Source organism: Bartonella sp. CL100XZDX (assembly GCF_042195375.1).
Classification (GTDB): Bacteria; Pseudomonadota; Alphaproteobacteria; order Rhizobiales; family Rhizobiaceae; genus Bartonella.
Genome location: NZ_JBHIOH010000018.1, coordinates 1 through 57,671 on the forward strand (window position 1 = coordinate 1; position 57,671 = coordinate 57,671).

At 35.8% G+C, this 57,671-nt stretch carries 52 protein-coding genes, 2 tRNA genes and 2 pseudogenes; 25 read left to right on the forward strand and 31 right to left on the reverse strand.

The genetic code is table 11. From position 1 onward, the window contains the following. Nucleotides 1–261 precede the first annotated feature (261 nt). The 4 genes from ACFILU_RS01335 to ACFILU_RS01350 all read right to left on the reverse strand — a co-directional run bounded on the left by ACFILU_RS01335 (nt 262) and on the right by ACFILU_RS01350 (nt 3,526). A tRNA-Thr gene (locus tag ACFILU_RS01335) sits at nt 262–337 on the reverse strand. Nucleotides 338–540: 203 nt separating this feature from the next. After that, the gene (gene accC / locus ACFILU_RS01340; protein WP_273791007.1) at nt 541–1,899 is read right to left on the reverse strand and encodes an acetyl-CoA carboxylase biotin carboxylase subunit; all 1,359 of its coding nucleotides are present in this window, start codon (nt 1,897–1,899) and stop codon (nt 541–543) included. 14 nt (nt 1,900–1,913) lie between these two features. Further along, nucleotides 1,914–2,411 (reverse strand): acetyl-CoA carboxylase biotin carboxyl carrier protein, encoded by a 498-nt coding sequence (gene accB, locus ACFILU_RS01345; RefSeq protein WP_375643407.1) that lies wholly within the window; start codon nt 2,409–2,411, stop codon nt 1,914–1,916. 242 nt (nt 2,412–2,653) lie between these two features. Then, the gene (locus ACFILU_RS01350; protein ID WP_375674431.1) at nt 2,654–3,526 is read right to left on the reverse strand and encodes a DsbA family protein; all 873 of its coding nucleotides are present in this window, start codon (nt 3,524–3,526) and stop codon (nt 2,654–2,656) included. Nucleotides 3,527–3,870: 344 nt separating this feature from the next. On the opposite strand from ACFILU_RS01350, the gene glpD reads away from it, so the two are divergent. The 3 genes from glpD (at nt 3,871) to cobT (ending at nt 8,493) form a co-directional block, all read left to right on the forward strand. Beyond that, a complete protein-coding gene (gene glpD / locus ACFILU_RS01355; protein ID WP_375674432.1) occupies nt 3,871–5,400 on the forward strand; it encodes a glycerol-3-phosphate dehydrogenase in 1,530 nt (509 codons plus the stop codon). A gap of 712 nt (nt 5,401–6,112) precedes the next feature. Further along, entirely contained in the window at nt 6,113–7,093 is a 981-nt protein-coding gene (dusA, locus tag ACFILU_RS01360; RefSeq protein ID WP_375674433.1) for a tRNA dihydrouridine(20/20a) synthase DusA, read from the forward strand. A 392-nt stretch (nt 7,094–7,485) separates the two neighbouring features. Continuing rightward, entirely contained in the window at nt 7,486–8,493 is a 1,008-nt protein-coding gene (gene cobT / locus ACFILU_RS01365; RefSeq protein WP_375637612.1) for a nicotinate-nucleotide--dimethylbenzimidazole phosphoribosyltransferase, read from the forward strand. A gap of 26 nt (nt 8,494–8,519) precedes the next feature. Here the strand turns inward: cobT and ACFILU_RS01370 are convergent, their stop codons facing one another. From ACFILU_RS01370 to topA, 7 genes are all read right to left on the reverse strand, one after another. Further along, nucleotides 8,520–9,011 carry an Lrp/AsnC family transcriptional regulator gene (locus ACFILU_RS01370; protein WP_015856433.1) on the reverse strand — a complete coding sequence of 164 codons (492 nt, stop codon included), beginning with the start codon at nt 9,009–9,011 and terminating at the stop codon, nt 8,520–8,522. 21 nt (nt 9,012–9,032) lie between these two features. After that, a complete protein-coding gene (locus tag ACFILU_RS01375; RefSeq protein ID WP_375637613.1) occupies nt 9,033–9,662 on the reverse strand; it encodes a uracil-DNA glycosylase family protein in 630 nt (209 codons plus the stop codon). Between the two features lie 28 nt (nt 9,663–9,690). Further along, a complete protein-coding gene (locus ACFILU_RS01380) occupies nt 9,691–10,254 on the reverse strand; it encodes a thermonuclease family protein (protein WP_375613409.1) in 564 nt (187 codons plus the stop codon). A 333-nt stretch (nt 10,255–10,587) separates the two neighbouring features. After that, nucleotides 10,588–10,755, reverse strand: a complete 168-nt coding sequence (gene rpmG, locus ACFILU_RS01385) for a 50S ribosomal protein L33 (protein WP_004864083.1) — start codon at nt 10,753–10,755, stop codon at nt 10,588–10,590. A gap of 102 nt (nt 10,756–10,857) precedes the next feature. Next, nucleotides 10,858–12,030, reverse strand: coding sequence for an MFS transporter (locus tag ACFILU_RS01390; RefSeq protein WP_375637614.1), 1,173 nt, complete (start codon nt 12,028–12,030; stop codon nt 10,858–10,860). 266 nt (nt 12,031–12,296) lie between these two features. After that, entirely contained in the window at nt 12,297–14,573 is a 2,277-nt protein-coding gene (gene rnr, locus ACFILU_RS01395; protein ID WP_375674434.1) for a ribonuclease R, read from the reverse strand. A 3-nt stretch (nt 14,574–14,576) separates the two neighbouring features. Further along, a complete protein-coding gene (gene topA, locus ACFILU_RS01400) occupies nt 14,577–17,150 on the reverse strand; it encodes a type I DNA topoisomerase (RefSeq protein ID WP_375674435.1) in 2,574 nt (857 codons plus the stop codon). A gap of 261 nt (nt 17,151–17,411) precedes the next feature. Between topA and ACFILU_RS01405 the strand changes: the two genes are divergently transcribed. After that, nucleotides 17,412–17,618 carry a hypothetical protein gene (locus tag ACFILU_RS01405; protein WP_005773510.1) on the forward strand — a complete coding sequence of 69 codons (207 nt, stop codon included), beginning with the start codon at nt 17,412–17,414 and terminating at the stop codon, nt 17,616–17,618. Here the strand turns inward: ACFILU_RS01405 and dprA are convergent. From dprA to ACFILU_RS01425, 4 genes are read right to left on the reverse strand one after another with little or no spacing between them, the layout of a single operon-like run. Continuing rightward, on the reverse strand, nt 17,548–18,780 hold the full coding sequence (gene dprA, locus ACFILU_RS01410) for a DNA-processing protein DprA (RefSeq protein WP_375674436.1): 1,233 nt from the start codon (nt 18,778–18,780) through the stop codon (nt 17,548–17,550). The genes ACFILU_RS01405 and dprA overlap by 71 nt on opposite strands. Continuing rightward, on the reverse strand, nt 18,737–19,369 hold the full coding sequence (gene plsY, locus ACFILU_RS01415) for a glycerol-3-phosphate 1-O-acyltransferase PlsY (protein ID WP_273791019.1): 633 nt from the start codon (nt 19,367–19,369) through the stop codon (nt 18,737–18,739). Before plsY ends, dprA begins: the two co-directional genes overlap by 44 nt. Nucleotides 19,370–19,380: 11 nt before the next feature. Then, the gene (locus ACFILU_RS01420) at nt 19,381–20,682 is read right to left on the reverse strand and encodes a dihydroorotase (RefSeq protein WP_375674437.1); all 1,302 of its coding nucleotides are present in this window, start codon (nt 20,680–20,682) and stop codon (nt 19,381–19,383) included. Then, the gene (locus tag ACFILU_RS01425; RefSeq protein ID WP_375674438.1) at nt 20,679–21,644 is read right to left on the reverse strand and encodes an aspartate carbamoyltransferase catalytic subunit; all 966 of its coding nucleotides are present in this window, start codon (nt 21,642–21,644) and stop codon (nt 20,679–20,681) included. Before ACFILU_RS01425 ends, ACFILU_RS01420 begins: the two co-directional genes overlap by 4 nt. Before the next feature lie 125 nt (nt 21,645–21,769). On the opposite strand from ACFILU_RS01425, the gene ACFILU_RS01430 reads away from it, so the two are divergent. Continuing rightward, nucleotides 21,770–23,389 (forward strand): acyl-CoA dehydrogenase family protein, encoded by a 1,620-nt coding sequence (locus ACFILU_RS01430; RefSeq protein WP_273791022.1) that lies wholly within the window; start codon nt 21,770–21,772, stop codon nt 23,387–23,389. On the opposite strand, the gene ruvX is transcribed toward ACFILU_RS01430, so the two are convergent. Beyond that, nucleotides 23,374–23,853 (reverse strand): Holliday junction resolvase RuvX, encoded by a 480-nt coding sequence (gene ruvX, locus ACFILU_RS01435; protein WP_273791023.1) that lies wholly within the window; start codon nt 23,851–23,853, stop codon nt 23,374–23,376. The genes ACFILU_RS01430 and ruvX overlap by 16 nt on opposite strands. 147 nt (nt 23,854–24,000) lie before the next feature. On the opposite strand from ruvX, the gene gatC reads away from it, so the two are divergent. Both gatC and gatA read left to right on the forward strand, forming a co-directional pair. Beyond that, complete coding sequence (gene gatC / locus ACFILU_RS01440) at nt 24,001–24,288, forward strand: Asp-tRNA(Asn)/Glu-tRNA(Gln) amidotransferase subunit GatC (RefSeq protein WP_273791024.1); 288 nt, start codon at nt 24,001–24,003, stop codon at nt 24,286–24,288. 31 nt (nt 24,289–24,319) lie between these two features. Continuing rightward, nucleotides 24,320–25,804 carry an Asp-tRNA(Asn)/Glu-tRNA(Gln) amidotransferase subunit GatA gene (gene gatA, locus ACFILU_RS01445; protein WP_375674439.1) on the forward strand — a complete coding sequence of 495 codons (1,485 nt, stop codon included), beginning with the start codon at nt 24,320–24,322 and terminating at the stop codon, nt 25,802–25,804. A gap of 95 nt (nt 25,805–25,899) precedes the next feature. On the opposite strand, the gene ACFILU_RS01450 is transcribed toward gatA, so the two are convergent. The 5 genes from ACFILU_RS01450 to ACFILU_RS01470 all read right to left on the reverse strand — a co-directional run bounded on the left by ACFILU_RS01450 (nt 25,900) and on the right by ACFILU_RS01470 (nt 30,758). After that, nucleotides 25,900–26,610, reverse strand: a complete 711-nt coding sequence (locus ACFILU_RS01450) for an ABC transporter ATP-binding protein (protein ID WP_273791026.1) — start codon at nt 26,608–26,610, stop codon at nt 25,900–25,902. Continuing rightward, on the reverse strand, nt 26,597–27,379 hold the full coding sequence (locus ACFILU_RS01455) for an ABC transporter ATP-binding protein (RefSeq protein WP_273791027.1): 783 nt from the start codon (nt 27,377–27,379) through the stop codon (nt 26,597–26,599). The genes ACFILU_RS01450 and ACFILU_RS01455 overlap by 14 nt, the downstream gene beginning before the upstream one ends. Then, nucleotides 27,376–28,434: a branched-chain amino acid ABC transporter permease gene (locus tag ACFILU_RS01460; protein ID WP_273791028.1), complete on the reverse strand. Its 1,059-nt coding sequence runs from the start codon at nt 28,432–28,434 to the stop codon at nt 27,376–27,378. The genes ACFILU_RS01455 and ACFILU_RS01460 overlap by 4 nt, the downstream gene beginning before the upstream one ends. Further along, nucleotides 28,434–29,510 (reverse strand): branched-chain amino acid ABC transporter permease, encoded by a 1,077-nt coding sequence (locus ACFILU_RS01465; protein ID WP_375674440.1) that lies wholly within the window; start codon nt 29,508–29,510, stop codon nt 28,434–28,436. The genes ACFILU_RS01460 and ACFILU_RS01465 overlap by 1 nt, the downstream gene beginning before the upstream one ends. A 114-nt stretch (nt 29,511–29,624) precedes the next feature. Then, nucleotides 29,625–30,758 (reverse strand): ABC transporter substrate-binding protein, encoded by a 1,134-nt coding sequence (locus tag ACFILU_RS01470; RefSeq protein ID WP_273791030.1) that lies wholly within the window; start codon nt 30,756–30,758, stop codon nt 29,625–29,627. A gap of 323 nt (nt 30,759–31,081) precedes the next feature. Here ACFILU_RS01470 and ACFILU_RS01475 point away from each other — a divergent pair, with 323 nt between their 5' ends. The 4 genes from ACFILU_RS01475 (at nt 31,082) to ACFILU_RS01490 (ending at nt 34,021) form a co-directional block, all read left to right on the forward strand. Continuing rightward, on the forward strand, nt 31,082–31,657 hold the full coding sequence (locus ACFILU_RS01475; protein ID WP_273791031.1) for a cold-shock protein: 576 nt from the start codon (nt 31,082–31,084) through the stop codon (nt 31,655–31,657). 251 nt (nt 31,658–31,908) lie between these two features. Next, nucleotides 31,909–32,421, forward strand: coding sequence for a DUF192 domain-containing protein (locus ACFILU_RS01480; protein ID WP_375674441.1), 513 nt, complete (start codon nt 31,909–31,911; stop codon nt 32,419–32,421). Beyond that, nucleotides 32,418–33,191 carry an alpha/beta fold hydrolase gene (locus ACFILU_RS01485; protein WP_375674442.1) on the forward strand — a complete coding sequence of 258 codons (774 nt, stop codon included), beginning with the start codon at nt 32,418–32,420 and terminating at the stop codon, nt 33,189–33,191. Before ACFILU_RS01480 ends, ACFILU_RS01485 begins: the two co-directional genes overlap by 4 nt. Nucleotides 33,192–33,808: 617 nt before the next feature. Continuing rightward, the gene (locus ACFILU_RS01490; RefSeq protein WP_375643421.1) at nt 33,809–34,021 is read left to right on the forward strand and encodes a DUF3126 family protein; all 213 of its coding nucleotides are present in this window, start codon (nt 33,809–33,811) and stop codon (nt 34,019–34,021) included. 43 nt (nt 34,022–34,064) lie between these two features. Here ACFILU_RS01490 and radC read toward each other — a convergent pair whose 3' ends face one another. Genes radC through sfsA form a run of 3 tightly spaced genes read right to left on the reverse strand, consistent with a single transcriptional unit; the run spans nt 34,065 to nt 36,416 of the window. Further along, the gene (gene radC / locus ACFILU_RS01495) at nt 34,065–34,859 is read right to left on the reverse strand and encodes a DNA repair protein RadC (protein WP_375674443.1); all 795 of its coding nucleotides are present in this window, start codon (nt 34,857–34,859) and stop codon (nt 34,065–34,067) included. Between the two features lie 17 nt (nt 34,860–34,876). Next, the gene (gene map, locus ACFILU_RS01500; RefSeq protein ID WP_273791036.1) at nt 34,877–35,707 is read right to left on the reverse strand and encodes a type I methionyl aminopeptidase; all 831 of its coding nucleotides are present in this window, start codon (nt 35,705–35,707) and stop codon (nt 34,877–34,879) included. Beyond that, the gene (sfsA, locus tag ACFILU_RS01505; RefSeq protein ID WP_273791037.1) at nt 35,700–36,416 is read right to left on the reverse strand and encodes a DNA/RNA nuclease SfsA; all 717 of its coding nucleotides are present in this window, start codon (nt 36,414–36,416) and stop codon (nt 35,700–35,702) included. The genes map and sfsA overlap by 8 nt, the downstream gene beginning before the upstream one ends. Before the next feature lie 279 nt (nt 36,417–36,695). On the opposite strand from sfsA, the pseudogene ACFILU_RS01510 reads away from it, so the two are divergent. The 4 genes and pseudogenes from ACFILU_RS01510 (at nt 36,696) to ttcA (ending at nt 40,282) form a co-directional block, all read left to right on the forward strand. After that, nucleotides 36,696–37,533, forward strand: a pseudogene (locus tag ACFILU_RS01510) (RNA methyltransferase). Then, nucleotides 37,526–38,353, forward strand: coding sequence for a glutamate racemase (gene murI / locus ACFILU_RS01515; RefSeq protein WP_375674444.1), 828 nt, complete (start codon nt 37,526–37,528; stop codon nt 38,351–38,353). Before ACFILU_RS01510 ends, murI begins: the two are co-directional and overlap by 8 nt. A gap of 170 nt (nt 38,354–38,523) precedes the next feature. After that, entirely contained in the window at nt 38,524–39,141 is a 618-nt protein-coding gene (gene rpsD / locus ACFILU_RS01520) for a 30S ribosomal protein S4 (RefSeq protein WP_273722651.1), read from the forward strand. Nucleotides 39,142–39,406: 265 nt separating this feature from the next. Then, entirely contained in the window at nt 39,407–40,282 is an 876-nt protein-coding gene (gene ttcA / locus ACFILU_RS01525; protein ID WP_375674445.1) for a tRNA 2-thiocytidine(32) synthetase TtcA, read from the forward strand. 530 nt (nt 40,283–40,812) lie between these two features. On the opposite strand, the gene rimO is transcribed toward ttcA, so the two are convergent. Together rimO and lexA are read right to left on the reverse strand one after the other, a co-directional pair. Continuing rightward, the gene (rimO, locus tag ACFILU_RS01530; RefSeq protein WP_375674446.1) at nt 40,813–42,126 is read right to left on the reverse strand and encodes a 30S ribosomal protein S12 methylthiotransferase RimO; all 1,314 of its coding nucleotides are present in this window, start codon (nt 42,124–42,126) and stop codon (nt 40,813–40,815) included. Between the two features lie 459 nt (nt 42,127–42,585). Continuing rightward, nucleotides 42,586–43,290: a transcriptional repressor LexA gene (lexA, locus tag ACFILU_RS01535; protein WP_273791042.1), complete on the reverse strand. Its 705-nt coding sequence runs from the start codon at nt 43,288–43,290 to the stop codon at nt 42,586–42,588. A gap of 1,216 nt (nt 43,291–44,506) precedes the next feature. Here lexA and ACFILU_RS01540 point away from each other — a divergent pair. Then, a tRNA-Lys gene (locus ACFILU_RS01540) sits at nt 44,507–44,582 on the forward strand. Between the two features lie 90 nt (nt 44,583–44,672). Here ACFILU_RS01540 and ACFILU_RS01545 read toward each other — a convergent pair. After that, nucleotides 44,673–44,859, reverse strand: a pseudogene (locus ACFILU_RS01545) (hypothetical protein); the annotation flags it as partial. Between the two features lie 277 nt (nt 44,860–45,136). Here ACFILU_RS01545 and ACFILU_RS01550 point away from each other — a divergent pair. Next, nucleotides 45,137–46,036, forward strand: a complete 900-nt coding sequence (locus ACFILU_RS01550) for a septal ring lytic transglycosylase RlpA family protein (protein ID WP_375674447.1) — start codon at nt 45,137–45,139, stop codon at nt 46,034–46,036. 149 nt (nt 46,037–46,185) lie between these two features. Here ACFILU_RS01550 and ACFILU_RS01555 read toward each other — a convergent pair whose 3' ends face one another. Further along, nucleotides 46,186–46,410 carry a hypothetical protein gene (locus tag ACFILU_RS01555; protein ID WP_273791044.1) on the reverse strand — a complete coding sequence of 75 codons (225 nt, stop codon included), beginning with the start codon at nt 46,408–46,410 and terminating at the stop codon, nt 46,186–46,188. Between the two features lie 718 nt (nt 46,411–47,128). On the opposite strand from ACFILU_RS01555, the gene ACFILU_RS01560 reads away from it, so the two are divergent. The 7 genes from ACFILU_RS01560 (at nt 47,129) to ACFILU_RS01590 (ending at nt 53,690) form a co-directional block, all read left to right on the forward strand. Further along, nucleotides 47,129–48,292: a D-alanyl-D-alanine carboxypeptidase family protein gene (locus tag ACFILU_RS01560; protein WP_375674448.1), complete on the forward strand. Its 1,164-nt coding sequence runs from the start codon at nt 47,129–47,131 to the stop codon at nt 48,290–48,292. Between the two features lie 28 nt (nt 48,293–48,320). Continuing rightward, nucleotides 48,321–48,965: a dTMP kinase gene (tmk, locus tag ACFILU_RS01565; RefSeq protein ID WP_273791046.1), complete on the forward strand. Its 645-nt coding sequence runs from the start codon at nt 48,321–48,323 to the stop codon at nt 48,963–48,965. Beyond that, nucleotides 48,962–50,005 carry a DNA polymerase III subunit delta' gene (locus ACFILU_RS01570; protein ID WP_375611915.1) on the forward strand — a complete coding sequence of 348 codons (1,044 nt, stop codon included), beginning with the start codon at nt 48,962–48,964 and terminating at the stop codon, nt 50,003–50,005. The genes tmk and ACFILU_RS01570 overlap by 4 nt, the downstream gene beginning before the upstream one ends. Nucleotides 50,006–50,081: 76 nt before the next feature. Further along, complete coding sequence (gene metG / locus ACFILU_RS01575) at nt 50,082–51,641, forward strand: methionine--tRNA ligase (protein ID WP_375674449.1); 1,560 nt, start codon at nt 50,082–50,084, stop codon at nt 51,639–51,641. Next, a complete protein-coding gene (locus tag ACFILU_RS01580) occupies nt 51,631–52,404 on the forward strand; it encodes a TatD family hydrolase (RefSeq protein WP_273791049.1) in 774 nt (257 codons plus the stop codon). Before metG ends, ACFILU_RS01580 begins: the two co-directional genes overlap by 11 nt. A gap of 10 nt (nt 52,405–52,414) precedes the next feature. Then, entirely contained in the window at nt 52,415–53,224 is an 810-nt protein-coding gene (locus tag ACFILU_RS01585) for an MBL fold metallo-hydrolase (RefSeq protein ID WP_375631133.1), read from the forward strand. Between the two features lie 109 nt (nt 53,225–53,333). Further along, nucleotides 53,334–53,690: a hypothetical protein gene (locus ACFILU_RS01590; RefSeq protein WP_375674450.1), complete on the forward strand. Its 357-nt coding sequence runs from the start codon at nt 53,334–53,336 to the stop codon at nt 53,688–53,690. A gap of 245 nt (nt 53,691–53,935) precedes the next feature. Here ACFILU_RS01590 and ACFILU_RS01595 read toward each other — a convergent pair whose 3' ends face one another. The 3 genes from ACFILU_RS01595 to pcsA are packed head-to-tail and all read right to left on the reverse strand — an operon-like array spanning nt 53,936 to nt 56,232. After that, nucleotides 53,936–54,349 carry a DUF6163 family protein gene (locus ACFILU_RS01595; protein ID WP_375663061.1) on the reverse strand — a complete coding sequence of 138 codons (414 nt, stop codon included), beginning with the start codon at nt 54,347–54,349 and terminating at the stop codon, nt 53,936–53,938. After that, nucleotides 54,346–55,392 (reverse strand): enoyl-CoA hydratase/isomerase family protein, encoded by a 1,047-nt coding sequence (locus tag ACFILU_RS01600; RefSeq protein WP_375674451.1) that lies wholly within the window; start codon nt 55,390–55,392, stop codon nt 54,346–54,348. The genes ACFILU_RS01595 and ACFILU_RS01600 overlap by 4 nt, the downstream gene beginning before the upstream one ends. A gap of 21 nt (nt 55,393–55,413) precedes the next feature. Then, nucleotides 55,414–56,232 (reverse strand): phosphatidylcholine synthase, encoded by an 819-nt coding sequence (gene pcsA, locus ACFILU_RS01605; RefSeq protein WP_375672383.1) that lies wholly within the window; start codon nt 56,230–56,232, stop codon nt 55,414–55,416. Nucleotides 56,233–56,414: 182 nt separating this feature from the next. On the opposite strand from pcsA, the gene ACFILU_RS01610 reads away from it, so the two are divergent. Next, nucleotides 56,415–57,641, forward strand: coding sequence for a UbiH/UbiF family hydroxylase (locus ACFILU_RS01610; protein WP_375674452.1), 1,227 nt, complete (start codon nt 56,415–56,417; stop codon nt 57,639–57,641). Nucleotides 57,642–57,671: the final 30 nt, after the last annotated feature.

Here is a 57,671-nt window from a genome sequence, read left to right on the forward strand (position 1 = left end):
ATAGATTTTTCCCGTTTTGTGGACGCCGTAGAGAATAGCTTCTCACATCTTAAAAGATGGTTAACAAAAAGTTAGAACATCTTAGAATTAGAGACCCTTTGGACCTCTGGTTTTGCTAAAAAACCACTCCGAAAAGAACTCTTGATTCGTAATAATTAGAGAGACGTGTTGCAAAATCCTATTCCCTAACTTTTATTTACGCGTCCCTCACTGTAAAAAATATATGAAGAATCAATAAATTATTTTGGATAAAAAAGCATATGGTGCCCCCAGAGAGACTCGAACTCCCGACCCCCTGATTACAAATCAGGTGCTCTACCAACTGAGCTATAAGGGCGTAACCATGTAGGGATTAGCACAAACTCACAAAAAGGAAAATAGAAAATTATCAAATTTTGTGCATATTAAGTGAAAACTATATAATAAATAAAAATAACTAACTTATTTCCTCTTTTACCACTTTTTACAGCAAGGTTGGCACTATCCTTATGTTGATATCTTATAGAATCTTTTATAAGAATGCACTATTTTGCTATCAAATTACGAATCTGAAGACTTTGATTGATGAGAAAGGTATTTTTCAAGCCAGTGAATATTATAATTACCATCAGCAACATCTTGATTATTAATAAGATCGCGAAAAAGAGGTAGTGTAGTTTTTATCCCATCGACGACAAATTCATCTAAAGCACGCCGTAAACGCATCATACATTCTAAACGGGTACGTCCATGAACAATCAGCTTTCCAATCATGCTATCATAGTACGGAGGGATACGATAACCTGAATAAGCGCCTGAATCAACACGAATCCCTAAACCTCCAGGTGTATGAAAATGTGTAATGGTTCCAGGTGATGGCGTAAAGTTAATAGGATCTTCTGCATTAATACGGCATTCAATGGCATGACCAGAAAAACAGACTTCATCTTGTGTCACTGAAAGCTTACAGCCTGATGCAATATGGATTTGTTCATGGACTAAATCTATACCTGTAATTGCTTCAGTTACAGGATGTTCTACTTGTAAACGTGTATTCATTTCAATAAAATAAAATTCGCCATTTTCATAAAGAAATTCAATAGTACCAGCTCCACGATATCCAAGTTTGGCACAGGCATTTGCAACAATACTTCCAATTTTTTTCCGTTCTGTTTCATTAAGTGCAGGTGATGTAGCTTCTTCCCATACTTTTTGATGCCGTCGTTGAAGTGAACAATCGCGTTCTCCTAAATGAATAGCATTTCCCGCACCATCACCTATGACTTGAATTTCAATATGACGGGGTTTTTCTAAATATTTTTCTATGTAAACAGCGTCATCACCAAAAGCAGCTTTCGCTTCTGAACGTGTTGTTTTGAGAGCTATAGAAAATTCTTGTTCAGAATGAACAACCTTCATACCACGTCCACCACCACCGGCAGAAGCTTTGATAATAACTGGATAACCAATTTCACGAGCAGTGCGTAAAGCATCTGATTCTTCAGTGACGGCCCCATCTGAACCGGGAACTACAGGAATACCAAGTTTTTGGGCGGTTTTCTTTGCTTCGATTTTATCTCCCATGATTCGGATATGAGTAGCTGTTGGACCGATGAATGTAATATCATGGGCTTCTAGAACATCCGCAAATTTTGCATTTTCAGAAAGAAAGCCATAACCTGGATGAACAGCATCAGCTCCTGTAATTTCACAAGCAGCAATAATTTGCTGAATACTCAAATAAGAATCGCGAGCGGGAGGAGGTCCAATACAAACACTTTCGTCAGCAAGACGAACATGCATTGCATCTGCATCAGCGGTAGAGTGAACAGCCACGGTTTTTATGCCAAGTTCTTTACATGCACGTAAAACGCGAAGAGCAATTTCTCCCCGATTAGCAATGAGGATTTTTCGAATCATGGTTGCCCCTCGTTTTATTCAACAATAATAAGTGGTTCACCAAATTCAACAGGTTGACCATCTTTGACAAGAACAGTGGTTACTGTGCCTGAGCGTGGTGATGAAATTTGATTCATTGTTTTCATGGCTTCAATAATAAGTAATGTCTCCCCTTCAGAAACATTTTGTCCTACTTCTACAAAAGGTTGCGCGCCTGGTGAAGGTGCAAGATAAGCTGTTCCAACCATGGGAGAGGTTATTGTGTTTTTTGATTTATCTTCTTGGATAGATTGTATAGGAGCTTCAGCTGTTGGAACTGGAGAAGATGTTACAGAAAAAGTAGGAGTAGAAACAGGAGCATAGATTGCTTGCTCAGAAGAAATTAAGGTATTTTGGCGTGAGACACAAATACGAAGCTCCCCTTGTTCAACTTCAATGTTCGTTAAATTTGTATCATTCAAAATTTCAGCAAGATCACGAATAATTTTCGTATCAATTGCGGTTTTTGCCGAATCCATTTTTTTTGTTGTCATTTTATTTCTAACTCCTTGATCAATGAAGATCGTCATTATCTCATTTTATGACCGAATATCTCTAGATTAGGGATGACATCTTTTGAGGCTTTAAAGATTTTTATTTCCTTTAAATTATTATACTTTGCAATTTAAAACTCGTATCTGCTTTACGCAAAATTGCACTTATAAGCCTGTTGTCAAAAAAGAGAAAGCATAAAATTACCTCATTTACAGTATTCTTTCTAAAACGGATCAGGAATTCACTGTGTATTGTCTATCGCTTGTTTTAGAATATCTTGTTTGGCTGCGCCAATGAATATTTTATTACCAATGATGTAAGAAGGTGTTCCCGTAATATGAAGTGTAGAGGCAATTTGAATATTTTCTTTAAAAGCGTTTTGCAGAGTGGGATCTTTTATTGCATTACGTAGTTTTTTTTCATCTGCTCCTAATGAAACAGCTACTTTAATAGCTTTAGCTTCATTTGCACGACCCTGATACATTAAAAGCGTTTTGTGTAACTGAGGATATTTCTCTGGAAATTGTTTTCGAAATGCGTAGGCAACAGTATGGGCTGCCATAGAATCAGAGCTTAAAATTGGTAAATCCTTGATAATAACCTTTAAATCTGGATATTCTTTTATCAAGTCTTCTATATTTGAATAGGAAATTTTACAATATCCACAGTTGTAATCAAAAAAATTGACAAGCACTCTTTTACCATTTGGGTTTCCCAAAACAGCGTCATGAGGAGAATGAAAAATTTCTTTTTCTAATAAATGAATGACAGAAGTTTGTTTTTGGTTTTCGTATTCATTCTGTTTTTCCAGCTTATCTTGAAGAATAAGCTGCATTTCAATCATAATTTCTGGATGAGTAAGAAGGTACTCTCTGACAATTTGTTGAATATGATGAGAATCAGTATGTGGTATCATTTTTTCTTTAAGCTTAGATAAAAAGCTAGAATCTTCCAAAAGTTGTGTTTTAAGCTTTTCTAAGCTTAAATTATTTGCTGTTTTTGAGTGTGATGTTGCGTTTGATAAAGAAGGTAAAAAGATTAAAATACTCGACATAACTGGGACTAAAATTTTTGAAAGAAGTGTTATTTTCGAGTTTTGAGAGTGATAATTCATCTGTATACCTTCACATTTTCTAGGGTGTCATTGAGTGAACTATAGGAAAAGCGCTCTCTATGTGCAATAAAGCATTTAGCTATAGTGTGTCTTTAAGAATGAGAAAAAACATCAATTTTTCTCTAAAAAGATTTCATATGATGAACCTTGGTTTGGCAAGGATTATGTTTTGTAAAAGATAAAAAAAATCTCTTTAATTTGTCAAATGTTGTTTTGATGTATAAGGATATCAAAAGCTTTTTGTGCGTGTTTATTTTAGGAAAAAGTACGTTGATAATACAATGAAGAACACTTGTATTATTTTTTCCTGTTGCTTTATTGAGTACTGAGAAAAAAATTAAATAATGAAAAGTGAAATTATGAAAACCACAACACATTATGAGCTGTTTATCATTGGGGGAGGGATAAACGGGTGTGGATTGGCAAGAGATGCAGCAGGACGCGGTTTTAAAGTGGGATTGGCTGAAATGAACGATCTTGCATCTGGGACCTCAAGTGCGTCAACAAAGCTTATTCATGGTGGGCTTCGTTATCTTGAACACTATGAGTTCAAACTTGTTCGTGAAGCATTGAAAGAACGCGAGATCATTTTACGCATGGCTCCACATATTGTGCGTCCTTTGCGTTTTCTCCTTCCTTATCATAAAGAATTGCGCCCTGCTTGGATGTTGCGTTTTGGACTTTTTATTTATGATTATTTAGGGAATTGGAATCAGAAATTGTGGCGCAGTAAAACGATTAATTTTTCACAAAAATTTTGCTCTACACTGAAGAAAGAATATCAGAGAGGTTTTGAATATTCTGATGCAAGAGTAGATGATGCGCGTTTAGTTATTGGCAATGCGCGTGATGCAGAAAAGAGGGGAGCTGATATAAAAGTACGAACAGAAGTTCTCTCTTTAAAAAAAGAAGACAATAAATGGCGTATCTTTCTTCAAGACAAGTTAAGTAGCAAAGAATATAGTGTCACAGCTTCTTATGTCGCGAATATGACAGGACCTTGGATTGATCATGTTTTGGCAAGCATATTAGATTGTAAAGAACATCCAGCAGTACGGCTTGTTAGAGGTTCTCATATTTTGGTTCCCAAGCTTTATACTCATGATCGTGCTTATATTTTTCAAAATGGTGATGGGCGTATTATATTTGCTATTCCGTATCAAGAAGAGTTTACCTTGCTTGGAACAACAGATTGTAATTATCAAGGAGATCCGGCTGACGTTCATATTACTGAGACAGAAATTGATTATATTTGTGCAGCAGCCAGTGAATATTTCATACAACCAGTGTTGCCTGAAACGATTGTCTGGTCTTACTCTGGAGTTCGTCCACTCTATGATGATGGAGCTTCAAAAGCACAAGAAATTACGCGCGATTATGTTTTAAAAGAAATGGGAACAGGAACAACACCAAAGATTCTTAATCTTTATGGTGGAAAGATTACAACTTATCGTAAGTTGGCTGAAGATGCGATGAAATTTGTTGAAAAAGAGCTTGGTAAAAAGGGAGCATCATGGACGGCTAAGGCAGTACTTCCAGGGGGTGATTTTCCCTATAACAAATTAGATACAATCGAAAATAGGATTGCTCTTTTGATGCCAGATTTAGATGCTTTTACACATCGCAGGCTTGCACGCTCCTACGGTACGGAAGCATTGGTGATCTTTGCACATGGTAAGGCAAATAAAGGAAAAAATTTTGGACATGGGCTTTATGAAGTAGAAGTAAAATGGTTGATGGAAAAAGAATGGGCTAAAGTATGTGAAGATGTGTTATGGCGTCGTTCAAAACTGGGTCTCCTATTTAATGAACAAGAGGTTGATACTCTTTCTTCCTATATGCAAAGCCAACAAGAGATTGAACAACTTTTATGATCATTTCATTTTACAGATTTTATCTGCAATATTGTAAAATATTTTCCTTAAAGAGATACTGATATCAATCATAGATATTAAAAAGGCAATGGCTGTCTATACTCTGATTTTAGTTTTTTTTTGCAAGAATCATAACAAGAATCATAAAATGGCAAAATTAGATAGAATATTTAGGATGAAATTTGTCTATCTTATAAAGTGAAATTCAAGAATGTTATCAAGAATAACTCATTGAGAAAAAATGATTTATAATTAGATTCATGTGAAATAAGGATTTTTATTCTTTCTTTAGGAGAAGATAAAGATACTTTCTGTAGCATTTATTTGCACAATAAGTTAAAAAATCTAAAGAAAATTAAATCTATTATAAAAAATTGTATAATGTGTTAGTTTAGCATTTATTATCTTAAATGCTGTGCTAAATCATGTAAGGATGGAGGCTTGATGAGCGTAAGAAGAACTTGTAAATGAGTTTTTTATATTATGGTGAAAATCTTCTTTTTTCATGTTTATATACCTGAACACTAATCTATGAGAAATGCGATATTGTGTTTTATCATGATTGATTGTCGTAAACTTTGATATCAATTGAAAATAATGAACTGTTATTATACTCATGATAGTATAAGAGAATAAAACTTTCTATAAACTAAAAGTAAGTATTTTTCTATGTATAAAGAGAGAGCTATAGGGACATGAGAGTAATACCCTCATGATATTTTACAACCTTCCATCGCCTATAAAATTTGCAGTAGCACCAATGTTGGACTGGACAGACCGACATTGCAGGTTTTTTTATCGTCTTTTAACGAAAAAAGCTCTCCTTTATACGGAAATGATGGTAGCAGATGCTGTCATTCATGGTGTTCGCGAACAATTGTTGGCTTTTAGCGATAAAGAACGTCCAGTTGCATTACAACTAGGGGGGGCTGATCCGAAAAAGTTAGCAGAAGCTGCACGAATTGCTGAGGATTTTGGCTACAACGAAATAAATCTTAATGTCGGGTGCCCATCAAATCGTGTTCAAGCAGGTGTCTTTGGGGCTTGTTTGATGCTACATCCAGACATTGTGGCAAATGCCGTGGAAGCGATGAAACGAGAGGTTACTATACCTGTAACTGTCAAATGTCGGATTGGAGTGGACGAACAAGATGAAGAGTTAGCGTTAGATCTTTTGGCTAATCAGGTTTGGAATGCTGGATGTGATGCGCTCTGGATACATGCACGCAAGGCATGGCTGCAAGGATTGAGTCCGAAAGAAAACCGTAATATTCCGCCCCTTAATTATGAAAGAGTTTACAAATTAAAACGTAAATATCCTCATAAATTCATTGGGATAAATGGTGGAATTAAATCGATTGATGAGATCAAAGAACACTTAACTTTCTGTGATGCTGTCATGGTTGGTCGCCAAGTTTATCATAATCCAGCTTTGTTAAAACATATTGATTTTGAACTCTATGGTGAGACGCAAAATAATCTGAGTGAGAGTGATCTTATTGAGGTTATGTGTGATTATGCAGCTCGACATATTGCATCGGGGGGGCGGCTTTCTCATGTGACACGTCACATGATTGGTTTATTTCATGGGCGGGGTGGGGCACGTCGATGGAGGCAAATATTATCAAATGATGCGACAAAACCAAATGCAGATATATGTATTTTAAAAGAAGCTTTTTATGCTCTCATTTAATAATAGCCTAATAATTAACATATATTAAAGTTGAGATCCTTTGCGTTTGGATGTCTTTGCTATAATTTTGATCTCTTCAATTTTATAAGTTTTTGAAAGTTTATAACTTTTATTATGCATAAGAATTGTTGGAATGTATATATTAAACGGCATGCTGATTATGCCTATTAAATAAAAATAGGTTAAGGGTATCACTGTAAAGGTAATCATAAGATATTAATAACATTTTGAATCTTGCACGTTTGTTATTAGGGTTGAAAATAGAATGTAGAAATTATTGCTTTCATAGTATTTAACATTTTTAAAGCACTGTTAAAAAAACAATAAATTATTCATATCCTGTATATATGACGGGATTTTCATAAACATTGTAGATTTTAAAAGGTATCCTTATGACCGCTAGTCCATTTGATGATTTTCGTGCTTTGCTTACAAATTTACCTGTTGCTGATGAGTTTTCTATAATTTTGGCAAAAAAACGGCAAAAAGACTTAACAAAAGAGCAAGGAACATTAGGAAAACTAGGAGATATTGCTGTTTGGTATGCGGGGTGGAGGGGTACAGAAAAACCTATCGTAACGAGACCTTTGGTCGCTATTTTTTCTGGAAATCATGGTATTGTAGAGGAGAATATTACACCATTTCCACAATCTATGACACAAAAAATGGTAGAAAATTTTGCCTCTGGTGGAGCTGCTATCAATCAAATTTGTATTGCTTATGATCTTGGATTAAAAATATTTGATTTAGCATTGGAATATCCAACAATGAATATTACGAAGGATGCCGCAATGGATGAGCGGAGTGCGGCTGCTACAATGGCATTTGGAATGGAATCCATTGCGGGTGGAACAGATCTTTTATGTATTGGAGAAATGGGAATTGGAAACACAGCAATAGCTTCAGCTTTATGCTTAGCATTGTTTGGAGGGGAAGTGGAAGAATGGACAGGAAATGCTATGGAATCAGAAGGTGATTTTTATCAGCGTAAAATTGCAGCGGTTAAGACAGCCATTTCTTTGCATAAGGATTATTTTAATGATCCTTTTGAGATAATGCGTCGCTTAGGAGGACGTGAAATTGCTGCTATGGTTGGTGCTATTTTAGCAGCAAGAATAGAAAAAATACCTGTTATTTTAGATGGTTTTGTGGCAACAGCAGCTGCAGCGGTCCTTTATAAAATGCATCCAAAAGCTCTTGATCATACCCTTGTTGGACATGTTTCTTCTGAGACAGCTCATCGTAAACTTTTAAAAAAAATTGGCAAAGAACCACTTCTAGATTTGGGGATGCGTCTTGGTGAAGGGACAGGAGCAGCTATGGCAGCTGGTATTGTCAAAGCTGCTGTTTTAACACATGCACAAATGGTCGTTTTTCAACAAGAAAGTTTGAATGCCTAAAAGATCATGAGACGGATATAAAAATCTTAAGAGTTTTGTTCATGCGTCTTGTCGTGTAATTTAATATAATTAAGTGGAAGTTCCGTTGTATATTTAATCTGTTCCATTGCGAAAGAAGATGAGACATCACGGATATCAATTTTAGAAATTAATTTTTTATAAAAAAGATCATAAGCTTCAATGTTGGGCACAACAACACGCAATAAATAGTCAATATCTCCACTCATTCGATAAAATTCAATGACTTCACGGAATTCTTGCACAATTTTTGAAAAACGCTTAAACCATTCATGACTATGTGTGTTTGTGCGAATAGACACAAAAACAGTGACGTGTGCGTTTACTTTTTCAGGAGAAAGAACAGCAACACGACGCTGAATGACGCCATCTTCTTCAAGTTTTTGAATTCTACGCCAGCAAGGAGTGGTCGAAAGTCCCACTTTTTTAGCAATATCAGCAACAGAAAGTGTCGCATTTTCTTGCAAAAGATGTAAAATTTTTCGGTCAAGACGGTCCATATTTATTCTCAATATTTTAATTTATAAAAATTTACGCACTAAACAACGCAGATATACAATAAGCTCATCATTAAACCATGGATTTTTCTGTAACCAAGAAGTATTTCGCCATGATGGATGAGGCAAAGGCATAACATTATAGCCTCGAGGTTGGGGAATGGAAAGAATATTTCTCCAATCACCAACAGTTGCAGAAACGGTTTTATATTTTAATTCTGTAATGTGCCACTTTTGCGCATAACTGCCAATAGCAAGAACAAGCTTTATTTGAGGCATCGCTTGAAATATCTTTTCATGCCATATTTCTCGACATTCACGTCTTGGTGGTAAATCAGCTTTATTTTTGTCATAGCCTGGAAAACAAAATCCCATAGGAACAATAGCAAAAAGAGATCTATTATAAAATTCTTCTTTCGTGACACCCAGCCAATTACGCAATTTTTCGCCAGAACGATCATTAAAAGGGATAGAAGTTTCATGGACACGCAACCCTGGTGCTTGGCCTGCAATTGCAATCGAAGCGGTATCGGATAAATAAACGACAGGGTTTGGTTCATGAGGAAGAGGAGGAAAATAATGGGGTTGTTGGACGCAAACACGACAGGAATAGATCTCTTTTTCAAGTTTGATAATTTGGCTACATTGTTTCATTGGTAAATAAAATTAAAAAATATTTTTCTTATTCTGTGCGAGGATTTGCTTTGCGCCATTCTTTTGGTCGTTGAAAACTTGATGCCCATATTCCTTTCTTTTTCTTTCTAGCTTCTTGCTCTTCTTTAGGATATTCATAATAATTTACAGCCCAACCATTATGTACAAGTGTTGCGTTGATATTGCTAACTTGTTTTGTTTTACATGTTGCAAGAATACGGCGATATTTATCTGTTTTTTTCCAGTGACATGTAACAGTTTGATTTTTTAATAGTTTTTCTAAATATTTTTTTGCCTCAAGCCCACAAGGGTAGCGCGCTTCCTTTTTTCCACAAAATTGGTGGAGTTCAGGAGCATCAATTCCAGCTAGTCGAATCTTAATTGAAGAAATCATAATGGTATCGCCATCAATGATTAATGCATTTCCTTCAACAGTGTTTTGAGAAGAAAATTTTTCTTTTTGAGGCAACAGCTGAGTTTTCTTAAAATAAGTTGACATAATGATAAGAATGCTAGCAGCGACAAAAATACTGAAACCGATAACTTTTAGATTAAAGCTTCTTAGATTAAAATGAGAAAAAGATTTTTTCATGAAATAAAGAAACTGCTAACATTATTATAACTCTATTTTAGTATTGTTTATAATTGACCCGAGAAACTTTATTCATATGACGAAACAGTGTTTCGTTTTAATGACAAAATTTTCATTAGATATCACAATAATCAAATACTCATACAGAATATATATATAAGCAACTTAAATAATAAATCAACTTATCCAAATCCGTACAAAACATACAAAGTTTAAAGTAAACTTTTTAAACTTAAGGAAATAAAAAAACACCCCTCAAAAAATAACTTTGAAGAGCAATACTCCAACATTTCTTTTGGAGTATAAAATCTATCAATTTAATAATAATTTTATTTATTTAATTTTTGTTTCTTTAAATTCAACGTGCTTTTTTACAACTGGATCATATTTACGCTTGCTCATTTTATCTGTCATTGTACGGCTGTTTTTCTTTGTTACATAGAAAAAACCAGTATCTGCAGTTGATAAAAGCTTGATCTTAATGGTTGCTGCTTTAGCCATAATGTAAATACCCTATTTATACTGAAAAAATATTATTTCTGTCAAAACTTATTTCCGACATCATCAGATTTTCCGGCAACACTACGGATGTTCTCAAAAAAGTCAAGAGCTGATTAATTTTCTCATAAGTTGGACAAACACCAAAATGACATATAAACCGAAAAAAACAGCCATGGCTATTGAAAAACCAAAGTGTTTAAAGATATCCATGGATTTTCCGATAAAGGTCGGTCCGATGAGCATACCAATTCCATAACAAAAAATAAAAGCAGAATTAGCAGCAGCAAGCTCTTGCCCCTTGAGACGGGCTCCTAAATGTGCAAGACTAATTGTATAAAGGCTCGCTGATACACCACCCAGAAAAAACAAATCAAGCATCAGAATCCATGGATATTGAAGAATCCATGGTACTATAAAAGTTCCTAAAAAACCTAAAATAGCGCAACTCATCAGCGGGTAGCGTCGATCTTTGGCGTAGTCGCTTATAATGCTGATAGGAATTAAGAGGAAAATATTCCCAAGTGCAAGGGTTGCCATAAAATGTGCTGCTTCATTCTCATTATAACCAATGGATAAACTAAAGGGTATTATAAGAGTTAATACGCCCATTTGAATGGCCCCGTAAACAAGGACCGCCATCATTGCACTTGGAACGTGAAAAAGATAACGAAAAAATGGCATATATTGATTTTTTTGAAATTCTGGACTTAATTTCCAAGCGGTAAGAATTGGTATAGTAGCAAGTATAATAAGGCTATATCCAACAGCAAAAGGAATAAATCCTTGTGTTCCCACTTTTGCTAGCAGCGTTAGACCTATTATAAACCCTAATCCTAAGACAATAGCATAAATAGAAAGGATCAAACCGCGTTTTTTGGGGGGAGCATAACTGTTGATCCAAAACTCTGATAGGATAAACATAACTGTCATGCTGAAATGTAATATAAACTTTAAAATAAACCAAATCCATATGGGATCAAAAAAATAGAATCCTAAAAAACTTAAAGATCCTATCGCCATCATAAGCAATATTGTTTGAGCGATTCCTAAGCATAAGGCAATTCGAGACGTAAAAATAGCTGCAATAATTGTGGCGATTCCACCAACTGTTCCACTATAGCCGATTGTACTGTTGGAAAGTCCTTTCTCTGCCATAAGAAGAGAGACAAGTTGTGTTCCCATTGCCAATGCTGTTCCAACAGTGCCAATGGTTGCAATAGCGGCAATAATTGCACGCAAAGAATTATTTTGAGAGTCAAAAGGTTTTTTTTTCATGAGAATGGCTTAAGGTACTCTTGTTTATTTAAACAATGAAAAGATGAGCTGAAATGAAAGGGAGCCAAAACTATCCTTTGCAGTTTCTCTCATTTTCTAAGTATAAAAAACTGCAAGATTTTTATATGGTTATTATAGACTTAACAATAAAATTTATCCTCTTGTATACTAAAGAAAGAAGATTGTACATATAAATATTATATAATATAAGTCATTTCTTAAATTGAATTTATTATTCATATTATATTCAATGGAGGGCAAGAAGCTTAATTTTTTCTTTTCCCATAAAAAGTATACTTTTGTTTTTTTAATTTGTTTTTATGGTAGGATGTCGGTGAAAATTTTATTGGACGAGGTTTTGTTAACAGTTCAAAGCATAAAGCGCCAGCAAAAGGTTGTACCGTTATAAGTTTTACTTCTACAACATCACTGAGCTGATAGCCTTTATGGCTACGCTGTCCTACAAGAACATGTTGTGCTTCATCAAAATGATAATAATCATTTTTAAGTGTAGAAATATGGACAAAACCATCTGTATTGAGTTTATCAAGTGAGATAAAAAGACCTGCTTTTGTAACTCCGGAAATGCGGCCTGTAAAAATACGACCGATTTTATTCGTTAAATAGTGAGCAACAAGCCGATCAATCGTTTCTCTTTCAGCCATCATTGCACGGCGTTCGTATAAAGAAACTTGCGTAGCAATTTCTGCAAGATTTTGTTCTTGTGTATCTGTTAATTGATCATTTCCTAATTTGAGAGCTTTAATGAGTGCTCGATGAATAATGAGATCAGCATAACGACGGATTGGTGATGTAAAATGTGTATAGTTCTGCAAATTCAAACCAAAATGGCCACTATTTTTAGGGTTGTACTCTGCTTGTGATTGTGAACGCAAAATAACTTGATTGACTAGTTCTTGTTGTTGAGTATGAGCGACCTTTTCTAAAATTCTATTAAGGCGCGCTGAGGTAAGTTCGCTTCCGCGGGAGAGTGGTATCCCCAAACTTTGAAGAAAGCTCCGAAGTATTTCTTGCTTAGCAAGAGAAGGTTTTTCATGAATACGATAAATGAGCGGCTGGTGATGTTGTTTTAATGTTTCAGAAGCTGCAATATTAGCTTGTATCATAAACTCTTCAATTAAACGATGCGCTTCTAATTGTGTTTCACTCACAACATCTTTTATGCATCCATTTTGATCAAGAATAATCTTTTTTTCTGCAATTTCTAATTCTAGTGGTTGGCGACGATTTCTCGCAGCTTTAAGGCATGCATAGGCTTCCCATAAGGGGTGCAAAATGCTCTCAAAAAGAGGGGTTATTTTTTCATTTATATTACCTTCAATTGCCAATTGTACTTCTTGATAAGAAAGTTTGGCTCTTACACGAATCATAGTACGATGAAAACTATGTTTTCGTTTATTACCGTTTGCATCAAAAATCATACGAACGGCTAAAGCTGGTCTTTCTTTTCCTTCACGAAGAGAACATAAATCATGAGAAAGGCGTTCAGGTAACATTGGCACAACGGTATCGGGAAAATAAACAGAATTTCCACGTTTCAATGCTTCTTTATCTAAAGCGCTTCCTGTTTTGATATAGTAAGAAACATCTGCAATGGCCACAATAATAATCCAACCATCATTATTTGCTGGGTCTTTATCCTTGGTTGCATAAACTGCATCATCATGGTCTTTTGCATCTGGTGGATCAATTGTAATAAAGGGTAATTGTCGCCAATCTTCACGATTATCCATATTGGCAGCTTTGATATGTTTGGCTTGCTCAAGAACACTTTCAGGAAAAATATAAGGAATTCCTTTCGAAAGAAGCGCTATCATTGAGAGTGTTTTCTCACTCTTAATGTGCCCTAAAACATTCTTTATTTTTGCGCTCTTTAATCCGTAACCAGTATTTTTTTTTATTTCGACTTCAACGAGATCACCAATTTGAATCTTCATTTCTGGAGACATTTCAACAATGAGTTCATTGGTTTTGCGGTCTATAGGATCAAGGCGCCATTGATTATTTTCCAATTTTCGTACAATAGCAAATGCGCTTTTGGGAGATACATCAATTTTACGAATAATTCGTCCCGTATAAGGATGGCTTGAGCTTTCAGAATTTTTATTTCGAAAAACTTTTACAAGAATATGATCTCCAACACCAATATTACTTCCTGTTATGTGATGAAAAGAGTGTATTTCAATATTTGGCTTTGGAGAATCTTCCCATTCAAGAGGTTGTGCAATAAAACTTCCATCTTTATCACGTCCGCTAATTTTTACTAAAGAAACAGGGGGTAATTTTCCTTTGTTTATTGCTCTTTTGTGGTGTTTAGATATGAGATTTTGATCCTTTAACTCACGTAACATATCTCTAAGCCAGATACGAGAATCGCCTTTTAAGTTAAAAGCTTTAGCGATTTCTCGTTTACTTGAGTGGTTAGGATTCTCAATTATAAAGGAAAGGATTGCTTCCTTATTGGGAAAAGTTTTCCCCTTGAATGAAGAGAGAGATTTTATGTTTTTTTCACCTTTAGCCAAAATTTATGTCTCTTTTATTTTTGCTTTTGTTTTAGAAGAAGCTCTTTTTGAAGTTGTTTTTTTACTCGATGCTTTAGCCGATATAAGTTCTAGTGCCTCTGGAAGTGTTACACTAATGGGATCTTTATCTTTTGGCAATGTTGCATTAATTTTACCCCAATTGACATAAGGACCATAACGCCCGTTGCGCACGGTAATGGTTCCTCCTTCTGGATGCTCTCCTAATGTTGCCAATGCTTCAGGTGTTGTTCTGCTTTGCTTGGTTTTGTTTTCTTGTTGTTCTGCCAATACTGTAACAGCGCGATTGATACCAATATCAAAAACTTCATCTGCATGAAGAAGGCGCGCAGATTTTCCGTTATGGCTAAGATAGGGACCATATCGTCCAATCGTAGCCGTGATTATTTTTCCAGTTTCAGGATGAATGCCAATTTCACGGGGAAGGGATAGTAAAGCCAAGGCTTTATCAAGGGTTACATTTTCTGCCTGCCACTCTTTTGGTAGTCCTGCACGCTTAACTTCTTTGCTTTCACCAAGTTGAATATAGGGTCCAAACCGGCCATTGCGAAGAGAGATATCTTTTCCTGTTTCAGGGTCAATACCAAGTATAACAGGTTCATCATTGCGTACAGCTTCATTATCTTCTCCAGTATCTGTACCAAGTTGGCGTGTGTATTTACATTCGGGATAATTGGAACAGCCAACAAAAGCACCATAACGACCGAGTTTTAATGATAATTGACCATTTTTACAAAGAGGACAGGAACGCACATCACTTCCATCTTCGCGTTCAGGAAAGGCGAGAGGTGCTAATGTTACATTTAAAACATCAAGGACATTGGTTATACGGAGTTCTTGGATATTGCTAATAGATGCATTAAATCCATCCCAAAAATCCCTTAAGACGTCTTTCCAAGAAAGTTTGCCGTCAGATATAAGATCCAGCTTTTCTTCAAGATCTGCTGTGAAACCATATTCTACATAGCGATTAAAGAAATTTTCAAGAAAGGCCGTAACAATACGTCCCTTAGCATCGGGAATAAGCTTTCGTTTATCAATGACAATATATCCACGGTCACACAATGTCGCCAATGTGGAGGCATAAGTCGAAGGACGACCAATTCCTAACTCCTCAAGCTTTTTAATTAATGAAGCTTCAGAATAACGAGAAGGGGGCTCTGTGGTATGTTGTACGGATTCAACTTTTTCTTTTGTAAGTGCTTCACCAGTGTTTATTTGTGGTAAACGTGTTGTTTCATTTTCTTCATTATTTTCTTCGTCTCGTTGATCCGTGTAGACGGAAATAAAGCCATCAAAGCGAATAACAGATCCTGTTGCTCGTAGATTTGCACGGTTTTCTCCTTGCTGTGCTTCAATTTCAACGGTTGTACGTTCAATGTCAGCAGAACGCATTTGGCTGGCAATAGCACGCTTCCATATCAGCTCATAGAGCTTTGCTTGATCGCTATCGAGAAAATTACGGACTTGACTAGGATTGCGTTGAAAATCTGTTGGACGGATCGCTTCGTGTGCTTCCTGTGCATTTTTTGCCTTTGTTGAATAAAAACGTGGTTTTTCAGGAATATAGTCTTTACCGAAAGTTTCATGAATAACTTTTCGTGCTGAATCAATAGCTTCTGGTGCTATTTGCACACCATCGGTACGCATATAAGTAATAAGCCCTGCCGTTTCACCATTAATTTCAATGCCTTCATAAAGCTTTTGGGCAATTTGCATAGTGCGAGAAGCTGAAAATCCTAATTTTGAAGAAGCTGCTTGTTGTAGTGTGGAGGTTGTAAATGGAGGAAAAGGATTTCTCTTTGTAGGTTTTGCTTCAACACTGAGTGTATGATATTGGGCTTGCTCCAACATAAGGCGAATTTGGTCTGCTTGTTCTTGAGATTGAATATCAAGCTTGCCTATTTTTCTTTGATTAAACATTGTCAATCTTGCTTGGAAACTATCATTTCGGATGGTTTTTAACTGTGTTGTAATGGACCAATAATCTTCTTTGAGAAAATGTTCTATTTCTGATTCACGATCACAAATAATACGCAAAGCAACCGATTGAACCCGTCCTGCTGAACGGGCACCAGGAAGTTTCCGCCATAAAACAGGTGAAAGTGTAAAACCAACGAGATAATCAAGAGCGCGACGTGCAAGATAAGCATCTACAAGTGATGTATCAATATCACGTGGATTGTTCATAGCATCAAGCACAGACTTTTTGGTGATGGCATTGAAGACAACTCTTTTAATAGGTTTATCTTTTAAAACTTTTTTTTGACGGAGAACATCCAGAATATGCCATGAAATAGCTTCCCCTTCACGATCAGGGTCTGTTGCTAATATAAGGCTATCGGCTTCTTTAACGGCTTTTGCTATTTCATTTAAACGTTTAGCGGCAGCAGAATCTATATCCCATTTCATAGAAAAATCTTGATCCGGTAAAACAGAACCATCTTTTGCAGGCAAATCACGAACATGTCCAAATGATGCGACAACTTTGTATTGAGATCCAAGATATTTATTAATTGTTTTTGCTTTTGCTGGAGATTCAACGATAACGATATTCATAATTTTACCCAAATATTGAAATAAAAATTTTTTTATAAACGCCTTTTACGCGAATAGCTAATGCCAATTGCTTAAGAGCACATAAAAAAATATTAGCCATATAAAAAACATGAATATTGTACAACTTATGATTGTCATTATTAGAATACATCCTATATAGAATTACACGATTTATTTTCCACTGTTATTACAAAAACATACGGCGAAATACTAAGACGTCTATTGAGAGGTAGGAGGGGAAATGCTCAAGGATAGAGGATTATGTTTATAAATCATTTAAAAGTTATCCAATATATTACAGACATGTCAAAGCAAATGAATCAGATGGCGCGTCAGGCGCATAGTCCGCTTTTAGCATTGCTTTTGGATATGGTTGCCAAAGAAGGGCAAAGCATTATTAATAGTGCTGAGGCTCTTGGGGAAGATCAAGATTCGACAATGACACACAACCACCAGAGTGTCGAATAAGCTTTCCAGCAAGGTCGAGTTCTACCAACAAGAGGTAGAGAGCTGGGAGTGAAACACCTGTGTGGATACTAAGTGTGTCTAAATCGATTGGCGTTGTTGAAAGAGCGGAGAGAACTGCTGCACGTGCTGCATTGTCATCTGCTGAAGAGAGACCGCTGTTTTTTTCATCTGCTAAATTAAAATTCTCCTTTTCAAGTTGTAAAGAGGATGGTTCCTCAAAAAAATTGAGTTGCGAATTTGGAAGCGGTGAAATTAATGGCGTAAGTGTTTCTATAATGTCAGAAGGATGTGTGGTGAGTAGAGCACCGTCTTTGATAAGATTGTTTGTACCAACAGATCTTGGATCAAGTGGAGAACCGGGAATGGCAAAAATTAACCGTCCCATTTCAGCTGCTTGACGTGCGGTAATTAAGGACCCTGAGCGCAGGGCTGCCTCTACAACCAAGAGACCAAGTGATAGAGCTGCAATAATACGGTTTCTTCTTGGAAAATCGATAGCACGCGGCTTCCAAGAAATGGGCATTTCGCTGATGATGGCTCCACCGTTGGCGATAATATCTTCGTGCAACTTTTTATTTTCAGGAGGATAGATATGATCAATTCCTCCAGCCATGACTGCAACAGTTCCTGTTTTTAAACTTGCTTGATGCGCAACGCTATCAATTCCACGAGCGAGCCCAGAAATTGTTACAAAGTCTGCTTCTCCGAGAAAACGCGCAAATTGAGCCGTAAGCTTTTTCCCAGCAGCTGAAGCATTTCGAGAACCTATAATTCCAATAGAAGTTTTTTGAAAAATTGAAATATTACCTTTGATAGCAATAAGCGGCGGAGGGGCTTCTGTAACCTTAAGAAAAGCTGGATAATCTGGTTCGCCCATACCGATGAACCGAATATCTAATCTTTCAGCTTCTTGCATTTCTTTTTCTGCATCTTCTAAGCTTGCTATTTTTATAGATACAGAACCACCACCTTTTCTACTAAGCTCTGGCAGCGCTGCCAGAGCATTTTCTGCTGTTTTATAATGATCAATGAGATTGCGAAAACTAACAGCTCCAATATTTTCACTGCGCAATAACCGTAACCAGCTTAGACGTTGACGATCAGTAAGCAGGATTCCTTTATTTATCTCCGTGTTGCGTACCAATCTTACTTTCTTCCCCAATTAATAATCTACTGATATTTGCAGAATGTTTTATAAACACAAATACGCTCATCACAATCAGCATACAATAGAAATAAGAAGCGGAAAAATAAAAAACAAATATCGGTGTGATCGTAACAGCAATAAGCGCAGATAATGAAGAATAACGCATGAGAAGAAAAATCGCACTCCATACAATAATAAAAATAATTGCTGCGGGCCAATAGATTCCTAAACAGACCCCTAGATAGGTAGCAACACCTTTGCCACCTTTAAATTTAAGCCATACGGGGAAAAGATGTCCTAAGAAAGTAAAAAAACCCGCTAGAGAAACAAGTATACTATTGTCTAGCGGATTACTAAAAAACTTTATAATCAAAACAACGATAGTTCCTTTTAACATATCACAAAGAAGTGTTAGAGCAGCAAGCTTTTTATTTCCTGTTCGTAAAACATTTGTTGCTCCAATATTGCCGGAACCGATTGTTCTTATATCACCAATTTTGAACAATCTCGTAAAAAGAAGACCAAATGGAATCGAGCCAATGAGATAAGATATGAGGAAAATAAACCATGGAGTGGACTGAAAAAATATTTCTGCTTCATTCATTAAGAATCTCATTAAGTTTGTTGATCAAGTTTAAAAACGGATTTCCCTTTCACAAAGGTCTGGAGCACACGTCCTTGAAAACGTGCATTATCAAAAGAGGTATTTTTTGAACGTGAATAGAGCTTCTCTTTCGAAACAACCCATGGTTCTTCAAGATCAACCACAATAAAGTCTGCATGAGCACCTTTTTTGAGTGTTCCTGCATTGAGTCCAAAGAGCTTTGCAGGCGCCGTTGACAAAAGTTCCGTTATCCGTAGAAGAGATAGGCTCTCATCATGATAAAGGCGTAAGGCTGCGCTCAATAAGGTCTCCATACCAATAGCGCCAACTGCCGCGTCATTAAATGGTAAATGTTTTTTGTCGATACTCTGAGGATCATGAGAAGAGACAATAACATCTACAGTCCCATCCTTTATTGCTTCAATCATTGCTATACGGTCTTCTTCTGTACGCAATGGGGGCATTAAGCGAAAAGAGGTGCGATATTCACCAATGTCATTTTCATTGAAAGATAAATGATTAATAGATACACCCGCTGAAATTTTCTCACTGCGTTTTTTACCTAAACGAAGTGCATCAGCAGAGAGTGCTGTCGATATTTGAGCGGCATGATAGCGTGTTTTCGTTAATACTGCTAATCGCAGATCTCTTTCAAGTGGAATAACTTCTGCTTCGCGAGGGATGCCAGAAAGACCAAGCCAACTGGCAAGCAGTCCTTCATTCATCACACCTTGCCCTGTAAGATCTTTATCTTGCGTTTCATGCATCAATGGAACATCAAAATCGCGTGCATAAGTCATTGCACGCCGCATAACAGATGAATTTTGAAGTGTTTTTTTGCCTTCACTAAAAGCAACGGCTCCTGCATCTTTGAGCAAACCAAATTCGGTTATTTCTTGTCCGTTGAAACCTTGTGTGATTGAAGCAACGGGATAAATATTGACCAATGAGATTTGCTGTGCTGTATGCGTAATAAATTTAATCAGAGCAATATTATCAATAACTGGATGCGTGTTTGGCATCATAAGAAAGGAAGTAATACCACCTGCTGCGGCCGCTTGACTTGCTGATGCAATTGTTTCACAATGCTCATTCCCTAATTCTCCAACAAAAACGCGCGCATCAACGAGTCCAGGGAGAATTGCTTTGTTTTGTGCGTTAATAACTTCTGCTTCTTCAGGGAATCCCTGATTCAGAGCTTCTTTTCCAGCGGCTATAATTCGTCCATTTTCAACAATAACTGTACCAATTTCATCGATTGTGCGCGAAGGATCAATAATACGAGCATTTTGAAAAACAATTGGTTTTATCATTTTTTTTCTCCACTGATCTTTGCGCGTGAATCTAATAAAGCCTCCATGACAGCCATACGCACTGCAATTCCCATTTCTACTTGTGTATGAATCATACTTTGTGGTCCATCTGCTATGTCGGATGCAATCTCTACACCACGGTTTAATGGGCCAGGATGCAGAATAATAGAATCATTTTTGGCATAGGCTAAATTTTCTTTATGTAAGCCAAAATAATGGAAATATTCACGCGTAGAGGGAATAAAAGAGCCTGTCATCCGTTCATGCTGTAAGCGCAACATCATGATAACGTCAGCATTTTTAAGACCTTCTTTCATCGTGTTAAAAACCTCAACACTCATATGAGCGATTTCTGCGGGTAAGAGTGTTGAGGGAGCAACAGCACGAACACGAGCACCCAAAGCATTGAGACACCAGATATTGGAACGGGCAACACGTGAGTGTAAGATATCTCCGCAAATTGCAACAGTTAATCCTTCAATACAACCTTTTGCCCTTTTAATGGTTAGAGCATCTAATAAAGCTTGGGTTGGATGTTCATGAGCACCATCACCTGCATTAATAACACAACAATCAACTTTTTGCGCTAATAAAGCTGCCGCTCCTGCACTGTTATGGCGAAAAACCAGTATATCTGGCTTCATCGCATTGAGAGTTGTAGCTGTATCAAGTAATGTTTCTCCCTTTTTTACAGATGAGTTGCCGATCGCAAGACTCATCACATGTGCACCTAGCCTTTTACCCGCTAATTCAAAAGAAGATTGTGTTCGCGTAGAGGCTTCAAAAAAGAGATTAATTTGAGTCCGTCCATGCAAAGTAGATTTTATTTTATCAATTTTGTTAGAAAGGATAACATTTGCTTCTGCACGATCAAGCAATGTATTAAGATCTTGTACACTCAGATCTTTAATAGCTAAAAGATGTTGATGAGGGAAAAGTGGAAAAAAAATATCTTGAATCATAGCATTCTTCTTTATCTCTCTCTAAACAGGTTAAACAAGCATTTGTTTGAATATGATAAATGTTTCTTAACTCTAAAAAGACAAATAGTCTATGATATGAATGATTTGAATGTAGGAATATACCTATGAGTGCTGTATCTGCGCAAAATACTCGTCGAAAAAATACATTTCTTAGTGATACGCTTATGTTTCGTATTGCTTCTACTTTGCCTAAGTTTTTGTTAGCAAGTTTTGAAGAAATAGGGGATTTTGCCGCGAGTCGAGAAGCATGGAAACTTTCTTGCTTAGCGAATCATTATAAGCCTTTATTATGCTATAATGATGAATGGGGGCAACCAACGGAAAAATTAGAGATCCATTCTTCCTATCAAGCTCTTCAACAATATTCTAGACAAGCAGGTTTGGTTACCTCACTTTGGGAAAATGCGAGTTCAGAAAATGGAGTACGCTATCAAGCGCGTGCGATTCGTTTAGCTTTATCTGCTGGTTTAGAAACAGGACATTTGAATGAAGTTATCATAACGAGTGCAGCTATTGCTGTTTTAATTAGTGATATTGAGCTCTTCAAAAAATGGCAAAATGTACTTTTATCACGCCAATATGATTCTTCATCAAAGCCTATTCATCATAAAAAGGCTGCTTCTCTAACTTGTGCATTTGACGATATTGAAAAATACGCTTTCAATTTTCCAAGTGTTAAGAAAATTTCTTTCGATGAAAGTATGGAACGTGATCTATATCGTTTAAATGTTGTAAAAACCAATGTTATTAATCCTACCGCTGACGGATATCTTGTTAGTGCAGATTTAAATGGTCATTTAAGTTGTTTTTTTATTCCACGCATACAAGAAAATGGCGCATTAAATGGATCTATATCGATTCGTCATTTAATTCAGCGTTCTGGAGAACTTTTAACACCAGAGGGGGTTGTCGATTTCCAAGGCAGTTATGGCTGGCTTTTGGGAAATGCTGGAGAAGGGCTTAAAGTTATTAAAGATATCGAGACGATGATGCGTTTCGATCAATCTGTCATATCGGCAGGTGTTTTACGAGCGGCTCTTCAATTTGGTATAGATTTTTTCCGGAAAAAAATGCCCAATCAGCCGTTACCTCCACTGACAGAACGTATTTTTGCAGATATTGCATTAGATATAGCTGCCTCACAAGCATTGGTTTTGCGTTTAGCGAGAGCATTTGACAATGCAGCAAATGACCGTTCTGAAGCAGCTTTTGCCCGTATTATGACACCTATTATTGCTTATCATGTAAGTCAATTGGTTGTGCCTATTATTGGTGAAATTATTGCACAACTTGGTATTGAAAGTTTTATAGAGAATAATCCATTATCACAAATGTTGCATAATGGGCCTGCGCGAATTGTGAGAAATAGTTCTGCTAATCAATTGGTAAAGGATGCCATTCTTATTGCTGAAAAAGCACCGGGATTGTTTCAGAAATTATTGGAAAAAATTGCTCTTGATATTGGACCAGCGGGACCCAGAGCAATTGAAATCATTAAGTCAGCAGGTGATATGGCATCAGCAAATGAAGGTGCAGGAAGGTTTTTTGTTGAACAGGTAGCTTATGCAGCAGCAGCAGCTGCATTACGTTCTACAGACATAGAACATGTTGCAAATGCCTATATGGAAAGCCGCCTTGGGGGACAATGGAGATCTTCTTACGGGATGCTCATTGCACGATATAATGCAGGGCATTTGCTCAATGTCCTCTATCCTTCCATATGATGAAAGTGTTGAATTCTATTGAGAGCACCTTGCAATATAAAAGCGGCGGCTGCCGAATCAATACGGCTTGCTCTTTTAGCGCGCGATACATTCATTTCTAAAAGAGACCGTTCCGCAGCAATTGTTGATAAACGTTCGTCCCAAAAAACAAATGGAATTTTTGTATAAGCTTTCATATTGCTCACAAAAGCTCTGGTTGCTTGAACACGAGAGCCACTGCTTCCATTCATGTTAAGAGGTAAGCCAATGATAATAACGCCTACATTTTCACGGTCAAAAATTTTAATAAGTGTGTAAGCATCTTCTGTAAATTTTTTTCGCTGTAGTACAGGACGCGGATTTGAGACAGTCAGCCCCATATCAGAAATGGCAATTCCGATAGTTTTTGTCCCTAAATCTAAGCCTGCTATTGTTTGTCTAGGCAAAAGATGTGTTATAACTTCATCTATATTAATAACAGTCATAAGGGGATAATACGTTTTTTAATGTTTCAGATCTATAGTTATATTCTTTATTCATGTTATCTAATATTCTTGCACTTACAAGTGCAGCCTTGTATAGCCAGAATAAAGATCAATAAATAAACAAAAAAGCAGAAAGGCGTAAAGAGTATGTCTGTTGATCAAGAGACAGTCAAGCGGATAGCACATTTAGCAAGGATTGCCCTCCACGATGATGAGATAGAACCTGTGACAAAAAAATTCAATGCTATTTTAGGTTTTGTAGAACAATTGAATGAAGTTGATGTCAGTGGAATTGAGCCATTAACATCTGTGATGCCGATGACACTACGAATGCGTGAAGATAGTGTTACAGATGGTGATAAAGCAGCAGATATTGTAGCCAATGCTCCTGTTACAGAAGAAAATTTTTTTCTTGTCTCAAAAATTGTTGAGTAATTTTTTATATTTTTGAAATTTGAGAACCAATATGACTGATTTAACAACCCTCACAATTGCGCAAGCTCGTGATGCTTTAACAAAGAAAAATCTCAAAGCAACAGAATTAACGGAAGCTTATTTACAAGCAATAGAATTAGCTAATTCAATTTTGAATGCTTATGTAACAATAACAGCAGAACAGGCAATGAAAATGGCTGCTGAATCAGACAGTCGCTTAGCGAAAGGGCAGGGAGGGCTTTTAGAAGGAATCCCCTTGGGGATTAAAGATCTTTTTGCAACCTATGGTGTTCATACTCAAGCCTGTTCACATATCCTTGATGGTTTTAAACCGCACTATGAATCAACTGTCACAGCTAATTTATGGCAAGACGGTGCTGTGATGTTAGGAAAACTTAATATGGATGAGTTTGCTATGGGCTCATCCAACGAAACATCATATTATGGCCCCGTTATTAGTCCATGGAGAAAAAAAGGCTCGAATGAAAAACTCGTACCCGGTGGTTCATCGGGAGGATCTTCTGCCGCTGTTGCTGCACAAATTTGTGCTGGGGCAACAGCAACAGATACAGGTGGCTCAATACGTCAACCAGCAGCTTTTACTGGAACTGTAGGAATAAAGCCAACTTATGGACGTTGTTCGCGATGGGGCGTTGTCGCGTTTGCTTCATCTCTTGATCAAGCTGGACCTGTTGCCAGAGATGTTCGTGATTGTGCTATCTTACTCAGATCAATGGCCTCTTTTGATGAAAAAGATTCTACTTCCGTCAATTTACCAGTTCCTGATTATGAAAGTTATCTTGGTCAATCAATCAAAGGAATGAAAATAGGTATTCCAAAAGAATATCATGTGGATGGAATGTCTCCAGAAATTATTGAGCTTTGGCAAAAAGGAATAAATTGGTTAAAAGAAGCAGGTGCTGAGATTAAGGATATTTCTTTGCCTCATACAAAATATGCTCTACCTTCTTATTACATTATAGCTCCTGCAGAAGCCTCTTCTAATTTAGCGCGTTATGATGGTGTGCGTTTTGGTTTGCGCATGCCTGGAAAAGACATCATTGAGATGTATGAAAATACACGTTCTGTTGGTTTTGGTAATGAAGTTAAGCGGCGTATTTTGGTGGGGACTTATGTCCTTTCATCTGGTTATTATGATGCCTGTTATCTAAGAGCTCAAAAAGTAAGAACACTCGTAAAACGTGATTTTGATCAATGTTTTGCTTCAGGCATTGATGCTATTTTGACACCAGCAACACCAACACCTGCTTTTGGTATTGCTGATGAAAAAATAAAAACTGATGCTGTAGCAATGTATCTTAATGATATTTTTACGGTACCAGTCAATATGGCTGGTTTACCAGGAATTTCTGTTCCTGCTGGTCTGTCATCAAATGGTTTACCTCTAGGATTGCAATTGATTGGTAAACCTTTTTCTGAAGAAGTCATTTTTCAGATAGCGCATATTATTGAACAAGAAGCAGGAATATTCAGTGCAGAAAAATGGTGGATGTAATAGTCAAAATTCACAAAGGAGCATTTCTCATCCTTAATGAGAAATGCTTTTTTAAAGGTGGAGGGAATGAGCTCTATTTCCTTAATTCGTAGTCTTTATCCACCAAGATAGGCTTCTTTAACACGCGAATCAGAGAGCATAGTTTTTCCTTCACCGTGAAATAAAATATGTCCTACCTCTAAAATATAAGCATAGTCAGCTATGGAAAGTGCAGCAAATGCATTTTGTTCAATAAGAAGAACAGTTTTTCCCATATCATTAATTTTTCGAATAATAGAAAAAATTTCTCGAACGAGAAGTGGCGCTAACCCCAACGAGGGTTCATCTAATATGACCATATCAGGATTGCTCATGAGTGCACGGCCCACAGCAACCATCTGTTGTTCACCACCTGACATTGTTCCTCCCAACTGTTTTGCTCTTTCACGTAGGCGCGGAAAAAGGTCAAATATCCATTCAATATCACGGGAAATTCCCTGCTTATCGTGACGAATATAAGCACCTAGATGAAGATTCTCTAAAACAGTGAGATGGGGCATGATACGTCGTCCTTCAGGACTTAGAGCAATCCCTAATCGCAAAATCTCTTCTGGTGATTTTTTAATAATAGATTTGCCATTATAGGTAATTTCTCCATAAACAGAGCGATTAAGTCCTGTAATAGAACGTACAATACTGCTTTTTCCTGCACCATTGGCTCCAATTAAAGTGACAATACTGCCCCGCTTTATGGACATAGAAAGATTTTGGACAGCTTTAATGGCGCCATAATGAACGTAAAGATTTTTTATTTTAAGAATATCCATAAACATCTCCGCCAAGATAAGCTTCAATAACTTTAGGGTTATTACGAATTTCATCTGGTGTACCATTGGCAATGCAACAGCCATATTCCATAACCAAAATATGTTGGCAAAGCCCCATAACCACTTTCATATCGTGCTCAATAAGAAGAATTGTAAGATCAAAGTCTTTTTGCACTTTTGCGATGAATTTTCTAAGATCTTCACTTTCTTGTGGATTCATGCCAGCAACAGGTTCATCAAGAAGAAGCAATTTGGGCTTTGTGGCTAACGCGCGTGCAATTTCTAGACGTCGTTGCACACCATAAGGTAAAGCTGTTGCCGATTGATTGGCAAGGTGATCAAGTTGTAGCTGTTCAAGGAGCTCCAAGGAATTTTTATAAACTTCCTTCTTTTCTTTCATTGCTTTTGAAAAAAATAGAGCTGAAGAAAACCAAGGATATTTTTGTCGAACATGCGCTCCTACCATAACATTCTGCAAAACCGTTAACCCTGAAAAAAGACGAATATTTTGAAATGTTCTGGCAATATGGCTTCTACAGATAATATAAGGAGACGCTCCAGAAATTTTTTTCTCATCAAAAAGAATGATGCCGCTTGTAGGAGCATAAAATCCAGAAATCATATTGAAAACTGTTGTTTTTCCAGCACCATTGGGACCAATTAACCCAGTAATACTTCCTCGTTTAATTGCCATATTAACATTATTTACAGCAACTAATCCGCCAAAACGCATTACAATATTATTGAGTGAAAGGATGTTGTCGTTCATAGCTTTCCCTCAGTATTAGAAAGCTTTTTGCGTGTCAAAAAGCTATAAATTCCATTCCATGAGAATTCTCGTTGTCCCATTAACCCTTTTCTCCAAAACAAGATAATTACCAGCAATAAAAGAGAAAAAACAACCATACGAAGTCCTGGGGTTTCTGGAATATGTATAAAACCTAAGTCAAATGGACTTTCAATAATACGAAGCCATTCAAGCATTACTGTAATAATAATGCTGCCAATAATGCTCCCTGTAATTGAACCGAGACCACCAGCAACAACAATCATCAAAATATTAAAAGTCAAAAGAAAATTAAACATTTTTGGATCAATGGTTGAAATAAGAGCCGCCATTAATGCGCCACCTATACCTGCAAAAAACGCTCCAACAGTAAAAGAAAAACTACGGTAGAAAAAAGCGTTAATTCCCATAGTTTTCGCAGCTATTTCATCATCACGGATAGCACGTAATACGTTACCAGTATTGCTTTGCAGTAAGAGGACAATAAAGAGAACAGTAAATGCTAGCCAACCGTAGTTCCACCATAATGTTGCATTTTGAGGTATTCCTTTAATTCCCAAAGAGCCATTTGTGAGCGATGTTGCGTTCGTAATGACAATGCGAATAATTTCTGCAAAACCTAATGTTGCAATTCCAAGATAATCACCACCAAGACGCAATATTGGTAAAGCAATCAATAAACCTACAACTGCAGCACACAAACCACTTACAACAACAGCGATAAAAAAAGGTAACTGTAAATGGTATAATGGTTCAGCAATAGGATCAAGAATCCACATCATTTCTTTTTGTTCAGGGGAAAGAAGTAAAATTGCGCAAACATAAGCACCAATAGCCATAAATCCAGCATGTCCAAGAGAAAACATACCTGTGAAACCGTAAATCAAATTAAGCGAAATTGCCAATATCGCATTAATAGCAATCAGATTTATGATACGAAGCGTATAGTCATTAAAATGGCTATCAGCATAAAATAAAAAACCTATAAAAACGAAAATACTTATACACGATAAAACAGTTGTCGCTGACTTCGCCATTAGATTTTCTCCTGACTTCTTTTACCCATTAATCCTGTGGGCAATATCAATAAAATCAGAATCAATAAAATGAAAGCGAAGGCATCTCGATATCCAGATAGCGCGGGAAAAAATGCGATAATCATAATTTCAATAAACCCTAATAACAATCCTCCCAACATTGCACCTGGTATCGAACCAATACCTCCGATAACAGCAGCGATAAATGCTTTGAGACCAGGAAGAACACCCATATAAGGCTGAATTTGAGGATAACGTAAAGACCACATAATGCCTGCTATGGCGGCAAGAGCTGAGCCTATTCCAAATGTAAACGCAATAACTTTATTGACAGACACACCCATCAAACGTGTTGTTTCAATATCATGGGAGATTGCGCGCATAGCAAGACCCGGTTTTGTTTTATGGATAATCCATAATAGTAATAAAATAAGAATTAATGACACAAAGGGAACGATCAAAGACATGGGAGCAATTCTGATGATACCATCTGCTCCTGATCCTAGATGCCATAAAAATGGTGTTACAAGAAAATCTGGCTGTTGTACACCTTTCGGAACTCCACTAAAGAGTACAGTAGCAAGATTTTCAATAAAAAAAGAAACACCGATTGCACCAATAAGTGCCGAAATACGCGGAGCATGGCGTAGAGGTTTATAAGCAAATTGATCAACAGCAACACCCACAGCACTTGTAATAAAAATGGAAAAACAGAGAGCTAAAGCCCAAATCGGTGTAAAAACTTGTGGGGAAATTTTAAAATAATAAACAAATCCTAGCGCAAGAATTAAAAAAGTAGCAATCCAATAAATTGGAGGACGCCTTTTAAAGCCTATAAAGACCGAATAATAAACAAGAGCAGCAAGGAACAAAAGAAGAAAAGCTGCCCAAGCAGGCATAAAGCCAATTGTGGAAAAGAAAACAAAATATGCTCCCAGCATAAAGATATCACCGTGAGCAAAATTAATGAGTCTCAGTATACCGTAGACCATGGTGTAGCCAATAGCAATAAGCCCATAAAGAGATCCCAATGCCAGTGCATTAAAAAAGTACTGGATGAACATTTCAGTGCTCATCTCTCATCCTTCCACATTTGTTAATTTACATAGGACAATAAGAAATTTCTAAGTTTTTGGTTGAGAAAAAGATCCTCAACCAATTCTTGCATTTTAATAAGTACAACTTTTTAATTAAAAAGCAGGTTTAACTTCTTCTAAATAAACACGTTTTCCATCCTGTATTTTAATGATACCAATAGGAATTTTAGGATTATGATTTTCATCCATTGACATATCCCCAAAGGGGGTAGGAAAATCTTTTAATTGGCTAAGTGCGATAGTAATTTTTTCACGATCAGTGCTACCAGCATTTTCAATAGCCTTCATGAACATCATATAACTCGTGTATCCCAAAACAGAATTGATATTTGGTTCTTTGTCAGGGTAAGCTTTTTTCCATTCTTTTGTGAATTCTTGCGCAGCTACTGACATATTTGGCATATCCTCACTATAGGGAAGTGTCGTATGTAAGAAACCTTCTGCAGCTTTTCCTGCAATCGTAATGGTTTCTGGATTATCCATAGCATCTCCACCCATAATTTGAAACTTAGCCCCTAATTCTCGTGCTTGTTTCATGATGATAGCACCTTCAGAAAAGTAAGATGGAATGAATAAGATATCAGGTTTCTGGGCGATAATTTGCGTGAGAACAGCTGAAAAGTCCTGATCTCCAGAATTATAATTTAAATTTGAGATAACTTCACCACCTAATTTTTTGAAAGCACGCGTAAAATAACTTGCAAGACCAATAGCATAATCGCTTGAAATATCTTTAAGGATAGCAGCCTTTTTTGCGTGTAAAGTTTGGCTTACATAAGTTGCGATTCCTACTCCTTGATAGGAATCAATAAAGCAAGCACGAAAGTAATATTTTTTACCCTGTGTAACAAGGGGACTTGTTGAGGACGTTGCAATGGTTGGAGTCTTTGCCTTTTCAGATATTTCACCACCTGCTAACGAGAGCGAAGAACCATAGCTACCAATGATTCCACTCACTTTTTCACTTGCTGTTAAACGCATAACAGCATTAGCCGCTTCTACTTTATCAGACTTATTATCAATAATAACAAGTTCTACTTTACGTCCTAAAATTTCTGGAACTTTTTTATGGGCTAATTCTATACCTCTAATTTCAAGCTGACCTCCAAATGCATTTTGACCACTTAATGGAAGATAAACACCAATCTTAATAGGTTCACTCGCATAAACATTTGCTGTAAATGCCATAAATGCTGCGATTATCGTAAGGATTTTCTTCAATTGCATTGCGCATTTTCCTTAATTGAATTGTCGTTTTTTCACCTTATATTGAACTTCTTCATCATGCAAGTTACACATTAATCAAAATATCATTATGTAAAAAAACTTTTATATGACCTCTTTTGTAGGGCACTTCTTGTAAGGTATGTAAAGTGTACAATCAAATAGTTTTATAAATATTCATGTTGATATTCTCTGACATTAACATAGAAGATACGACAATGTGGGGAAATCTTATCTTGGGGCTTGCGTGTTGATACAAGAGCAATGTTTACTTAAACCTAGAGAATCAATATCGTACAATTTATAAGCTACAGGATCACGTTATTATGACGAGTAAGGATGCATTAAAGGATTGTTCCCCATCTGAGGATAGTATAGGTGCTTGTGGGGAGATTATCGAAATCAGTGGTGTCATTAAGTGGTTTGATGGTAGTAAGGGGTATGGATTTATTGTACCTGATTTACCTCATTTCCCCGATATATTATTGCATGTTACAGTAATGCGAAGGGATGGTTTTCAAACAGCTTTGGAGGGAGCTAAAGTCATTTGTGCTGTGGAAAAAACTGAACGAGGATTAAAGTGCGTTCAGGTGAAATCCATAGATTGTTCTTCAGCAATTCATCCATCAGAAGTTCCAGCCCGTACCCATGTTGTTGTTACTCCAGAAAGTGGACTAGAACGAGCAATTGTTAAATGGTTTAATCGTGACAAAGGATACGGTTTTCTTAGCCGTGGGCAAGGAACGGAAGATATTTTTATTCATATGGAAACATTGCGCCGTTTTGGTTTAGCAGAGCTTCGTTCCGGTCAAGTTGTTCTTGTACGTTTTGGTAAAGGAGAAAAAGGTTTAATGACAGCAGAGATTTATCCGGATATAGGCATTCCTTTAGCTACGCATTAAATTTCACGAGTGAAATCAGTATGTTTTCTGTATTTTTAAAGGTGATTGTTTCATAAATTGCTATAGAATTAGATTTTTAAAGAAAATATAGCTCTCGTGAATCTATAAACCAAATGAAGGAAATTGTGCATATTACGTTGAAAGAAACTAGAAAATAACAAGGAAGCAATTCTCTTGTTTTTTGACTTTTAAACTCTGGTACTTTTTATTTTATAAACAAAATTTAAAATTTTTCTGTGGTGGAGACAAGAATGTTAAAGCCTTTTAAAAAGGGGCATATTGTTTTATTGGTGATGCTTTTTATGCTAGATATGCGTGTTGTTGTAGCAAAGGAGCCCATAGAGATTCCTGTGCATCCGATTCCTTTAGAAATACATACAAAGCAAGGTCCGGTTTTTTATAAGGTAGAGATTGCTTTTACGCCATCTCAAGCAGCAGCTGGTTTAATGTATCGAACTGATTTTCCACGCGATCGTGCAATGCTCTTTAAGCAGCTAAAAAGTTCTCAATCGGGAGATGAGCAGAAAATTTTTATGTGGATGGCAAATACCCCTTTACCTTTAGATATGATTTTTTTAAACTCTGAGGGAATTATTGTATCGATTGTTGAAAATACTTCTCCATTTTCAACAAAGACCATTTCATCAGAAGTTCCTGCAGCTTTTGCACTTGAGATTAACGCTGGTGAAGTTTCTGAAAAAAAGATACAAAAAGGGCAACGTGTTATTCATCCTGTACTTTGTGGAAAGTGCAATAAAAAATGACCGCTGAAGATATTCGTTTTTTTGAATATAATGGTTTGCGATTTGCTTATCGAGAAGAAGGGCAGGGCGCGCCTATTTTGTTGATCCATGGTTTTGGATCTTCTGCATGGGTGAATTGGTATGCAACGGGTTGGTTTCGTATTCTCACTGAAGCAGGATATCGTGTTATTGCTCTTGATAATCGCGGTCACGGAGATTCAGTTAAAAGTTATGATCCTGTCTTTTATACACCTCAAGCTATGGCTGGCGACGCTGTAAGGTTACTACAGCATTTAGAGTTATCTAAAGCTCATGTTATGGGATATTCTATGGGGGCTCGTATTAGTGCTTTTATGGCTCTTTTGCATCCAACATATGTACACAGTGTTATTTTTGGTGGTTTAGGTATTGGTATGGTGACGGGAGCAGGAAATTGGGAGCCCGTTGCTGAGGCCCTTTTAGCAGAAGATATTTCCACCATTACCAATGCACGCGGTTTAATGTTCCGTAAATTTGCAGATCAAACGAAAAGCGATAGACGTGCTCTTGCTGCTTGTATCATTACATCAAAACAGGAGTTAACGGCGTCTGAAGTTTACAAAATCAAACAACCAGCACTTGTTGCTGTTGGTTCATTAGATGAAATTGGCGGTGCTGCAGAGCCATTGGCAGCCTTGTTGCCTTGTGGTGAAGCTATATCAATTCCTGATCGAGATCATATGCTTGCTGTAGGCGATAAAGTTTATAAAAAAGGTGTTATCGATTTTCTTTCTCGTTATCCTATAAAATAAGAATTCTTCATAGCTTTTAGAATTTACAGAAATACCCAATATTTTTATGTCGTATAAATTAAAAAAGCTTATTTAAAAATCTTTCTTTTGTGACATAAGTTTTTATAAATAATGAAAAGAAAAATAAACTCTTATTAGCTTATTTTGTATATTTTTCAGAGATGTAACTCTTCTAAGATTAGATAATTATACTTTAAAAGTTATTAAAAAGAATTATTTTTGCATGATGTAATAAATATTTTTTTGCTAAAAAATGTAGTTTTAAATAAAAAAATATTGTTATTTATATTTTTTATAAAAGGAACAAAATTATAAATTATTGATCAATTTATTCTTACGAATATGCATTCTAAATACAGATGCTAAAATTGGAGATAAAGTAAAATTATTAAAAATATACAGTTTTTTTGCCATTTTTTAATCTATACGGGTATATTTAATAATGATAGACTCTTTTTGTAAACGTTCTTTATGAATTTATAAAGAACGTTGTAAATATATGTAACATTAAGTAAATATTCAGATTATGCTTTTTTACTGACTTTACAGAATCATAAGAGTGTCTTATTTGCGCGACACGCAATTATTTTAATCGTTTCAAAAAACAGGAGAGCATAGTGAATGCTGATGAAATAAAAAAACTTGATAATTATTTTAAAAATATATTCCAAAACTCAGCATTGCAAGTCAGAGCACGGCCTAAAAAGAGTGATTCTTGTGAGGTTTATATGGGAGATGAGTTTTTAGGCATTATCTATCGAGATGAAGATGAAGAAGAGCTCTCCTATAATTTCTCAATGGCTATATTAGATATTGATTTAGAAAATTGATTCGTTATTCATAGTTGAATGAAGTCTTTTTATCCCATAAGATTTATATAAGTTTTAACGCTTTAAAGCTCGTATGGTTATTTCGTGCAATAATAAGATGGTCATGGATAATAATGCCTAATGCATTTGCTGCATCTTTTAATCTATATGTCATTGTTATATCTGCATCAGAGGGGGTGGAATCGCCAGAAGGGTGATTGTGGACTAAGATAAGTCCTGAGGCGGATAACTCTAAAGCTCGAGAAATAACTTCACGAGGATAAACAGGGGTATGATCAATGGTTCCAGTCTGTTGCACCTCATCAGCAAGCAAGCCGTTTTTCTTATCAAGAAACAAAATACGAAATTGTTCACGTGTTTCGTGAGCCATAACAGCTTTACAATAAGCTAAAACTTTATCCCATGATGAAAAAATATCGCGTTTAAACAATTGCGCACGAGCAAGACGTCCAGCAACATCTGAAATAATTTTTAAATCAATTGCAGTGGCGGGACCACATCCTGGAATTTCTTGAAGTCGGTGAATATCCGCTCCCAACACATCAGCTAATGAACCAAAACGCGCTATCAAATTTTTAGCTATGGGTTTTGTGTTTGCACGGGGTATTGTGCGAAAAAGCAATAATTCAAGATACTCATAATCTTCAATTGTATTTCCTTTTGACTTTAAATAGCGCTTCCGAAGACGCTCACGATGTCCTTGATAATGTTTATGAAGCTGTGCGTTTTTCTGAGGCTCTTCACTTTTTCTTTCTGATACTGGGGTGAGTGGAGAACTCGATGTTAATGCAAAGTGATTACTTTGAGTACCTTCCTTTTTATTTAATTTTTTAGCCATAACATCTCTACGTTGCGTTAGGTATGCGAATTTGGAATATAAAAAATATTTTTAGGAGATTGCGTAAATATTTCATATCCTTCATTTGTCACACCAATTGTATGTTCATATTGTGCTGTCAGAGAACGGTCACGGGTAACAGCAGTCCAACCGTCAGATAAAATCTTAACTTGTGGTTTACCAAGGTTAATCATAGGCTCAATTGTAAACATCATACCTTGTTTTAATTCGACTCCTTCTCCAGGGTTTCCATAATGGAGGATATTGGGAGCATCATGAAAAAGCTGGCCGATACCATGTCCGCAAAAGTCTCTCACAATTGAACAGCGTTCAGATTCTGCATACTGTTGAATGGCTGCCCCGATATCACCTGTCGTTGCTCCAGGCTTAACGACAGCGATTCCTTTCATAAGACTTTCATAGGTTATTTTTAGCAAGCGTTCTGCTGCACGCCTAATTTTTCCAACAGGATACATTCGGCTTGAATCCCCATGCCAACCATCAAGGATAAAGGTTACATCAACATTTACAATATCACCTTCTTGCAAAGGTCTTTTATTGGGAATGCCATGGCAGACAACGTGATTGATAGATGTACAGCATGAATGGCTGTATCCATGATAATTTAGATCAGCAGGAAGTGCTCCTCGCTTAGCACCAAAAACGAATACAAAATCATCAATTTCTTGCGTAGTAACGCCCGGCTTAATAATATCCGTAAGCGCATCAAGGCATTCTGCAGCAATACGACCAACTTCACGCATTTTAGCAAAAGCATAATCATCGAAAATGCGGATTTTTCCATTAAATTTTAAAGGGATTTTATTATATTCGATATACTCAGTCATTGTTTCTTCTATTTTCTATTTTTACTCTCTGAATCGGAAAAATGCCTTCTACACTTACATGACACTTTACAGCATAACATTCTACCCCTGATTTTAATGCTAAATCAAACTTACGTCCATAGAGTGGATCAAGATCATGACAAATTGTAAAAGCTGTGCAATCTTCTCGTTGAATAATATAAAGCATAGCAGCTCGTTTTCCTTGTTGTACAACTCCTATGAGCTCATCAAGGTGACGTGCACCACGTTTTGTTTCGCTATCAGGAAATTCTGCTAATCCTTTCTGACGAATAAAATGAACATTTTTGACTTCTAGGTAACAATCAGGAAGAATGTCATCTTGTAAAAGAAAGTCAATTCGTGATTGTGTCCCATAGCGTTGTTCTTTTAAAATTGTTTTATATCCACTTAATTCTGGTAGTAATCCGTTTTGAATTGCCTCTAACGCAAGCTTATTGGGTAAAGAAGTATTAATGCCAACCAAAGTATTATCGGCTTCAATAATTTCTAATTGATAGGCATATTTTCGTTTGATGTCGTTATGATAAGAAAGCCAAATATTGGAGTTGAAAGCTGTTAATCCAAGCATTGATCCTGTATTAGGTACAGACACGGTGAGGACATGCTGATCATCTTGTTGAACATCTGCAAGGAAACGTTTATAACGACGGATAAGCTTTGCAGGAAAAAGTTTGGGAATAAAGTGCATATCCCTTTTTTAGGATTTATGATTTCATAATTCAACTGAGATTATGATTTGCAGGGGCTGTTTCCTATTAAAAGTAGATAAAATTGATGTAAAAAACGCTACGATATCGTTCACTTTAATGGCTTTTAAAATTTATTATTAGGTTTAGAAACTATTATCTTTGAATGAAAAGATAACATTGTCTATAATTTATTATTAAACAGCATTAGAGTATTGTGAAAAAGGTTTCGTAAAAAATAGTGGAGAGGGAGATAGTTTAAGTGAAACTAGGTAAGATTGATGGCAGGAACGAATAAGAATCGTGAAAATTTAACAAATGGTCCCATTATTATTTTAGTTGAACCGCAGCTTCCTGAAAACATTGGTATGGTCGCAAGGGCAATGGCAAATTTTGGGCTTTCTAAGCTTCGATTAGTCAATCCTCGAGAAATGTTTCCAAATGAAAAAGCTAGAGCTGCTGCAAGTAAAGCTGATCATGTCATTAACAATGCTGTGATTTTTAACACATTGCGTGATTCAATTGCAGATTTACACTATGTTTTTGCCACAACAGCACGTGAAAGATGTGGATTTAAAACTGTAAAAAGTGCTGTCGAAGCAGCAAGCGTATTACGTCAGCGTGAAAGTATCGGACATAAGACAGGTATTGTCTTTGGAAGAGAGAGATGGGGACTAGAAAATGATGAAATCAGCCTTGTTGATGAAATTATTACTTTTCCAGTTAATCCTGCTTTTGCGTCACTTAATATTGCGCAAGCGGTTCTTTTAATGTCTTACGAATGGATGAAAACTGGTTTAGAGAATGTCAGCGATACGGCATTTCGTGCCGCAGAGATGGAACCTGCAAATAAAACAATATTTCATGGTTTTTTATCTCAGTTAGAAGAGGCTTTGAATATCCGTGGGTATTTTAGACCCCCAGAACGCAAAGAAGTAATGCTTGCAAATTTGCGCTCTGTTTTTACGCGCGCTAACTTTAGTGAACCTGAGGTTCGTTTATTGCGAGGCATTATATCTTCTTTGGATCATTTTTCGCCACAATATCCACGAGGGAGTAGAGCACCTGAAGAACGTGATCGTAAAAAAATTAAAAATAAGTGTGAAAACTAATGGATGAACGATCTGTTCTTTTTTTTGATAGCGGTATTGGTGGTTTAACAGTGTTTAGGGAAGCGCGTATTCTTATTCCTGAAATGCAATTTATCTATGTTGCTGATGATGCAGGATTTCCTTATGGAAATTGGAAAGAAAATATTTTGAAAGAGCGTATTTTGAAGATTTTTACAAATCTTTTAACACGCTACAATCCAGCTTTATGTGTGATTGCTTGCAACACTGTTTCTACACTGATGATAGCAGATTTACGACAGAATTTTCCTCATGTCCCTTTTGTAGGAACAGTTCCTGCAATTAAATCAGCTGCAGAACAAACAAAATCTGGTTTTATTTCCGTATTAGCGACTCCTGGAACAGTTAAACGTGCTTATACAAATGAATTAATTAACTCTTTTGCTGGACAGTGTCATGTTCAGCTTGTGGGAAGTAAAAAGCTGGCTGGACTTGCTGAAGATTATTTACGGGGAAAATCTATCGATTCAGAAGAGTTAAGAAAAGAAATCCTGCCATGTTTTGTGGAAAAAAATGGACAATATACGGATGTTATTGTTTTAGCCTGCACACATTATCCTTTTTTGATTAATTTCTTTCGTGAACATGCTTTATGGTCCGTTGAGTGGATTGATCCGGCGAAAGCGATCGCCAAACATATCAGATCTTTATTACCATTGTCGGGAGAAATACACCATCAATATATAAAGAAATATCAAGATTTTGCGTTGTTGACATCGAAAAATATCACTTCTTTAACGGAGAATTTGTTTAAAGGATTTGGCTTAAAACTCATGAAAGGAGTTGACTTTGGGTTACGAGACCAATAATGATGATCTGGCTATTTTTTCAAGAAAATAGCATTAATTGACGTGTCCCGTGGATAACTTTGCATATTGATATGTTAAGGTATTCTGTCAGTCTTTAGTATTTAAAGGCAGAGGAGGGCGCGTTTCCTTGGGATCTTAAGATCTCGTGTTTTATTTTATAAGGAAATGCGATGAGTAAACGCGAAACAACAAAGTATAAAATTGACCGTCGTATGGGAGAAAATATTTGGGGGCGTCCAAAATCTCCTGTCAATCGTCGTGATTATGGTCCAGGTCAGCATGGACAGCGTCGTAAAGGAAAACTTTCTGACTATGGGGTACAGTTGCGCGCTAAACAGAAATTGAAAGGGTTTTATGGAGATATTTCAGAAAAACAATTTCATAAAACCTATGAAGAGGCTGCTCGTCGACGGGGCGATACTGGCGAAAATCTTATCGGTCTGTTAGAATCACGTTTGGATGCTGTTGTTTATCGTGCAAAATTCGTACCTACGATTTTTGCTTCTCGCCAATTTATCAATCACGGTCATGTTAATGTCAATGGGCGGCGCACAAACATTCAATCTTATCGTTGTAAACCAGGTGATGTTATTGAGGTTCGGGAAAAATCGAAACAACTTGTTTTAGTGTTAGAATCAGTGCAATTGGCAGAACGTGATGTCCCTGATTATATTGAAGCAGATCATAAACAGATGAAAGCAACCTTTACACGTATTCCTGCTTTTGCAGATGTTCCTTATGCTGTGCAAATGGAACCTAATTTGGTTGTTGAATTTTATTCTCGATAATTTTTCTGTAAGAGAAATTGTTTCTCTCTTCTATTATGATAACTTCAAAATATTGTGTTATTCTTACAATATTTGAAGTTAATAAGTTCTTTTTGTAAATGGTTCTATATTAAGTTTATTGCTATGTTTTATAGTCATAAATTTGTATAGTTCCATTTCTTTTTTGTGTATCTAATTTATAAATTCAAAAAACATAAATGTAAGCTTGCTTTAATATTTTTTTATCTTTGCAAAACGAGCTGTTTATTGTGCAGGATATGGTATTATGAATGATGTTCCAGTTGAATATCAGGAAATAGAAGAAAACGAAGGGAGAGATGATCCTTTAATAAGCGAAGCAGATAATTGTCATCCAATGTTTCGTGTTGCTCCTGCAAGCGTAGAATTTAATAAATTACGCAAACGACTTTTACGTCATATGCGACAAGCTTTGGATGATTTTTCTATGCTCTCTACAGGAGAAAAATGGCTTGTTGCTTTATCGGGTGGAAAAGACTCTTATGGTTTATTAGCGCTTCTTTTAGACTTAAAGTGGCGAGGTCTTTTATCCGTTGAAATTCTTGCCTGTAATCTTGATCAAGGGCAACCAGGATTCCCTAAGCATATTCTTCCAGACTTTTTAAGTTCTTATAAAATTCCATATCGTATTGAATATCAGGATACTTATTCCATTGTTACAGATAAATTGGCAGAGTCGCAGACATATTGTTCACTTTGTTCTCGATTACGACGTGGTAATCTCTATCGTATTGCACGTGAAGAGGGATGTTCTGCATTAGTTTTAGGTCATCATCGTGATGATGTTTTAGAAACATTTTTTATGAATTTGTTTCACGGTGGCCGATTAGCTGCCATGCCTGGAAAACTTAAAAATGATGAAGGAGATCTTTTTGTGTTACGTCCTCTTGTTTATGCTGCTGAGGAAGATATGGAAAAATTTTCTCAAGCAATGCAATTTCCGATTATTCCTTGTAATCTTTGCGGTAGTCAAGATGGTTTACAACGTAATGCCATGAAAGAAATGCTGAAAAATATAGAAAGACAAATGCCAGGACGTAAAGATACGATGATTCGCGCTTTAACAAATGTACGCCCAAGTCATTTGCTTGATAAGAAATTCTTTGATTTTAAAACGTGTTAATAAAAATTAGATATTTAAAAAAATAAGTTCAAAGAGTTTAAGATAAGATACTTATTTATAATGATAATTTATTGTTTTTTAATTTAGATACGTCAGATTGTTTTGTTTCAAATTCTCTTATATTGCATCTATAAAAAACATCTGCCTGCATATCACAAAGGAAATTCTCGTGTGCATCAAACTCTCTTGAAAAAATTTTCCTTTCACTAACCAATGACTGTCGCAATATCAAAAATAGGAAAATAGTACGATTGTTGATTTGCTCTTTTGTTAATTAAAAATAGTGAACCTTGTGGATTTTATTTTATTCTGTTGCGCCGCCATCACCGTCATTTAAGGTATTAAATTAAGAGAATATATAACTGCTTGATATTTTGGGAGTGTATAGCAACACTCAGGGCAAGAATTGCTCGTAAATTCTCATGAAGTGAGTTACATAAGTGATCAAGTTCGATTGTGAGTAGCCGACCTTTTATAAACCAATGCTGATAGAAATCTTCATCATTGAGGACAGAGAAGGAGTTAAATTTTTAAACGGCTATACCATAAAGGTCATAGGCATCCGATTGTTCGATTTTAACGGTGACAAATTCACCAACACGCAGTGGGCGTCGTGATGATATATGGACAACACCATCTATTTCTGGAGCATCGTACTGACTCCGTCCTTTGGCAACTTTTCCTTGACTTTCATCAATAAGAACTTGGAGTCTTTTTCCAATTTTTTTCTTTAAAAGATATGTAGAAATTTGTTGTTGTTTTGCCATAAAACGATGCCAGCGGTTTTCTTTCACCTCTTCAGGAATATTTTCTAATCCCAAATTATTTGCGGCAGCTCCTTTTACTTCTTCATATTTAAAGCACCCAGCGCGTTCAATTTTTGCTTCTTCTAGCCATTCTAGAAGTATATTAAAATCTTCATTCGTTTCACCAGGAAAACCAACAATAAATGTTGATCGCAAAGTAAGATCTGGACAGATTTTCCGCCATTTTTCAATTCTACGGTTTGTTTTTTCCATAAGTGCGGGACGCTTCATGTGACGCAAAACAGCCGGTGATGCATGCTGAAAAGGAATATCCAGATAAGGAAGAATTTTTTTTTCAGCCATAAGTTCGATAACTTCATCAACATGGGGATAAGGATAAACGTAATGCATACGTACCCAAATACCCATATCGCCTAGTTCGCGACAAAGATCAAAGAATTTCGTTTTGATTGTACGATCTTTCCAAGAATTTTCGAGATATTTAAGATCAACACCATAAGCACTCGTATCTTGTGAAATAACCAAAAGTTCTTTTACACCCGCTTGCACGAGTTTTTCAGCTTCACGAAGAACATCGCTGATGGGACGTGAAGTGAGATCACCACGCAGAGTAGGGATGATACAAAAACTACATCGGTTAGAGCATCCTTCAGAAATCTTTAAGTAGGCGTAATGGCGAGGTGTTAAACGAATACCTTGGGGAGGAACTAAATCAAGAAAAGGATCATGAATTGGAGGAATTGCTGTATGAACAGCTTCTATAACGCTTTCATAAGCTTGCGGTCTTGTAATAGCCAATACATTAGGATATGTTTGGCGAATAGCATCAGGATCAGCACCAAGACACCCTGTTACAATAACTTTTCCATTTTTTTTAAGAGCTTCATCAATATTGGCTAATGATTCTTTTCTTGCCGAGTCAAGAAAACCACAGGTATTCACAATAACGACATCAGCTCCTTGATGTTGACGTGAAATTTCATACCCTTCAGAGCGAAGGCGTGTAATAATTCGCTCAGAATCTACGAGTGCTTTTGGGCATCCGAGGGAGACAAAACTAATACGAGGTGCTACCATAATGATCCTACAATTACTATGAATGATTCAGTTACGCTTTTATTAACTTAAAAATAATGTTCTTTATTTTTATACCTATGCAATACAGTCTGTTACAAAGTTATTTGATTTTTTTCTACAAAATTTTATGTGTTTTTATGCATGCATACAATTTTGTCTTATTATATCGTAAAATTCCATCATTGAGGACGAGGATATAAGGCTGCTTTCTTAAAAGCATTCAAGTTCTTTTCAAAGTACGTGGTGAATATTTTAAAGCTTACTTGCCAAGCCTTGCATAAGTGAAGAACATGGAGGGAAGGGAAAGTGAAATCCGCTCGATAAGGATCTGGATTGTTTATAAACCGAATTGGGGGCATCCTTTGGCTGTGGAGAAGAAGTCAATTGCGTGTGGCACAATAAAAAAATACTCAACAGCTTCTTATTGCGATATATATCGCGTACTATAAGATTTATTTTTTAATATTTGCGAATAAGTCCGGTAAGTTTGCCTTGTATTTCTACACGCTCGGATTCGTATGTCCGTACTTCATAATGAGGATTTGCAGCTTCTAATGCAATAGAAGCTCCTTTGCGTCGATAACGTTTTAATGTTGCTTCTTTTTTATCAATAAACGCAACAATAATTTCACCTGTTATTGCTGTATTTTGACGTTTCACAATGATCGTATCTTTATCAAAGATACCAGCCTCCATCATAGAATCATCTTTAACTTCTAATGCGTAGTGCTCACCTGTATTAACCATATCGAGTGGAAGAGAAAGGCTGTTTATTTGCTGCAGTATAGCAGAGGCGGGTACGCTTGCAGAAATACGTCCCATAATAGGAATGGTGATATTTTTTTTTTCTTCTTCATCAAAGGGACTCAAGCTTTTTGATATTTCCCTTTTATTTCTTTCTATTATACTGGGAGAAATTTTACGTGCTAAAGAAAGGTTAAATGTTATTTTCTCAGGAAGTCGAATTACCTCCACAGCACGAGCACGATTAGGCAAACGACGTATAAAACCTCTTTGTTCTAAGGCTATAATGAGCTTATGAATACCAGACTTTGAAGAAAGTTCTAATGCATTTTTCATTTCTTCAAAAGAAGGAGGAACACCAGTTTCTTTTATATGGTTATGAATAAACAAGAGTAGCTCATACTGTTTACATGTTAGCATTCAATATTCCAATCAAAATAATAAAAATTAGTAAAGTAAAAATACATGTATATATAACACTTTTACAATTTTTATCGCCAAATCAAAATTATTTTCTTTGTTTTTGATATTATCGTTTAATAAATAAATATTTTTATTTATAGATATATTAAAATTATTATTTATATACTATATAGATACATTAATATTAAATAATGTATAAAATACTTTATAGTTCTGACTGAATTATCTAACACCAAATTTTATGACCAGTATTATCCTTTTCTTCTAAAAATATATCTACATGTTTTGTAATTTCTGATATAAAAAAGTTAAATAGAAGGTATTCTATATATTTAGAACTCTCTATGGGTATTTAAAATCATTTTACATACTGCATATTATTTCTGCTTTTTTATTCTTAGTAAAATTATCTACAGCTCTAATAGTGAACACAATTTATAGTCATTCGAGATATTTTCAATGAGACTAAATTTTTGCTTCATATCTACTTTATTCTATAGGATAAACTGGCTTTCGTTATATATTCATTATGCATAAATAAAATTATACTCTCAAAATGCCATTGTTGCTCATTGTTCCATTTTCAGGTCTAACGTGTCAACTGCTATATACTATTTTCATGAACCCTAATGTTGCGATAAATTTTGATTATTGAAAGGAGGCATAAAAGGTATTTTCATTTCTTTTTTATAGTTTTATTCTCTCACTTATATTGGTCAAGAAAATGCTTTTTATTGTTTCAATATAAAAAAGATTTGAAATGAGATAAGCTTACAGTATTTGAGACTTATCACTCAAGTGAAAAAATGATAAATTATTATAAATCAATATATTATCTTATAAATCTGTATTTATATTTGAAAATTGAACACTAAGATATAAAAAATAATATTATAATAAAAGGTATTTTTTCTTCTCTACCCATTATGCTTAACAACCCATGTGAGGGGAAGGGGGTAATTTATCATAATTTTAACGCTTCGAATCTATGCAATATTTTGCAGTGAAATTTTTCCTTTATTGAAACTTCAAAAATAAGATTAAAGAGTACTTATACAATGATGAAGTAAAGGGGTAAAAACGAAAAATTATTGATAATTGAAGAAAATAATAATATTTTTCTCCAAAAGGTGTTGACCAAATGGAAAGTCAACCGTATGTTCCCTTCACTTTCTACAAATTAGATAGTGTGCAAACTAGATAGCTTGTATGAGAGCGCGTAGCTCAGCTGGTAGAGCAACTGACTTTTAATCAGTAGGTCCAGGGTTCGAATCCCTGCGCGCTCACCAAATTTAAATTAATATCAATAGGCTATAAAAAATTTAAGAATCTTTCTTGTTTTTATTCTTTTTGAAGTTTTTTGTTGATTCTATAACCTGTCATTTTCTATCAGCTGTTTTGAAATAGAGCGATGCTATGCTGTCTCCTGTCCAACAAAAAAGAGCTTTAAGATTACGATAGGATTGTACCTGCGTTGGCAGCACATGTGGTTTCTAATTTTCTCAATCTATAGGTTGATTTTTTAATACCCACTGCATTACATGATTCGCAAAACAAGTTGCTAAAATCACCACTTATTCACACTTTATATTATGAAATGACTTTTCTATAAGATGTTGATTTATTTAATTTTTACTCTTTTTAACATCTACTATAGTACATTTATTTCTTATGAAGATCATAAAAAGGTTAACAATACGTTAATTTCTTGATAGAAGGGGCCAATTCAAGAGTGGTATATGCGCGAGGGGAATCATTTAAAAACGTAAATTCTTCCGTTGCGTACAAAAAGCGTGACGTGGTTTTTACAGTAGTACTTAACAGAAATAAGTGGACTGAATAGATGCCTTCAAATAGAAAAAAGAGATTTACTTTTATGATTAAACCAACACTTCAATTGTTTTCTATGATCGTCATTTCTCAGTCACTGGTATCTTGTTGCGCAAGCCAAACTATGAATTTTTCAATAAAAGATTCCTATCATAATAAACCAATTAACGTAAACACTTCTGTACTACCTCAACAAGTCTCCAATAAGAAGAATCAATCGGAAGAAAAAAAGCGTGGACGAGCGATTGTTGGTAAACCTTATCAAATAAAAGGAAAGTGGTATTATCCTCAAAGTGATCCAACTTATAAACGTGTTGGCGAAGCATCATGGTATGGTTCAGATTTTCATGGACGTTTAACTGCCAACGGTGAAATTTATGACATGAATCTTTTGACTGCTGCTCATCCTACAATGCCTTTACCTAGCTATGCTCGTGTCACTAATTTGAAAAATGGATCTTCAATCGTTGTTAGAGTGAATGATCGCGGACCTTTTATGAAAGACAGAATCATTGATTTATCAAGGCAAGCTGCGACAATACTGGGGTATGTAGATAGGGGGGTTGCAGATGTTAAAGTAGAATATATTGCTGAAGCACCTGTTGGCTATTATGATGGTGCATATTTAATGTCCTCTTATACTCCTGGAAATGCTGCCCCATACTCATTAGCGTCGGAAAATGTTTCGAAAAAAAGAGAAACTGTTTTGTTAAAAGAGCAGCGCAATACAGGAAACAAAAAGGAACTAGCTAAAGCAGCTGCTGTTGAACAGGAACAACGTAATAAAACTGTTGCAGTTAAATTGCCAGAAATTGGTCCTATCATGGTTGATAAGCCGATTCCATTCGATCAAGTTGCTTCTATAAATAAGCTAAACAAAAAAACAAAGGTCAATTGGCTACAACTGTTTTAAGAAAAAATGCATTGATTTTTTATCTATATAATTTTCTAGTAAAAAAGGTAAGAACTTACGGATTTAGTGTAAGATTTTCATCTTAAAGCGCGTTGTCCTTTTCAAAAAGCGTGGTGGGGTGCTATTATTATAAATTCAGTACGGCCTTTCTACTCCATTGCTGGTCTATTCGTCGTTTTATGATATTGCTTGCTTAATAAAGCGCGTACTTTTCTTACTGTAATAGCTTTTGCTAGACGAAGGTAGATTATTGTATCAGTCTGTTTGTGTAATCTCCAAAACAACTGTACAATCGATTTGAGAGGAATAAAAAGCTTAACAAGTAAAAAAATATTTTCTTTTGATTCGGCTTTGCAATTTTCCAAAGTATCCACGGTAATATCTTATGAAGAGATTATATATTACCTCATGCTTTTGTTTATCATGTTCTTTAATGGAGTAAGTTCCCTCACGAAAAACAGAGCGTCTCAAACAAAATACGCTTACATTGCCAATTCACGGACTTATTTAAAAGAGACATACTTCAACACGCTACAGGTCTATTTTACGACAGCGCCTGTGAATGGCATAACTGTAACGCCTTTAGATATCACCATCTTCACACTTATGAAGATATAAACCGACACCGTCATACACTTTGCAAGCCCCAATGTTTTATGCGATAATTCTTAACACTTGAGAGGTTGATAAGAAGTATTTTTACTCTCTTTTTTAATAATTTTTATCTATATACGAACCCTACTTATGATGCGTAAGCAAGCGATTTTATTGAATTCAATATGAGAGGAAATATAACGAAAGAATCTTACAGTATTTTGAATCAGATCCACGTTAAAAGATTATAATTTATCATAATAAATCAATCTACTATCAATATAAAACAACAAATAAAAAAAATTTTGTTTCTCATGCTTTAAAACATAAAATTGAATCTAGGTGGAAGATAAGAAGTGCATCATTTTACTTTTACTAACGCTGAATAAAAATAAAATCTTTTCTTGAGTCATCAATAATTCCTCAATTTGCGGAAATAAAAAAGTTTTTTCCTATATAAGATTCTTTATGTTGATCTTTGGGATGGGAGGAGCAGCTATGTACACAATATTAAGGATCTTATTGATATTATGGGGAGTATTGGCATTTGATACGTGGGGGAGAGCACAAGATTTTCAAATTTCTGCTTCACAATTGTTATTACTCGATGATGATACAGAGACAATACTTTATGAAAAACAAAGTGCTATTCCTTTTTTTCCTGCTTCATTAGTAAAATTGATGACAGCAGAAGTTGTATTTCATCAATTAAAAAAAGGATTATTAAAAAGTACGCAGAAATTTAAGGTCAGTGAAAATGCTTGGCGCAAGGGTGGAGCACCTTCTGGTACAACCACTATGTTTGCAAAGATAAAAACAGAAATCAGTGTTTCTGATCTGTTGCGTGGTTTAATTATTGTCAATGGAAATGATGCTGCTATTATTCTTGCTGAAGGCATATCAGGAGATGAAGCTCATTTCACAAAGTTGATGAATCAGCACGCTAAAATGATTGGATTATCTCAGAGTCATTTTGTTAATGCAACAGGGCTACCCGAAGAGGGACAATTTGTAACTGTGCGTGATATGATTATATTAGCACGTCATATTGTTCAGGAATATCCGGACTATTATGCACTTTATTGTGAGCCTCATTTTACATGGAATAATATTTTTCAACGTAATAAAAATCCTCTTATTTCTAAGGAAATTGGTGTAGAAGGATTTGGTTTTGGCTACAGTGAAAAAAAAGGTTTTTCAATGGTTGCCACCATTTCTAAAAATCATCGACGTCTTTTTTTAGCAATCAATGGTTTGCAAAATGGTAAAAAATATACAAAAGAAATAGAACGCATTCTTCAATGGGGAATGACGGCTTTTGATCTCAAAACGATTTTTACAAAAGAAGAAACGGTTGGTCGTGCTTCTGTTTATGGTGGTAAACAAAATTTTGTTCCACTCATTGTTAAAACACCAATAAGTTTTATGCTTTCGAATGAAAAAAAAGCAAATGTTAAAGCAAAAATTAAATATCATGGTCCATTGAAAGCTCCCATCGTTTCTGGGCAATCAGTTGGCGTTATTCAAATTTTAGAAGATAAAAAGGTTCTTCTGGAAAAACCAGTTTTTGCCGGAATGAATGTTCAGGAAGGAAGTTTCTTTGCAAAAGTAAAAAATGCATTCTATGAAATAACAATTGGATGGTTACGAAAATATTTATAGTTACGCGCTAATAAGGTTAAGATCATACGTGTCAGGTTATTTTATTACATTCGAAGGAGGGGACGGGGTAGGGAAAACGGTGCAGATTTCTTTACTTGCTGAGTCTCTCTCACACCAAGGTTATGATGTTGTCACAACACGAGAACCAGGAGGAACACCAGGAGCAGAAGCAATCCGGCATATTTTGTTGTCGGGGCAGGCGCGACAGTATGGACCGTTGATTGAAGCTGTTTTGTTTACAGCTGCACGTGTCGACCATGTTACTGAGGTTATCGCACCTTCTTTGCAAAAAGGTAAAATCGTTTTATGTGACCGCTTTATTGATTCTACACGCGTTTATCAAGGACTCAATGATACCGTCAGTTCTTCTCTTCTTTCTGTTTTAGAGTGTATTGCGCTCAATGGCATTTTGCCTCATTTAACATTTTTATTAGATATGCCTGCAATGTGTGGTATGAAGCGTGCAAATTTGCGAAGAAAAAAAACAGAAGAAATTGATTATTTTGAAAAAGATCTGTTGGAAATTCAAGAACAAAGGCGTCAGGCTTTTCTTCAATTGGCCAAACAGGAACCCCATAGATTTCGAGTTATTGATGCCACTGGCTCAGTGGAAGCCATTGCTCATCAAATAAAAAATATTTGTCATCAGGTATTGTTGGATCAGCTTTCATGAGTAATGTAAATACCTTACGCCAATATGATGATATTGATACAATTTTATCACCATCCCAGAACAATGTTATCTTTGGTCATGAGGATGTGCGTCATTTTTTGACACAAATGCTTAAAGAAGAGCGTTTACATCATGCATTATTATTTGAAGGAGAATATGGGATTGGAAAGGCTACATTAGCCTTTCATCTTGCTTGGAACATTTTAAGTTTTCAACAGAGTGCTTTCTTGAAACCCGATCCTTATTCTACCCCATGGCGCCAAATTACACAAGGAAGTCACCCTGGTCTTTTGTATATTTCACGTCGATTTGATGTGAAAACGCAAAAGTTTAAAACAGGAATACTCGTTGATGATATCCGTGATATTATGCATTTTTTAAGCCGAACATCACAAGAAAATGGATGGCGTATAGTTATTGTTGATTCTGCAGATGATATGAATAGAAATGCAGCAAATGCAATTCTTAAAATACTTGAAGAACCACCTACAAAAACGTTATTTGTTATTATCGCGCATTCTTCTGGCAAATTGCTTCCAACAATCCATTCACGGTGTCAAAAAATCTCTTTTCGTCCCTTGAATAACGATGAAATGAAAAAAGTTATTACACATATTTTCGCCAATCAGGATTTACCTGATGAGAAAACAATTGAAATGATTATTGAAAAATCTAAAGGAAGTCCTCGAAAAGCTGCTTTACTTGTTTGCCATGGCGGTTTTGAAATTATTAAAACAATTGATGCTCTCCTAGAGAAACCTGTTTGTAACGCAATGATTGTACATACTCTTGCACAAACATTTTCATCTGTTTCTTCTACATTCCAATTTCAACAATTTTGTGATGAAATTCTTAATAAAATTCAAAAAAAAGCTATCATGCTCGTTGAAAAGGGAGACTTATTTCTCTCAAAAAAATATGCGGAAAAATGGCGGGAGATTCATCAAGAAATAGAGGAAATACAACTGTTTAATCTCGATAAAAAGCAGTTTGTTATTAACTTGCTTTTTAAAGTTCATAAGATCATTCATGAGGATTAGTTTTTCCGTGACAATGCGATAAACAAACGTTATGTCATAATATCTTTTATTTATAGCGTTTTACAACGAGTATGACATGCGTGACACATATTACATAACAACTCCCATTTTTTATCCTAATGGTGCTCCACATATTGGACATGCTTATAGTGCAATTGCAAGCGATGTTTTAGCCCGCTTTCAACGGTTAAACGGAAAAAATGTATTTTTTCTTTCTGGTACAGATGAGCATGGTCTCAAGATGCAACAAACCGCAGCTGCATTAGGCATGACACCTCAGCAGCTTGCAGATCGTAATAGTGCGGTGTTTCAAAAAATGCTTGCAGTATTAAATTGTTCTAACGATGATTTTATCCGTACGACAGAAGAACGCCATTATCAAGCTTGTCAGGAAATTTGGAAAAAGATGGAAGCAAATGGCGATATTTATCTCGGTCGTTATACGGGGTGGTATTCGGTTCGCCAAGAAGCCTATTACGAAGAAAAAGATACGGAAGTTGGACCAGACAACATCCGTCGTGAGAAGGAATTAGGCTCTCCAGTTGAATGGAATGAAGAAGAAAGTTGTTTTTTTAGACTTTCTCATTATGAAAAGGCTCTTCTTGAATATTATGAAAAACATCCTGATTTTATTGCTCCATTTGAGCGGCGTAATGAAATTATAAGTTTTATCAAATCAGGTTTAAAAGATATCTCTATTTCACGCGCAAGTTTTAACTGGGGAATTGCTGTTCCTGAGAATCCAAAGCACGTGATGTATGTCTGGGTTGATGCGCTTACAAATTATCTATCAGCAATAGGTTTTTTCAATGAAAATTCAAAAAAACGTGATTTTTGGCCTGCAAATACGCATATTATTGGTAAGGATATTATTCGTTTTCATGCAGTCTATTGGCCGGCATTTTTAATGTCTGCTGGAATTGAATTGCCTAAAAATATTTTTGCACATGGTTTTTTACTTAATCGTGGTGCAAAAATGTCAAAATCTATTGGAAATGTCGTTGATCCTTTTGAAATGGTTGAACACTATGGTCTTGATCAGGTCCGTTATTTCCTTCTCCGTGAAGTGCCATTCGGACAAGATGGTAGTTATAGTCATGAAAGCCTTGTGAACCGTATTAATGCTGATCTTGCTAATGATCTTGGTAATTTAGCACAGCGCTGTTTGTCTATGATTGCCAAAAATTGTAATGCACAAATCCCGAAACCAGCTTCATTTTCAGCTCAAGATAAACAGCTTTTAGAACAATCTCTTCAAGTACTTGAAACTGTACACCAAGCTATGTCTTCTTATAGTATGCATTTAGCACTTTCAGCTATTTTTTCAATTGTAGCAGATGCCAATCGCTATTTTGCCAACGAACAACCTTGGAGTTTACGTAAAAATGATCGAGAGCGATTTTCTACAGTTCTTTATATAACTGTAGAAATCTTGCGGAGAATAGGAATTATGCTTTTGCCTTTCATACCCCAATCAGCAGCAAAACTTCTTGATAGCCTTGCGGTTGCTGAAGATGATCGGTTATTGTATCATATAAGTCATTCAAAAATTCAAGAAGGGCTTGATCTTCCACCACCAGAACCAATTTTTCCTCGTTATATCTTGAAGAAAGAAGATACTCATCATGTTGATTGATACACATTGTCATCTTGATTTTGAAGATTTTTCACAAGATTTGGATAATGTTATCCAACGGGCTTTAGATGCTGACGTTAAACGTATGATAACAATTTCAACCCATGTTTATAAGTTAGATAAGCTGTTAGCCATTGCGCAAAGCTATGATCAAGTCTTTTGTTCCGTTGGAACACACCCCAATCATGCGCATGAAGAACAAAATATTACAGCGGAAGAGCTTATACAGCTCTCGAATCACCCTAAAATTGTTGCGTTTGGGGAAGGGGGGCTTGATTATCATTATGATTATTCTACTCCAGAAGAGCAAAAGAAAGTTTTTCATGAACATATCATTGCTTCTCGAGAAACACAGATTCCTCTTGTTATACATTCACGCAATGCCGATATCGATATGGAGAAAATATTACGTGAACAGACAAAAGAAGGAGCTTTTCCCTTTATCCTTCATTGTTATTCGTCTGGAATGCAACTTGCTCGTGCTGGAATTGAACTTGGTGGTTATATTTCTTTTTCAGGTATTCTTACTTTTAAAAACGCATTTGAAATCCGTGAAATAGCAAAAATTGTGCCCCATGAGCATTTGTTAGTGGAAACAGATGCTCCATTTTTAGCACCTAGTCCCCATCGGGGCAAAACAAATGAACCATCTTTTGTATGTTATACAGCAGCTGTTTTGGCTGAAACAATTGGCTTAAGCATTGAAGAAACAGCTCAAATAACAACGCGTAATGCTTTTCGTTTATTTAGCAAAATGAAATAAGGCAAAAGATATGTGTGATCAATACCGATTTACAATATTAGGTTGTGGTCCTTCTCCAGGAGTGCCAAGACCTAATGGTGATTGGGGAACATGTGATCCGAATAACCCTAAAAATAAACGCTACAGAAGTTCTTTATTAGTTGAACGTATTAAACCTTCAGGAGGCAAAACAACGATCGTTATTGATACAGGTCCAGATTTTCGCTCACAAATGATCGATGCGCGTGTAAGCCATCTTGATGCTGCTCTTTACACGCATTCTCATGCAGACCATATCCACGGTATTGATGATTTACGCAGCTATGCACTTGCACAAAAATGTTTAATAGATATCTATGCCGACAGATTTACACTAGAGCATCTCAAAAGTGCTTTCGGATATTGTTTTCAAACTCCAAAAGATTCATCTTATTCTCCCATTTTAAAAGAGCATCTTATCAATGAAGATAGCCAATTTATTATTCAGGGGCAGGGCGGAGAAATAAGCGTCAATACACATTTACAACACCACGGAAACATTCATTCCTTAGGTTTTCGGATTGGGAATGTTGCCTATTGTACGGATGTTAGTAAATTTCCTGAAAAAACTTTATCCAAATTAATGGATTTGGATGTTCTCATCATTGAAGCTCTTCAATTTAAATCCCATCCGAGTCATTTTTCTGTTGATCAAGCATTACAGTGGATAGAATATTTAAAGCCAAAACAAGCAATACTCACACATATGGACAGATCGCTGGATTACAATAAGGTTATAAATTACGTTCCATCCTATGTAAAACCTGCATATCAAGGTCTTACTTTTGAAACAGATGCATAAGCTTATTATGCGCAATATTTTAAGTTAAATAAAATACTTTTAAATTTATCCTTTATTTTATTTCATTTTTGACATATTTAGTGTTTTTTATGTCAAAAATGAGGCTTTTATGTATAAGAATTTTAAGCGGGGTGTATGTATTGTGGTTTTAGCGGTTTCCTTAACAGCATGTGGGGGGCGTTTAGAAAAAAATATTGCAACGACAACATTACATGACGGATCAATGAGTTGTGCCGATATTCAACGGGAGTTTTTTGCTAATAAACGTCAGATTAATGATACAATTGCAGAGCGTTCTAAAGCAAGAAATAAGAACGTGGCTTTAGCAGCAGCAAGTGTTGTATTTGTACCTGCTTTGTTTTTTATGGATACTAAATCCAGTGAAAGTAATGAAATTTCGGCTTTAAATAACCGTAATGCTGTTTTGAGTGATCTTGCACGTATGAAACGTTGTAAAATACCTTAAAGACCAAATTTTATTTTAAAAGTAAATTGTATGATATAAATATTATGATGATGTTTTAAAGTAGGGTTTTCTTTTTGGATAAAGGGTTTATCTTCTGCATCATATTATCGCATAATATATATTATGGAACTTTATAGAAAAAGTATATCTAGCATCAGCGCTTTGAAGAATGAATCTTTAAAATGAGCTACTTAAATTAGCTAAGATTGAAAATCGAGCCTGTTATTCTGGCTCGAAAATTTCAATCACAATGTTTTTTTATTTTTTACTCTTTTAAAAAACACCATCACAATTTGTAGTGCTATAAAAGCTAAAAACAATATTCCATGAAATAATGGTACAAATGGCTGATAAATAAAATCGGAATAATACATTGTTATTGCTTCAATCAATGCTGCAATACACCACACAATGATGCCCCATAGTGAATACATCCAAAGTCCAACTAAGGCAATAGGATAGAGAATAGCCAATATAGCTGATGCAAATTGCCACTGCCAAGGCATAAGATCAAAACGCCATAGAATACCTGGAAAAACACCAACAAGGCGTATCCAATAACAAATACCTAGAACTAAGCAAATAAGTGCCAAAAACCGTAAGTAACAGTTATAGATTAAATTGATTTTTGAAATATGTTTGTGAGAATTATTTTTCACAATAATAACTCTTGTTCAATAGGTTGGAAGTAAGAATCTACCATTTCATCTGTCACATTTGAAAGTTTATCTGGCTGCCATTGAGGTCTTGTATCCTTATCGATTAACATAGCACGTATACCTTCATAAAAATCATGTGAATGAATCATATGATGCGCTATGCGGTTTTCAATTTTCATACAATCTTCCAACGTTTGAGATGAATTCTGTTTCATTTGTTTCCAGATAACTTTTAAACTTGTCGGGGAACGTGACTGCAAAATATCATAACATTCTTTAGCAAATAAAACATCTTCATTGCTTTTTTTATGTAGCAACTCAAGACATTCTTCTAAGCTATGGGCACTAAAACAACTGTTAATAATACAACGTATTTCATGACTTGTTTCATAGTCTTTTGTAATTGCTCGCTCGTTTAAAGCTAAAGTGGGATCTCCTTGCTCAATAACAGCTTTTCTAATCATATCGAATTCAGTTTCAGCAACGGCGTGTGTTGCTAATCCTAAATTTAAGCAATCTCCCCACTTTATGCGTGCGCCCGTTAATGCAAGATAGATGCCAAAATGATTGGGAAGAGATGGTAAGAAAAAACTTGCACCTACATCTGGGAAAAATCCAATCGCACCTTCTGGCATAGCAAAAACTGTATTTTCTGTAACAATTCGATGCGAACCATAGAGAGAAATACCTACTCCTCCTCCCATCCAAATACCGTTTAAGAAAGAAATGTAGGGCTTTGAAAAATGTTTGATATAAGCATTTAAGCTATATTCATCCCTAAAGTATTGACAAGCAGCAACACTTTTCCCCATATGATAGATTTCTACAACATCTCCACCAGCACAAAAAGCACGCCCCTCCCCTTCAATTAAGACACAAGAAACATTATCATCTGTTTCCCATGTTCTGAGAGCTTTTTTTAAAGCTGAAACCATTCGTTGATTAAGAGCATTTAATGCTGAAGGACGTGTGAGCTTTATAATACCAGCCCGCCCTTCTTTCGTAAAAGAAATATCATCATCTGCTCCAAAATTAATTTGCATCTCACACCCTTCTTAAAACAACTATTTTATTGTTTTTTTTATATTTTTTGCCCCAAGTTGAGGAAATATTTGCATGATTGCACCAATACAATATATATAAACTCCTGTTACCGAAATTCCTATTTTAACCCAATAGGGAGCCTCTAGTTGATAAAAGAAGGCAGAAATACCAAAAAAACACCATAAGAGAAAAATGGGAAAATTAACCCTACGTAAACGAAGGACTCTTACTGGATGAATAAAATAAATTGGCAAAAAAGATATAATCGCCGATAAAACAATAATGATAAAAGTAATCCACTCTCCTGGTCTGACGACAAAAAGCGTAAAAATCATCATATTCCAAACAACAGGAAATCCTTTAAAAAAATTTTCTTTGGTTTTCATACTAGTATCTGCATAATAAATAGCAGATGAAATAACAATAATTGCACTCAATGAAAATGATAACCCTACCCCCATAAAACCACTTTGATAGAGTGCAAAGGCAGGAATTAAGACATAAGTCACGTAATCAATAATATTATCTAACAGTTCTCCAGACCATGTTGGAAGAACGTATTTAACATCAAGTTTACGTGCAATTGGTCCATCTATACCATCAACGAGAAGAGCAAGCCCAAGCCAACAGAACATAGCTGTCCATTCTTTTTGAGAGGCTGATATAAGAGAAAGAAACGCTAAAAATGATCCCGAAGCTGTTAGTAAATGAACAGAAAAAGCCTTTGCTTGTGGCATTGTTACTTTTTTATGGCGTAATAATTTAGCATTTGTTTTGATTTTCTTTGTTAGTTTACGTTTCAAGTTTTTCTTATCCTCGTTTTTAAAGTCTTCAACCATCTATCAATACGCCATTTTTTACCGATGATATAACTCAGCATTTTAAAAAATCATAAAAAGGTTACTTTTTTATATCGCATTATTTATTACATACTATAATAGAAGAGCTTCATATAATAAAAAGAGAGCGATCATTTGGAAATGTTAAAATATTTTCTCAATGGAGAAAGGTTCAAGTCATTGTGATATTTGAAAAGGAAGAGCATAAAGATATTGCTGTTATTGGTGCAGGCCCTGTCGGAATGTTAGCGGCGCTGAGTCTTGCACATGAGGGGCTTTCTGTTTTTCTTGTTGGGCCCCCTGCTCATACAGATGAGTTACGGACAACTGCTCTTATGATGCCTGCAATACGCATGCTTCAAAAACTCAATATTTGGGATAATCTTCAAAAACATGCAGCAGCTTTATCTTCCATGAGAATTATAGATATAACTTCTAGAATTGTGCATGCTCCTACGGTGCATTTTTCTTCTGCTGAAATTGGTGAAAAAGCTTTTGGCTATAATATACCTAATGTAAAATTGAACAGTGCTTTAGTCGATGCTGTTACACATACGCCCAATATTACAAGATTTGTTTCTGCAGCCAAATCTGTTCATCACACAAAAAAACATGTATGTATTACTCTTGCTGATTGTAGAGTCATTCAAGCACCACTTGTTATTGCAGCTGATGGATGTCACTCTCTTACACGTGCCGCAGCAGGGATAAGTGTCAAACAGTGGAATTATCCACAAAAAGCACTTGTTCTCAACTTTTCTCATGAGTTTTCTCATCAAAATACATCAACCGAATTTCATACAGAACACGGTCCATTTACACAGGTTCCACTACCAGGACGAAGATCTAGTCTTGTATGGGTTGTTCATCCTTCCCGTGCTGAAGAATTATTGAATACAGAACCAAAAACAATTGCAAAAATGATCGAAAACAAAATGCAATCAATGCTTGGAAAGCTAAGCTTAGAAACATCAATTCAAGCATGGCCGCTTTTCGGACTTCTTTCTCGTCATTTTGCTGCTAATCGAACAATTTTAGTCGGTGAAGCCGCTCATGTTTTCCCCCCTATTGGGGCACAAGGATTGAATTTAGGATTCCGTGATGTCCAAACTTTAATTGATATTTTACCTAATAAAATATCCAATTCTAACTCTGAAATGATTGTTGCACATTATAACAAATGTCGCAAACCAGATATATTAATCCGAAGTGGAGCTGTTCATACACTGAACTCTGCTCTACTTTCTCATATGTTGCCTGTTCATATCATACGAAGCATTGGGCTTGGTTTGTTACATAGTTTCCCACCATTACGTAATTTATTTATGCGCGAAGGAATGTATCCGGGTTATGGATTCAAGAAAATTATGCAAATATCTCCAACAAAATCATCAAAACAGCCCTACTGAACAATAATGGGTAATAACGTAAAATAAAAA

What these genes read in the sequence shown, in the direction of transcription:
- accC (WP_273791007.1), bottom strand. Translation starts at nt 1,899, where the DNA reads ATGATTCGAAAAATCCTCATTGCTAATCGGGGAGAAATTGCTCTTCGC.
- accB (WP_375643407.1), bottom strand. Translation starts at nt 2,411, where the DNA reads ATGACAACAAAAAAAATGGATTCGGCAAAAACCGCAATTGATACGAAA.
- ACFILU_RS01350 (WP_375674431.1), bottom strand. Translation starts at nt 3,526, where the DNA reads ATGAATTATCACTCTCAAAACTCGAAAATAACACTTCTTTCAAAAATT.
- glpD (WP_375674432.1), top strand. Translation starts at nt 3,871, where the DNA reads ATGAAAAGTGAAATTATGAAAACCACAACACATTATGAGCTGTTTATC.
- dusA (WP_375674433.1), top strand. Translation starts at nt 6,113, where the DNA reads ATGATATTTTACAACCTTCCATCGCCTATAAAATTTGCAGTAGCACCA.
- cobT (WP_375637612.1), top strand. Translation starts at nt 7,486, where the DNA reads ATGACCGCTAGTCCATTTGATGATTTTCGTGCTTTGCTTACAAATTTA.
- ACFILU_RS01370 (WP_015856433.1), bottom strand. Translation starts at nt 9,011, where the DNA reads ATGGACCGTCTTGACCGAAAAATTTTACATCTTTTGCAAGAAAATGCG.
- ACFILU_RS01375 (WP_375637613.1), bottom strand. Translation starts at nt 9,662, where the DNA reads ATGAAACAATGTAGCCAAATTATCAAACTTGAAAAAGAGATCTATTCC.
- ACFILU_RS01380 (WP_375613409.1), bottom strand. Translation starts at nt 10,254, where the DNA reads ATGAAAAAATCTTTTTCTCATTTTAATCTAAGAAGCTTTAATCTAAAA.
- rpmG (WP_004864083.1), bottom strand. Translation starts at nt 10,755, where the DNA reads ATGGCTAAAGCAGCAACCATTAAGATCAAGCTTTTATCAACTGCAGAT.
- ACFILU_RS01390 (WP_375637614.1), bottom strand. Translation starts at nt 12,030, where the DNA reads ATGAAAAAAAAACCTTTTGACTCTCAAAATAATTCTTTGCGTGCAATT.
- topA (WP_375674435.1), bottom strand. Translation starts at nt 17,150, where the DNA reads ATGAATATCGTTATCGTTGAATCTCCAGCAAAAGCAAAAACAATTAAT.
- ACFILU_RS01405 (WP_005773510.1), top strand. Translation starts at nt 17,412, where the DNA reads ATGTTTATAAATCATTTAAAAGTTATCCAATATATTACAGACATGTCA.
- plsY (WP_273791019.1), bottom strand. Translation starts at nt 19,369, where the DNA reads ATGAATGAAGCAGAAATATTTTTTCAGTCCACTCCATGGTTTATTTTC.
- ACFILU_RS01420 (WP_375674437.1), bottom strand. Translation starts at nt 20,682, where the DNA reads ATGATAAAACCAATTGTTTTTCAAAATGCTCGTATTATTGATCCTTCG.
- ACFILU_RS01425 (WP_375674438.1), bottom strand. Translation starts at nt 21,644, where the DNA reads ATGATTCAAGATATTTTTTTTCCACTTTTCCCTCATCAACATCTTTTA.
- ACFILU_RS01430 (WP_273791022.1), top strand. Translation starts at nt 21,770, where the DNA reads ATGAGTGCTGTATCTGCGCAAAATACTCGTCGAAAAAATACATTTCTT.
- ruvX (WP_273791023.1), bottom strand. Translation starts at nt 23,853, where the DNA reads ATGACTGTTATTAATATAGATGAAGTTATAACACATCTTTTGCCTAGA.
- gatC (WP_273791024.1), top strand. Translation starts at nt 24,001, where the DNA reads ATGTCTGTTGATCAAGAGACAGTCAAGCGGATAGCACATTTAGCAAGG.
- gatA (WP_375674439.1), top strand. Translation starts at nt 24,320, where the DNA reads ATGACTGATTTAACAACCCTCACAATTGCGCAAGCTCGTGATGCTTTA.
- ACFILU_RS01450 (WP_273791026.1), bottom strand. Translation starts at nt 26,610, where the DNA reads ATGGATATTCTTAAAATAAAAAATCTTTACGTTCATTATGGCGCCATT.
- ACFILU_RS01455 (WP_273791027.1), bottom strand. Translation starts at nt 27,379, where the DNA reads ATGAACGACAACATCCTTTCACTCAATAATATTGTAATGCGTTTTGGC.
- ACFILU_RS01460 (WP_273791028.1), bottom strand. Translation starts at nt 28,434, where the DNA reads ATGGCGAAGTCAGCGACAACTGTTTTATCGTGTATAAGTATTTTCGTT.
- ACFILU_RS01465 (WP_375674440.1), bottom strand. Translation starts at nt 29,510, where the DNA reads ATGAGCACTGAAATGTTCATCCAGTACTTTTTTAATGCACTGGCATTG.
- ACFILU_RS01470 (WP_273791030.1), bottom strand. Translation starts at nt 30,758, where the DNA reads ATGCAATTGAAGAAAATCCTTACGATAATCGCAGCATTTATGGCATTT.
- ACFILU_RS01475 (WP_273791031.1), top strand. Translation starts at nt 31,082, where the DNA reads ATGACGAGTAAGGATGCATTAAAGGATTGTTCCCCATCTGAGGATAGT.
- ACFILU_RS01480 (WP_375674441.1), top strand. Translation starts at nt 31,909, where the DNA reads ATGTTAAAGCCTTTTAAAAAGGGGCATATTGTTTTATTGGTGATGCTT.
- ACFILU_RS01485 (WP_375674442.1), top strand. Translation starts at nt 32,418, where the DNA reads ATGACCGCTGAAGATATTCGTTTTTTTGAATATAATGGTTTGCGATTT.
- radC (WP_375674443.1), bottom strand. Translation starts at nt 34,859, where the DNA reads ATGGCTAAAAAATTAAATAAAAAGGAAGGTACTCAAAGTAATCACTTT.
- map (WP_273791036.1), bottom strand. Translation starts at nt 35,707, where the DNA reads ATGACTGAGTATATCGAATATAATAAAATCCCTTTAAAATTTAATGGA.
- sfsA (WP_273791037.1), bottom strand. Translation starts at nt 36,416, where the DNA reads ATGCACTTTATTCCCAAACTTTTTCCTGCAAAGCTTATCCGTCGTTAT.
- murI (WP_375674444.1), top strand. Translation starts at nt 37,526, where the DNA reads ATGGATGAACGATCTGTTCTTTTTTTTGATAGCGGTATTGGTGGTTTA.
- rpsD (WP_273722651.1), top strand. Translation starts at nt 38,524, where the DNA reads ATGAGTAAACGCGAAACAACAAAGTATAAAATTGACCGTCGTATGGGA.
- ttcA (WP_375674445.1), top strand. Translation starts at nt 39,407, where the DNA reads ATGAATGATGTTCCAGTTGAATATCAGGAAATAGAAGAAAACGAAGGG.
- rimO (WP_375674446.1), bottom strand. Translation starts at nt 42,126, where the DNA reads ATGGTAGCACCTCGTATTAGTTTTGTCTCCCTCGGATGCCCAAAAGCA.
- lexA (WP_273791042.1), bottom strand. Translation starts at nt 43,290, where the DNA reads ATGCTAACATGTAAACAGTATGAGCTACTCTTGTTTATTCATAACCAT.
- ACFILU_RS01550 (WP_375674447.1), top strand. Translation starts at nt 45,137, where the DNA reads ATGCCTTCAAATAGAAAAAAGAGATTTACTTTTATGATTAAACCAACA.
- ACFILU_RS01560 (WP_375674448.1), top strand. Translation starts at nt 47,129, where the DNA reads ATGTACACAATATTAAGGATCTTATTGATATTATGGGGAGTATTGGCA.
- ACFILU_RS01570 (WP_375611915.1), top strand. Translation starts at nt 48,962, where the DNA reads ATGAGTAATGTAAATACCTTACGCCAATATGATGATATTGATACAATT.
- metG (WP_375674449.1), top strand. Translation starts at nt 50,082, where the DNA reads ATGCGTGACACATATTACATAACAACTCCCATTTTTTATCCTAATGGT.
- ACFILU_RS01580 (WP_273791049.1), top strand. Translation starts at nt 51,631, where the DNA reads ATGTTGATTGATACACATTGTCATCTTGATTTTGAAGATTTTTCACAA.
- ACFILU_RS01585 (WP_375631133.1), top strand. Translation starts at nt 52,415, where the DNA reads ATGTGTGATCAATACCGATTTACAATATTAGGTTGTGGTCCTTCTCCA.
- ACFILU_RS01590 (WP_375674450.1), top strand. Translation starts at nt 53,334, where the DNA reads ATGTATAAGAATTTTAAGCGGGGTGTATGTATTGTGGTTTTAGCGGTT.
- ACFILU_RS01600 (WP_375674451.1), bottom strand. Translation starts at nt 55,392, where the DNA reads ATGCAAATTAATTTTGGAGCAGATGATGATATTTCTTTTACGAAAGAA.
- pcsA (WP_375672383.1), bottom strand. Translation starts at nt 56,232, where the DNA reads ATGGTTGAAGACTTTAAAAACGAGGATAAGAAAAACTTGAAACGTAAA.